This is a genomic window from Pseudomonas kielensis (assembly GCF_014236655.1).
Taxonomy (GTDB): Bacteria; Pseudomonadota; Gammaproteobacteria; order Pseudomonadales; family Pseudomonadaceae; genus Aquipseudomonas; species Aquipseudomonas kielensis.
Genome location: NZ_JACMYG010000010.1, coordinates 1 through 57,671, shown reverse-complemented (window position 1 = coordinate 57,671; position 57,671 = coordinate 1). Strand labels below are relative to the sequence as shown.

Below are 57,671 nucleotides of genomic sequence, written 5' to 3'. Positions count from 1 at the left end.
AGCAATCCGGCACCTGGAAGATCGAGGTGTACGGCAGCTCCGGCAGCGAATTGAAACGCGACGGTAAACGACTGCAACAAGCGGCCAACGACAATGAGCCGGAGCAGACGTTTGACCTGCCCAAGGAAGCCGTTCCCGCAGGCGCCCCGCTGGGTGCCAGCTTTGAGCGCGCACTTTATTCGGCCTACCTGGGCGGCGGCTGGAAGATCGTCAACGGACCTGGAGAAGGCAATACTGTGCAGTTCCAGGCCGACGGCTCCGTGCAGGGCTTGCCGGGTGCCGATCGCTACGCCTTGTGCCTGGCCGGCGATTGCGCGTCGATGAGTGGTGGCAATGACACCATCTGGCTGCAACTCAACGAACAGGGCAACCCATGGATCTTTACCCGCAAGGGCGATGACATGGAGATTTTCCAGGCCGTCAACGGCGCGCAAGCCGATGAAAAGCCGTCGTTCTCCCCGGGCACCCGTCAATGGGCCCTGGAAAAGCAGTAAGCCGTTAGGTAACGGTGGGAGCGAGCCCGCTCGCGATGAACTCAACGCCAACGCATGGATTCAAGCAGCACACGTAGTCGTTGACGTGCATCGCGCGCAGCCGGAATCCCACCCGGCTCGCTCCCGCCTCAGGCCTTGCCTGCCAGAATCGCCCCATAACCTTCACGGTAGCTTGGATAGTGCGGCGCCCAGCCCAATGCCCTGGCGCGCGCATTGCTGCATCGCTTGCTGCCGGTACGCCGCACGCTGGCGTCCTCGGCCCACTCCGTCACGCCCAGGTATTCGCGCAGCCACGCCACCACCTCGGCCAGCGGGGCCGGCGCATCGTCGACGCCGATGTAGCAATCGTCCAGCACCACCCCCTGTTGATCGGCATTGAGCAAGAACGCCAGCAGACCGGCCGCGTCATCGGCATGAATCCGGTTGCCATACAGCGGCGGGTCGACGGCCACGCGATAGCCACGACGCACCTGGGTCAACAGCCACTCACGGCCCGGGCCGTAGATACCGGTCAAGCGCACCACGCTGGCCGGGATGCCGCTACCCAGCGCTACCTGCTCGGCCTCCAGCATCACCCGTCCGGAATAGGCCGAGGCCTTGGCCGCTGAGGTTTCATCGACCCAACCACCGTCCTGCTGCTCGTAGACACTGCTGCTGGAAACAAACAGCAAGCGCTCGGGCACCTGGCCGTAGTCGTCCAGCCAGCCCAACACATTCCGCAGGCCCTGCACATAGGCCGCACGATAGCCCGCCTCATCGTGATCGGTGGCCGCCGCGCAATACACCAGGTAGTCCACTGCGCCGACGGGCCAGGTCTCCGGGCAATCTTCGTTGAACAGGTCACCGGCGACCCCGATCACCCCAGCCGGCAGGTTGGCAATGGTGCGGCGCAACCCATAGACCTGCCAGCCTTTTGCCAGCATTTGCTCGGCCAGACGGCCGCCGACATCACCACAACCGGCGATCAACACACTAGGCGCGGACATCAAATAACTCCCCTGATAAAGGCACAGACTAGCTTCGACAATGGACGAGCGGCTAGTAATAGAAGAAAAAAAGAGACGCTATTACTTCTGTTAACAAGAATTAATTGCAATAATGCCCGCCACTTTGTTCTCGGCCCCACGAGGCCTGGAAGGACATTAACCCTCTTTTTCTCTCAGGTCCGGCCAGCATGACACGTAATCCACTCTCCGCTTCGCCAACCACACCCATCCGCCCGCTGCGCGCCTTGAGCGCCGTCGCCGCACTGGTGTTCAGTCTCCTGCTGGCCCCCACCGCAGCGTTCGCCGATGAGCCGACCTCCGCCACCGCGCCAGCTGCAGCAGTAGCCCCTGCACCGGCCGCCGACCACGCAGCGCCCACCGTGACGCCGGTCGTTACCGACCCGGCCCTGGCGACCGACGCACCGGCCGCTGACGAGCCGCAAGTCCTGGAAGCTGACAACACCCTGGGCATGGCCCATGACCTGTCGCCGTGGGGCATGTACCAGAACGCCGACATCATCGTGAAAATCGTGATGATCGGCCTGGCCATCGCCTCGATCATCACCTGGACCATCTGGATCGCCAAGGGCTACGAGCTCATGGCTGCCAAGCGTCGCCTGCGCACTGAAATCACTCACCTGAAAAAGGCCACCACCCTCAGGGAAGCCAGCGCCACTGCCACCAAGGCCGGGACCCTGGCCAACCTGCTGGTCCACGACGCCCTGGAAGAAATGCGCCTGTCGGCCAACAGCCGTGAGAAGGAAGGCATCAAGGAACGTGTCAGCTTCCGCCTGGAGCGCCTGGTCGCGGCCTGTGGTCGCAACATGAGCAACGGTACCGGCGTGCTGGCCACCATCGGTTCCACCGCCCCCTTCGTCGGTCTGTTCGGTACCGTGTGGGGCATCATGAACAGCTTCATTGGCATCGCCAAGACCCAGACCACCAACCTCGCCGTGGTCGCCCCAGGCATCGCCGAAGCCCTGCTGGCAACGGCACTGGGCCTGGTGGCGGCAATCCCCGCCGTGGTCATCTACAACGTCTTCGCCCGCTCCATCGCCGGCTACAAGGCTCAGGTCTCCGACGCCTCCGCTGAAGTCCTGCTGCTGGTCAGCCGCGACCTCGATCACCTGCCAAGCGAGCGCTCCTCGCAGCCGCATATGGTCAAAGTAGGGTAATCAGCCATGGGCCTGCATTTGAAGGAAGGCGCGAGCGACGACCTCGCCGAGAACCACGAAATCAACGTCACGCCGTTCATCGACGTGATGCTGGTGCTGTTGATCATCTTCATGGTGGCGGCCCCGCTGGCCACCGTGGACATCAAGGTTGACCTGCCCGCCTCCAGCGCCAAGCCGGCGCCGAGGCCGGAAAAGCCAGTGTTCCTCAGCGTCAAGGCCGACCAACGGCTGTACCTGGGCGAAGACGAAGTCAAGGCCGAGACCCTCGGCGCGACCCTCGATGCTCGCACCCAGGGCAAGAAGGACACCACCATCTTCTTCCAGGCCGACAAAGGCGTGGACTATGGCGACCTGATGCACGTAATGGACGCCCTGCGGGCAGCCGGTTACCTGAAGGTCGGCCTGGTCGGACTTGAGACGGCAGCCAAAAAATGATCACGACGCGCCAAAAGCTGACGCGTTACAGCGCTAGCCTGGCAGTGGTGCTCGGCGTCCACGCGGTCGCGGTAATCCTCGCGCTCAACTGGAAGTCCTCGCCCCCCGTCACGCTGCCGCCGATGGCGATGCTGGTCGAGTTGGCGCCTGTTCCGGCGCCACCTCAACCGGCACCGCCCAAGGTCGTAACGCCACCCCAACCGCCGACACCGGTAGAAGAACTGCCACTGCCAAAACTGGCCGAGGCGCCAAAACCGACCATCTCGGTGCCCAAGCCAAAACCCAAGCCCAAGCCTCAGCCGCCCAAACCGGTAGAGAAAAAGCCTGAGCCGGTGAAGGAAAAGCCTTCGGACTCGCCACCGTCCGAGGCCCAGCCAAGCAACGTACCGCCCGCCACATCGGCGCAGCCCAACCCCGGCCCAACGGCAGCACAAAATGCCGCCAAGGCCAGTTGGCAAGGCTCGCTGCTGGCGCACCTGCAGAAGTACAAGAAGTACCCGCCGGGCGCCCAGGCACGCGGCAAGGAAGGCCTGAACCGCTTGCGGTTTGTGGTCGATGCCGAAGGCAAGGTGTTGTCCTATGAGCTGGTAGGACGCTCCGGTAACGCCGATCTGGACCGGGCCACCCTGGAAATGATCCGCCGCGCCCAGCCCCTGCCCAAGCCACCGGCCGATATGCTCAACAACGGCTCGATCGAAATCGTCGCACCGTTTGTGTATTCGCTGGAGAAGAAGCGCCGTTAAGCAACACAATGCCCTGCAAGGAAGGCACCGAAAGGTGCCTTCTGCATATCCGGCAACGGCAAAGATGCATTGCCCAGTGTCACTCGACACACTCAGTCTGATAACGTGCGTCTATCGATTGCAGCCGGTATGCTTGGCCCGCAACTTCATGGACGCCCGCTATGACCCTCACAGAATTACGCTACATCGTTACCCTCGCCCAAGAACAGCATTTCGGCCACGCGGCTGAACGCTGCCACGTCAGTCAACCGACCCTGTCGGTGGGCGTGAAAAAGCTTGAAGACGAACTCGGTGTGCTGATTTTCGAGCGCAGCAAAAGCGCGGTGCGCCTGACCCCGGTCGGCGAAGGCATCGTCGCCCAGGCGCAGAAGGTCCTGGAACAGGCCCAGGGCATCCGTGAACTGGCCCAGGCTGGCAAGAACCAGCTGACCGCGCCGCTCAAGGTCGGGGCGATCTACACCGTCGGTCCGTATCTGTTCCCGCATCTGATTCCACAACTGCACCGGGTCGCCCCGCAGATGCCGTTGTACATCGAAGAAAACTTCACCCACGTGCTGCGCGACAAGCTGCGCAATGGCGAGCTCGACGCAATCATCATCGCCCTGCCGTTCAACGAAGCCGACGTGCTGACCCTGCAGCTCTACGACGAGCCGTTCTACGTCCTGATGCCGGCCCAGCACCCCTGGACCCAGAAAGACACCATCGACGCCAGCCTGCTCAACGACAAGAGCCTGCTGCTGCTCGGTGAAGGTCACTGCTTCCGCGACCAGGTCCTCGAAGCCTGCCCGACCCTGGCCAAGGGCAACGACGGCGCCAAGCACACCACCGTCGAGTCCAGTTCGCTGGAAACTATCCGCCACATGGTGGCCTCGGGCCTGGGCATCTCGATCCTGCCGCTCTCGGCCGTCGACAGCCACCACTACGCCCCCGGCGTGATCGAGGTCCGCCCGCTGACCCCACCCGTGCCATTTCGCACCGTGGCCATCGCCTGGCGCGCCAGCTTCCCACGGCCCAAAGCGATCGAAATCCTCGCCGACTCGATCCGCCTCTGCTCGGTGGCCAAGCCGGCCACGGCTGCGGGTTAAGCGTTCGCCATGACTGAGCTGTCGCAAGTGCCGGTCACGGCACTCAAGGGTGTCGGCGAAGCCATGGCCGAGAAACTCGCCAAGGTCGGCCTGGAGAACCTCCAGGACGTCCTGTTCCACCTGCCGCTGCGCTATCAGGACCGCACCCGGGTGGTGCCCATCGGTCATTTGCGGCCCGGGCAGGACGCGGTCATCGAAGGCACCGTCAGCGGCGCCGACGTGGTCATGGGCCGGCGCCGCAGCCTGGTAGTACGCCTGCAGGACGGCACCGGCAGCCTGAGCCTGCGCTTCTACCATTTCAGCAACGCGCAAAAGGAAGGCCTGAAACGCGGCACCCGCCTGCGCTGCTACGGCGAAGCGCGGCCCGGCGCGTCGGGGCTTGAGATCTACCACCCGGAATACCGCGCCATCACCGGCGACGAACCGCCGCCGGTGGATGAAACCCTGACCCCGGTCTACCCGCTCACCGAAGGCCTGACCCAGCAGCGTTTGCGCCAACTGTGCCAGCAAACCCTGACCCTGCTCGGCCCCAGCAGCCTGCCGGACTGGTTGCCCAACGAACTGGCGCGCGACTACCAACTGGCGCCGCTGGACGACGCCATCCGCTACCTGCATCACCCACCCGCCGATGCCGATGTCGACGAACTCGCCCTGGGCCACCACTGGGCGCAACATCGCCTGGCATTCGAAGAGTTGCTGACCCATCAACTGTCGCAACAGCGCCTGCGCGAAAGCATGCGCTCGCTCCGCGCGCCGGCCATGCCCAAGGCCAGCCGGTTACCGGCCCAATACCTGGCCAACCTGGGCTTCCCGCCGACCGGCGCGCAGCAACGGGTGGGCAATGAAATCGCTTACGACATGAGCCAGCAAGAGCCCATGCTGCGGCTGATCCAGGGCGATGTCGGCGCCGGCAAGACCGTAGTCGCCGCCCTCGCCGCCCTGCAAGCGTTGGAGGCCGGCTACCAGGTGGCGCTGATGGCGCCCACCGAGATTCTCGCCGAACAACACTTCATCACCTTCAAGCGCTGGCTCGAGCCCCTGGGCCTGGAAGTCGCCTGGCTGGCCGGCAAGCTCAAGGGCAAGAACCGCGTCGCCGCCCTGGAGCAGATCGCCAGCGGTACGCCCATGGTGGTCGGCACCCACGCGCTGTTCCAGGACGAAGTGCAGTTCAAGAACCTGGCGCTGGTGATCATCGACGAACAACACCGCTTCGGCGTCCAGCAACGCCTGGCGCTGCGCCAGAAAGGCGTGGGCGGGCGGATGTGCCCACACCAGTTGATCATGACCGCCACGCCGATTCCACGGACCCTGGCCATGAGCGCCTACGCCGACCTCGACACCTCGATCCTCGACGAACTGCCGCCCGGTCGTACCCCGGTCAATACCGTGCTGGTCACCGACACGCGCCGCGTCGAAGTCATCGAGCGCGTACGCGGGGCTTGTGCCGAAGGACGCCAGGCGTATTGGGTGTGCACCCTGATCGAGGAATCGGAGGAACTCACCTGCCAGGCGGCCGAGACCACCTTTGCCGACCTCACCGCCGCCCTCGGCGAATTGAAAGTGGGGCTGATCCACGGCCGCATGAAGCCTGCGGAAAAGGCCGCGGTGATGGCCGAGTTCAAGGCCGCTGCCCTGCAACTGCTGGTAGCCACCACGGTGATCGAAGTCGGGGTCGACGTGCCCAATGCCAGCTTGATGATCATCGAAAATCCGGAACGCCTGGGCCTGGCGCAATTGCACCAACTGCGTGGCCGGGTAGGCCGGGGCAGCGCCGCCAGCCACTGCGTGCTGCTCTACCATCCGCCACTTTCGCAGATCGGCCGGCAACGCCTGGGCATCATGCGCGAAACCAACGACGGATTTGTGATCGCCGAAAAGGACCTCGAACTGCGTGGCCCCGGCGAAATGCTCGGCACTCGCCAGACCGGCCTGCTGCAATTCAAGGTCGCCGACCTGATGCGCGACGCCGACCTGCTACCTGCGGTGCGCGACGCGGCCCAGGCGCTGCTGGAACGCTGGCCGCACCATGTCAGCCCGTTGCTGGATCGCTGGCTGCGCCATGGGCAACAATACGGCCAGGTGTAACGTGCCGCCTGGCTTGGCCAGCAAGGGCACCGGCAAGCTGGTTATACTCTCGAAATTGTAGGGATCGGATCCATACCATGACTGAAGTTGCTCTCGCTGGCGAAACTCCGCACACGCCGTCGGTTATCCGGCTGTTGCTCGGCAAGCTGGGCATCAGCTACACCGAAGTGCTTGAACACCCCGGCCTGAATGCCGAGCGCAAGGTCCAGGCGGTGCTGCTCGACGACGCCATCGGTGCGCTCATGGTGCTGTTCCCGCAGAGCCAGCTGCTGGACCTCAATCGCTTGGCCGAACTCACCGGTCGCCGCCTCACCGCAGTGCCGCAGGAGCGCCTTGAGCGCATGCTCGGCAAGCACAACCTGAGCCTGCTGCCCGGCCTGCCGGCACTCACCAGCTCTCCGTGCCTGTACGAACAAAGCCTGCTCGACCAGCCGCTGCTGCTGATCAACTCCGGCGAGCCGGGCATGCTCCTGGAAATCCGCGGCGAAGATTTCAAAAGCATGCTCACCCAGGCCAGCGCCGCCCATTTTGGCGAGCCGCTGAGCCGCATCCGTCCGAACCTCGACCGCCCGGGAGATGACCGCGAGGAAATCACCCAGGCCGTCCAGGCCTTCACCGCGCGCCGCATCCAGCAGCGCCTGGAAGCGACCATCGAGATCCCACCCCTGGCCGGTTCCGCGCAGAAAATCATCAAGCTGCGGGTCGACCCCAACGCCACCATCGACGACATCACCGGCGTCGTCGAGACCGATCCGGCGCTCGCCGCCCAAGTGGTGAGCTGGGCCGCATCGCCGTACTACGCATCGCCCGGCAAGATCCGTTCAGTGGAAGACGCGATTGTCCGCGTACTGGGGTTTGACCTGGTGATCAACCTGGCGCTGGGTCTGGCCCTGGGCAAAACCCTGAGCCTGCCCAAGGATCACCCACAACAGGCCACGCCGTACTGGCAGCAGTCGATCTACACCGCCGCCGTCATCGAGGGCCTGACCCGGGCCATGCCGCGCGCCCAGCGCCCGGAAGCCGGCCTGACCTACCTGGCGGGCTTGCTGCACAACTTTGGCTACCTGCTGCTGGCGCACGTCTTCCCGCCGCACTTCTCGCTGATCTGCCGTCACCAGGAGGTCAACCCGCACCTGTGCCACACCTACGTCGAGCAGCATTTGCTGGGGATCAGCCGGGAACAGATCGGCGCCTGGCTGATGCGCCACTGGGACATGCCCGACGAGCTGGCCACGGCCCTGCGCTTCCAGCACGACCCGACCTACGACGGCGAATTCGCCGAGTACGCCAACCTGGTGTGCCTGGCCGTGCGCCTGCTGCGCAGCCGAGGCGTCGGTTCCGGCCCGGACACCAACATCCCCGACGCCCTGCTCGAGCGCCTGGGCCTGACCCGCGACAAAGCCGAAGAGGCGGTCAGCAAGGTGCTGGAGGCCGAAGTGCTGTTGCGCGAACTGGCGTCGCAGTTCACTCACAACTGAAAAGCATCGCGGGCTTGCCCGCGATGAAAGCACGTGCGCCCTGAGCGAGCATGGCTTGCCTTCGAAGCTTCGTCCTACTTCTCAAGTCAGGTAGCGTAACAAGCTACTCTGCCCTATCAGGACAAGCTTCCTATCGTTTGTTACCACCATGTCTTCATAGCTGTTTCTGTGGGCGTTCCAACCCTTCTCGTTGAACGATGTATCCAGTGAGCCGCTCAACAGATAGCGTGCCACTACTGATCCGGACACAAAAATTGTATCTTCCTGCCATGCACAATTTCGCCACCAACTCTTAGCGGGCAATACTCGCGCGAAAAGTGGAGTGCCATTATTAAACGAGGGTCTGAAGGATCCTTCAGTACTTAGAACTGCAATCCACGGCGTTTCGGAAGATGGCGTTGCATTCCACTTCTCATAGGCGGCTCCTACAACAACAATTTCTCCGTCACTCTCCCTGACTGAGAGGGTCGCAGCCGCCGTCATTTCAAAACCAGGATCAGTAATGATTACTGGCCGCCCATTATTGAAACTGCTGTCCAGCTCGCCATTTTCTTTGTAACGAATGACATAGCTACTTACGGTTGTTCCAACAACGAAGGCACCGCACACCAGAAATGCTCCATCCTTCTGCAGCGCAATACTAATGGCTTCATTACTCTCTGCGTTTACGCCATTAAGCTCGATAAGTAATACACCCGCCCCGTTAAATGTCTTATCAACCGAGCCATCCGGCATAAGGCGAAAAACCAATCCACTATTCCGGTCCTCGGCATCCCGAACGCCGCTATGCGCCACTAGAATCTTGCCGTCAGGTTGCACGCACACAGAACCGCCAATGTAGTTAATTGCGGGGGTTAAAGATTTGCCTGTGTGTTCATTTTTTGGCTTTGCCGTTCCAGGGCAAATCAGATCATAGGGTTCGATCCTCACGAACCCATCGGTGCCAAAAGTAGTATCAATTCGACCATCGAAATCCAGCCGAGCGAATACCATATCGCGCTGACCATCCTCACTCAGGTGTGTACCCTTTATCAAAAATTTATCTGCCGGATATGAAAACAATCCAAATCGAGGCGCAGTGCTCCATCCAATATGCAGTGTTACCGCTCCGCTTTCGCCGAAGGAAGAGTCGAAGAAACCGTTGGCATTCACACGCCTCAACTTCAAAGTATTTTGCCAATCCGTATGATCACCGTTGGCATAAATCAACTTTCCGTTAGACAGGGCAAGAATGGAGTGACGAACACTTCTGTCGCCGTCAGAGACTAAATCCACCACACCATTATCGCCAAAAGACGGGTCAAGGGTGCCCGCCGCCGCTTCGTTCAAACTGTTCATGTCCGCACTCCATGGTGTTAAACAAAGGGTGCACAACCCCCTACACCCGTACAGTGGAGCACGTAAAAAGACGTCCGTAACCTGTCATAAATGACAGGTCTTTAGTGCTTTTTAATCACAACTTGGCTCGATTAAGCACAAAAACTTTCCAAGGCTCTATCAGCGACCAGCAGCCGGCTTTTTCTTCGGCTTCAGATACTTGGTCAGCCCCTGGAACCACATCACCAGCGCCGGGTTGCCCTTGATCTGGATCGACTTGTCCTGGATCCCGGTCATGAACGCCAGTTGCTTGTTCTTCGCCTGCATCGTGGCAAAGCCATAGGCGGCGTCCTTGAAGGCAATCGCGAAGGCCGGCTCGGCATACAGCCCGGACTTGCTGGTGATGCGCTGGTCCTTGACCACGAAGTGCCGCGCCACCTTGCCGTCCAGCGTCTGCAACTGGAACACCAGGTCCTTGTCGGCCAATTGCTGTTGAAAAGCCGGGTTGGTCCGACTGGCCTTGCGCATCAGCAAGCCCAGCATCCACAGGAGAAAACGAAATTTCATGCTCAAGCCCCAGAAGAAAAAAGTGAACGCCGGGGCAGTTTAACGAGTTCAAACCGGAACGCCACTGTTACCTATCGTTAGCGGGAGATGAGCTGCTTTTTACGTAAGATGACCACCAAGTCACCGTTATCAGTTCAAACCGGAGACCGCCACACGCCCGTGCCTGCCCGCAGCCTGCCCGGGTAAGCGGCCACAAAAAATGGGCACCCAACCTCGTTGGCGTGCCCATTTTTCGATCCAGCTCACCCGTTAGACGGGAGCGTGGTCGGGGGGGATTACGGATTGACGCTGTCTTTCAACGATTTGCCTGGCTTGAACGCCACGGTGTTGCTGGCCTTGATTTTCACTGGCTCACCGGTCTGCGGGTTTTTGCCGGTGCGGGCACCACGGTGGCGCTGCAGGAAAGTGCCGAACCCTACCAGGGTCACGCTGTCTTTGCGGTGCAGTGCGCCGGTGATCTCTTCAAGAACGGCGTTGAGGACGCGGTTGGCCTGCTCTTTGGTGAGATCAGCTTTTTCGGCGATTGCGGCGGCGAGTTCTGGTTTACGCATAGTGAAGCCTCTTTGACGGTTTTTTGTTGTTATGTCCGTGCTGTTCTTCCGGAACAGCGCCCAAGGCGCCGCAGGCTCTACTCTGCGGCAGACGGGTGTGAGGATGGCACGCGGATACGGGCTACGCCAGTCTCGGCGCGACCTTTGTAGGGGTTAAAGCGGGGTGATTCCGACAGAACGACCTGTATTTATGCCAGAAGCGCCGGAAGCTCCTTGTTTAGAGCCAATTTGTCCATCACCGCCGCTCCCGTAAGGGCGTAACCCAGCAGCTTGCCGCTGCTGTCGCGGCACAACGCCTTGATGTCGGCGCCCTGCCCCTCCACCGTCCAGACGCCCTCACAACCCCGTGGCGGCGGGGACACCACCAGCGGGCACACTGGGGTTTTCACGGTAATTGGCATCGCGCCATAGCTCACCGCGGTCGGGTTGCCGGCCAGGGTTTGTGCCAGCGCCCGCGCACAACTCATGAGGGGCATCACGTACAGCAGATTCAGCCCATCGACCTCGGCGCAGTCGCCCAGGGCATAGATATTGGCGTGGGAGGTTTTCAGGTGACGATCGACCATCACCCCACGATTGGTCTGCAAGCCGGCGGCCGCCGCCAGATCGATCCGCGGGCGAAGGCCAATGGCCGAGACCACCACATCACAAGGAATCACCTGACCGTCGGACAAATGCCCTTCCAGGCCATCAGCGGTGCGCTGCAAACGGTTGAGCACCGGCCCCAGGTGGAATTTCGCCCCCAGGCTTTCCAGCCCGGCCTGTACCGCAGCCGCGGCGGCCGGGTGCAACAGCGTCGGCATCACCTGTTCGCACGGCGCCACCAGTTGCACCTCATAGCCCCCCAGGATCAGGTCATTGGCAAACTCACAGCCGATCAGCCCGGCCCCCAGCAACAGCACCCGGCGCTTGCCGGCGGCGGCGGCGCGAAAACGGGCGTAGTCTTCCAGGTCATTGATCGGGAAGATCGCCTCGGGCGCATCGCCCTGCACCGGCACACGCACGGTTTCTGCGCCCCAGGCCAGGATCAGGTCGCGATAGGCTACCGCCTCTTCGCCGATCCACAGGCGCTTGTGGCCCGGGTCGATGCCGCTGATGCGCGTATGGGTGCGCACCTCGGCCTTGAGCTGCTCGGCCATGGCGCCAGGCTCGGCCATGCTCAGGCCGTCGGCGTCCTTGTTCTTGCCGAAGCCGGTGGAGAGCATTGGCTTGGAGTAGGAGCGCCCGTCATCTGCGGTAATCAGCAACAGCGGAGTTTCGCCATCGAGTTTGCGAAACTCCCGGGCCAGGTTGTAGCCAGCCAGCCCAGTGCCGACGATCACGACAGGTGCGTTCATTCCTTACTCCTCGAATCGGTTAGTTGATTTCAATCATTTCGAAATCCATCTTGCCCACGCCGCAGTCCGGGCACAGCCAGTCTTCCGGCACGTCCTGCCACAGGGTACCCGGTGCGATGCCGTCATCCGGCCAGCCGTCGGCTTCGTTGTAGATCAGCCCACAGACTACGCATTGCCACTTCTTCATTGCTTGTTTCCTCGGATTCACAGGCTTTATCTGGCGCGGACGGTCGCCCGCCAAGGGTCCGCCGTCCGGCTCAGGGCGTTTTGTACTGATCGCACTCGACAGATGCAAGCGTGTTCGACGCCGCAGGCCGGTCCGATCACTCAATGTCGCCGATCAACATGTTAAGCTCGCCGCCTCATTTGCTGCCAATAATGACTCACTGTGCCGCACTCAAACGCCCTCGCCCCGACTCCGCTCTGGCTGCCGCAAAGCCAGCTGACCCCCCTTCCCGATGCGCAAACCCTCGACTGGCTGTTCGATCAAGGCTCGCTCACCCGACGCCTGACGCGCTTGTCGAATGACGGTTTCAGCGTCACCCCGCTGTACGAAGGCTGGCAGCCGTTGCGGGACGATGAGTGCGCCGCCCTCGACTTGCCACAGAACAGTGAAGGTTGGGTGCGCGAGGTGTATTTGCGCGGCCACGGCCAGGCCTGGGTGTTTGCCCGCAGCGTGGCGGCGCGCAGTGCATTGCAAGATGGCGGGTTGAACATGGATGAGCTGGGCAGCCGCTCCCTGGGTGAGCTGCTGTTCTGCGACCAGGCGTTCCAGCGCCGCGCCCTCGAGGTCTGCCACTACCCGGTTGAATGGCTGCCCCCTGCGGTTCAGGCCCCGGCCTTGTGGGGTCGCCGTTCGCGTTTCGACCGCGGTGGCTTGAGCGTGCTGGTCGCAGAAATTTTCTTGCCGGCCCTGTGGCGGGCGATTGTCGCGCCTGCGGAGAATGGCTGATGTACCAGAACCTGCTCAAATCGCTGAATCGCTTGAACCCACGCGCCTGGGACTTCGTCCAGTTGACACGCATGGACAAACCCATCGGCATCTACCTGCTGCTGTGGCCGACCCTGTGGGCCCTGTGGATCGCCGGTGAAGGCTCGCCGTCCCTGGCCAACATCGTGATTTTTGTCCTCGGCGTGGCACTGACCCGCGCCGGCGGCTGCGTGATCAACGACTGGGCCGACCGCAAGGTCGACGGCCACGTAAAGCGCACCGCCCAACGCCCGCTGGCTGCCGGCAGAATCAGCTCCCGGGAGGCGCTGGTGTTCTTTGCGCTGCTGATGGGCCTGAGCTTCCTGCTGGTGCTGTGCACCAACGCGGCGACAGTCTGGCTGTCATTCGGTGGCCTGGCACTGGCGGCCAGCTACCCTTTCATGAAGCGCTACACCTACTACCCACAAGTGGTGCTGGGCGCTGCGTTCTCCTGGGGCATGCCGATGGCGTTCACCGCCGAGACCGGCGAACTGCCGGCCGTCGCCTGGCTGCTGTGGATCGCCAACCTGCTGTGGACAGTTGGCTACGACACCTATTACGCCATGACCGACCGCGACGACGATCTGAAGATCGGCGTGAAATCCACGGCGATCCTGTTTGGCGATGCCGACCGGGTAATCATTCTCACGTTGCAGGGGCTGGCGCTGGGCTGCCTGTGGCTGGCCGGCTCGAAGTTCACCCTGGGTGGCTGGTTCCACCTCGGCTTGCTGGTGGCTGCCGGGTGTTTCGCCTGGGAGTTCTGGTACACCCGTGACCGGGACCGTATGAAGTGCTTCAAGGCGTTCCTGCACAATCATTGGGCGGGTTTGGCGATTTTTGTCGGGATCGTGCTGGATTACGCGTTGCGCTGAGGGGCGCTGCAGGGATCGTGTCGAAGCTGGCGCAGGCTGCGCCAGCTGCGACAACAACGGGTTATTTCTGCGACTGGTGAACCACGTGCCAAACGTCTTTCATCTTGTCGCCCTTCATTTCGCCGGGCTTTTCGTCCTTGATGAAGGTGTACAGCGGCTTGCCGTCATAGGCCCATTGCATCTTGCCGTCGTCACGCTTGATCGCCGTCCATTTACCGTCGGCCTTGGCATCCGCCGGCGCCATCAGCGGCGGCCAGTTTTTTGCGCAATCGTCGTTACACATCGACTTTCCACCACTGTCCTTGTCGAACGTGTACAACGTCATGCCTTGGGGATCGACCATCATGCCGCCTTTCATCATGGCCGGCTCAGCCGCCATGGCCATTCCCGGCAAGGCCAGGGCAGCTGCCAGTACCAAGGCTTTAAAGGAGTGAGCAAAGTCAGTCATGGAAACCTTCTTTTGTGGTAGTCAGGATTCGGAGTTACAGCTTAGTCCAGGATCACGCGCCTTGCTTCACCACTGAAATGCTGTAACACGACTGCAATAATTCCGTTATCTAATGCGGCGCAAGACAGTTAAATGACAAGAGGATTTAACCCATGGTTGGCAGGAGCATTCTGATCGTCGACGACGAAGCGCCTATTCGCGAAATGATCGCCGTTGCGTTGGAAATGGCCGGCTATGACTGCCTGGAGGCGGAGAACGCCCAGCAGGCGCACGCCATTATCGTCGACCGCAAACCGGACCTGATCCTGCTCGACTGGATGCTGCCCGGCACGTCGGGGATCGAACTGGCCCGCCGTCTCAAGCGTGACGAGCTGACCGGTGATATCCCGATCATCATGCTCACGGCCAAGGGCGAGGAAGACAACAAGATCCAGGGCCTGGAAGTCGGCGCGGATGACTACATCACCAAGCCGTTTTCCCCCCGCGAGTTGGTCGCTCGTCTCAAGGCCGTGCTGCGCCGCACCGGCCCTACCGAAGGTGAAGCCCCCATTGAAGTGGGCGGCCTGCTGCTGGACCCGATCAGCCACCGGGTCACCATCGACGGCAAACCCGCCGAGATGGGCCCCACCGAATACCGCCTGCTGCAGTTTTTCATGACCCACCAGGAACGCGCCTACACCCGCGGCCAGTTACTGGACCAGGTCTGGGGCGGCAATGTGTATGTCGAGGAGCGCACCGTGGACGTGCACATCCGTCGCCTGCGCAAAGCCCTGGGTGACGCTTACGAAAGTCTGGTACAAACCGTGCGCGGCACCGGCTATCGTTTTTCGACCAAAGCCTGATTACACCCCGACCCGCTCCAAACGCTGACAAGGACGCATGTTCAAGTGAACCAAAACTGGCATGGCACCCTGATCCGCCACATGCTGCTGCTGGTCACCGGTTGCCTGGTGATCGGCCTGATCACCGGCTACTACGGCTGGAGCCTGGCCGCGGGCCTGGGTCTTTACCTGGGCTGGACCCTCAAGCAATTGCTGCGCCTGCACGAGTGGCTGCGCCTGCACAAACCCGATGAAGCGCCACCCGATGGCTACGGCCTGTGGGGCGAAGTGTTCGACAGCATCTATCACCTGCAACGCCGCGACCAACGGGTGCGCGGGCGCCTGCAAGCGGTGATCGACCGGGTCCAGGAGTCCACGGCGGCACTCAAGGACGCGGTGGTGATGCTCGACAGCGACGGCAACCTGGAATGGTGGAACCGCGCCGCCGAAACCCTGCTGGGGCTCAAGACACCCCAGGACAGCGGCCAACCGGTGACCAACCTGGTGCGCCACCCGCGCTTCAAGGAGTACTTCGAGCAGGACAGCTATGCCGAGCCGCTGGAAATCCCCTCGCCGACCAACGACCGGATGCGCATCCAGCTGTACATCACCCGCTATGGCAACAACGAGCACCTGATGCTGGTGCGCGACGTGACGCGCATCCATCAGCTGGAACAGATGCGCAAGGATTTCATCGCCAACGTCTCCCACGAACTGCGCACGCCACTGACGGTGATCAGTGGCTACCTGGAAACCCTGCTGGATAACGTCGAAGACGTGAACCCACGCTGGACTCGCGCGCTGCAACAGATGCAGCAGCAGGGCAGTCGCATGCAGACCTTGCTCAATGACTTGCTGCTGCTGGCCAAGCTGGAGGCCACCGACTACCCCTCGGACAACCAGCCCGTGGCGATCGACAGCCTGTTGCAGTCGATCAAGAGCGACGCCCTGGCGCTGTCCGGGCAACGCAACCAGCACATCACCCTGGAAGCCGACCCGTCGATCCAGCTCAAGGGCAGCGAGGCCGAGTTGCGCAGCGCGTTCTCCAACCTGGTGTTCAATGCGGTCAAATACACACCGGCCGAAGGTCATATCCGCATCCGCTGGTGGGGCGATGAGCAAGGCGCGCACCTGAGCGTGCAAGACTCGGGGATCGGCATCGACAGCAAGCACTTGCCGCGCCTGACCGAACGTTTCTACCGCGTCGATTCGAGCCGCAACTCCAACACCGGCGGCACCGGCCTGGGCCTGGCGATCGTCAAGCACGTGTTGCTGCGCCACCGCGCCCGGATGGAAATCAGCAGCGTGCCAGGCCATGGCAGCACCTTCACCTGCCATTTTGTGCCCGCGCAGGTGAGCAAATCACGCACCGGCAGCCTGACCGACTAGCCCCCCGCACGACGTCCCCCTAGGCAATTGCCCTGTCAGCCGCTACATTGGCTGACTTGGGCCTGCCTTTCAGGCTCGTCTGCACCCTCTTTTTTATTCGAATATACGGAACCCGCAAAACTCCATCATGGACCCTTCTCCTGGCTTGTCCCTCGCTACACTCTTCGCCGATTTCGGCATGATTCTTTTTGCACTGATCCTGGTTTTGCTCAACGGCTTCTTCGTTGCGGCGGAATTTGCCATGGTCAAACTGCGCTCGACCCGGGTCGAGGCGATTGCCGATAAAAACGGCTGGCGCGGCCACATCCTGCGCACGGTGCACAGCCAACTCGACGCTTACCTGTCTGCCTGCCAACTGGGTATCACCCTCGCCTCCCTCGGCCTGGGCTGGGTCGGCGAGCCGGCGTTTGCGCACATTCTCGAGCCGCTGCTGGCCGCCGTGGGCGTCGACTCGCCGGAAGTGATCAAGGGCGTGTCGTTCTTTACCGCCTTCTTCATCATTTCCTACCTGCACATCGTGGTCGGTGAGCTGGCTCCGAAATCCTGGGCGATCCGCAAGCCCGAGCTGCTGTCGCTGTGGACGGCCGTGCCGCTGTACCTGTTCTACTGGGCCATGTACCCGGCCATCTACCTGCTCAACGCCAGTGCCAATGCGATCCTGCGCATCGCCGGCCAGGGTGAGCCCGGCCCGCATCACGAGCACCACTACAGCCGTGAAGAACTGAAACTGATCCTGCACTCCAGCCGTGGCCAGGACCCGAGCGACCAAGGCATGCGCGTGCTGGCCTCGGCCGTGGAAATGGGCGAGCTGGAAGTGGTCGACTGGGCCAACTCCCGGGAAGACCTGGTGACGCTGGAGTTCAACGCGCCGCTCAAGGAAATCCTGGCGATGTTCCGCCGCCACAAGTTCAGCCGCTACCCGGTGTACGACAGCGAGCGCCAAGAGTTCGTTGGCCTGCTGCACATCAAGGACCTGTTGCTGGAACTGGCCGCCCTGGACCACATTCCCGAGTCGTTCAACCTGGCCGAGCTGACCCGACCGCTGGAGCGTGTGTCGCGGCACATGCCGCTGTCGCAGTTGCTGGAACAGTTCCGCAAAGGCGGCTCGCACTTCGCCGTGGTCGAGGAAGCCGACGGCAACATCATCGGCTACCTGACCATGGAAGACGTGTTGGAAGTGCTGGTCGGCGATATCCAGGACGAACACCGCAAGGCCGAGCGCGGCATCCTGGCCTACCAGCCGGGCAAGTTGCTGGTACGCGGTGACACCCCGCTGTTCAAGGTCGAGCGCCTGCTGGGCGTGGACCTGGACCACGTCGAAGCCGAAACCCTGGCCGGCCTGGTCTACGACAGCCTCAAGCGGGTGCCGGAAGAGGAAGAAGTGCTGGAAGTCGAAGGTTTGCGGATCATCATCAAAAAGATGAAAGGCCCGAAAATCGTCCTGGCCAAGGTCGTGATGCTCGATTGAATCTGTAAAGGATCGCAGCCCTCGGGAGCCGCCGCAGGCTGCGATCGTTTACCCAGCCCCTCTTACCTCCCCAGCGCAAAGTTCGGCAGGCTGCCCACCGGCTGGCTGAACTGATACGGAATCGACACCAACCCCAACCCGGTATTGCGCTGCACCACGAAATGCAGGTGCGGCCCGCTGCTGTTGCCGGTATTGCCGGACAACGCCAGGGCGCTGCCCACCGCCACCCGCTGCCCTTCTCGCACCCGTACCGAACCCTGCTTGAGGTGCAGGTACACGCCCATGGTCCCGTCGTTGTGCAGCACGCGCACGAAGTTACCCGCCGGATCGGTGCCGCGACCGCTCTGGCGGTTCTCGGTTTTCACCACCACCCCGGCCCGCGCAGCAATGATCGGCGTGCCTTCGGGCATGGCGATGTCCATGGCGTAGCGATTCTTCGGCCCGTAATGGCTGTATTGGCCGTTGACGCCCTGGCTCAGGCGAAACGGACCACCGCGCCAGGGCAGCGGGTAACGATAGGTCAGCGTGGCGCCTGAGGGGTCGCCCAAGGCGTATTTGAGCCTAGGGGTATAGACCAGCGGCTTGCCGGCGCGGGACGCCGTGAGCAGCGCCAGACGGGTGTTACTGCGCGCCGGCAGAACTCGGCGGATGGCCTGGGCAGGCGCGCCCTTGAGGTTTTTCACCTGGTGAAAGCTCAACTCGACCTCGACCGGCGCATACAGGTCGTTGCGCACAAACACTGTGTGGCTGCCCGGCTGCTTCTTGATCTGCAGGTGCACCTGGCGTTCGAGGCGCTCGTCCATCCGGTCACGGAATACAAACACCTGGGCCCCACGTGACGGCCGATCGCTGTAGGACACCACGCCATTGGCGTGCTGGGTCTTGTAGATGGTCGTGGCCACGGCCAGGCTCGAGGCCACGAGCAGACCACAGCAAATCAGCAATCGCGCGAGCATGGGCAGCATTCTGTCGGGGGCAGGCTTGGGTGAGCCTAGCAGTCAGAATGCCCTCAGGCTGGCGACAGCTGTTTCAAAAGCTGATTACGCACCCGGCACGAAGTGCTTCTGCGCCGTACCCCGGGCGATCAGCCGGGAAATGTAATCGAGCTTCTGGGCATCCTGGTCGACGAAGCGGAAGGTCAGTTGCAACCACTCGCTGTCGGGTTTCGGCTCGTGGGCAACGATGGCATGCAGATAGCCGTTGAGGCGGGCGATTTCGGCGTTGTCCCCCTGCTCCAGGTCGAGCACGGCGCTGTCGAGCACTTGGGGCAGCGTCTCGCTGCGTTTGACCACCAGCAGCGCTTCCTTGATGCTCAGGGCCTTGATCACGCAGGCCTGGATGCCGCTGGGCAGGCGCAACTGGCCCTGGCCACGGCCACCAGCGGGTGCCGGCGTAGGGGCCTTGATCGGCGGGCTGCTGAGCAGGCCCTTGGCGGTTTCCTCGGTGCGGTTTTGCAGGTAAGCGTTGGGGGTCGGCGCAGCGACCACTGGCGCCTTGCCGGCGGTCAGGGCACTCAGCGAGTCGTTGGCGAATGCCGGCGCCAACTTGGCCGGGGCCTGATTCATCAAGGCATCGAGCTTGCCGATCTTGTTCAGGGCCTGTTTGACTTTGCTCAGCAATTGCTCGTTGGTGAACGGCTTGCTCACATAGCCCGACACACCGGCCTGGATCGCCTGGACCACGTTTTCCTTGTCGCCACGGCTGGTGACCATGATGAACGGCATGGTCTTGAGGGCGTCCTGTCCGCGGCACCAGGTCAGCAACTCCAGGCCGGACATTTCCGGCATCTCCCAGTCGCACAGCACCAGGTCGAAGGTTTCGCGGGCCAGCAGGCTTTGTGCCTTGCGGCCGTTGACCGCGTCTTCGATGCGCATGCCCGGAAAGTAGTTGCGCAGGCACTTCTTCATCAGATCACGAATGAACGCCGCATCGTCCACGACCAACACATTGACCTTACTCATCGACCACCCTCGTAATTATCCCGACCAGCAAAACGCCTGGCTTGGCACTTCGCCAAAATACTTCAGTCACGCCGGGACCTTTGTCGTTCGCGGGTGCTATGAAATCCAGCCAGCACCAACAAAAACGCCCGGCCAAGGGCCGGGCGTTTTTACTTGGGCAATCTTACTTATCGTCAGGTTTACCCGGAACATTAGCGGTTTCGCCACTGGTGCCTTCAACTTCTTCCTTCATGCGCTTGAGACCCAGGTGACGCACGTCCGTGCCGCGCACCAGGTAGATCACCAGCTCGGAGATGTTGCGGGCGTGGTCGCCGATACGCTCCAGCGAACGCAAGACCCAGATGATGCTCAGCACGCGCGAGATCGAGCGCGGGTCTTCCATCATGTAGGTCGCCAGTTCGCGCAGCGCCGTCTTGTACTCGCGGTCGATGATCTTGTCGTACTGGGCCACGGACAGCGCCAGGTCAGCGTCGAAGCGGGCGAAGGCATCCAGCGCGTCGCGAACCATGTTGCGCACCTGGTCACCGATGTGGCGCACCTCGACGTAGCCACGCGGGGCCTCGCCTTCTTCGCACAACTGGATGGCCCGGCGGGCAATCTTGGTGGCTTCGTCGCCGATGCGCTCCAGGTCGATCACCGACTTGGAGATGCTGATGATCAGACGCAGGTCGGACGCCGCCGGCTGACGACGGGCCAGGATGCGCAGGCATTCTTCGTCGATGTTGCGTTCCATCTGGTTGATCTGGTCGTCGATCTCGCGCACCTGCTGGGCCAGGCCGGAGTCGGCCTCGATCAGCGCCGTGACCGCGTCGTTGACCTGCTTCTCGACCAGCCCACCCATGGCCAGGAGGTGGCTGCGCACCTCTTCAAGCTCGGCGTTGAACTGCTGGGAGATGTGGTGGGTTAAGCCTTCCTTCGAAATCATGGTTTTGCTCCGCAAAAGCTGTGAGCTGCAAGCTTCAAGCTGCAAGCTGATGTGTGTCGTACTCGAACCGCCCTGGCTGACCGCTTGACGCTTGCGGCTCGCAGCTGTCCCCACTAGCCATAACGACCGGTGATGTAGTCTTCGGTCTGCTTTTTCGCCGGATTGGTGAACAAGGTGTCGGTGTCGCCGAATTCCACCAGCTTGCCCATGTACATGAACGCGGTGTAGTCAGAAACCCGGGCAGCCTGTTGCATGTTGTGAGTCACGATGACGATGGTGAACTTGGATTTCAACTCGTAGATCAGCTCTTCAACCTTCAGCGTCGAGATCGGGTCGAGTGCCGAGCAGGGTTCGTCGAGCAGCAGCACTTCCGGCTCCACGGCGATGGTCCGGGCGATCACCAGACGCTGCTGTTGACCACCGGACAGGCCCAGTGCCGACTCGTGCAGGCGGTCCTTGACCTCATCCCACAGCGCCGCCCCTTTCAACGCCCACTCAACGGCTTCGTCGAGTACGCGTTTTTTGTTGATGCCCTGAATCCGCAGGCCGTAGACCACGTTTTCATAGATGGTCTTGGGGAACGGGTTGGGCTTCTGGAACACCATGCCGACCCGGCGACGCAGCTCGGCCACGTCTTCGCCCTTGCGGTAGATGTTGTTGCCGTACAGGTTGATCGCGCCCTCGACACGGCAACCGTCGACCAGGTCGTTCATCCGGTTGAACGTACGCAGCAGGGTCGACTTGCCACAGCCGGACGGGCCGATGAAGGCGGTCACGCGCTGCTTGGGAATGTTCATGCTGACGTCGAACAGCGCTTGTTTGTCGCCGTAGAACAGGCTCAGGCCCGGCACTTCGATGGCTACGGTTTCCTGCTCGAGGCTCAGGCTCTGCTTGTCGCGACCCAGGGCCGACATGTTGATGCCGTGGGTATGTGCTTCGTGCTGCATGGGAGGCTCCCTGTGCTAACAAATTCGGTTCGGTTTTTGTGGGAGCCAGCCTGCTGGCGGTTCGGGCAACGCGGTGTATCTGTGAAACCGCGGTGATGCCATCGCGAGCGAGCTCGCTCCCACATAGAAATCAGTGCTGCAAATCAGCTATCCAGCGCTTTGTATTTTTCGCGCAGGTGGTTACGGATCCACACGGCCGACAGGTTGAGTGTGGCGATCACCAGTACCAGCAGCAGCGCCGTGGCGTACACCAGTGGGCGTGCGGCCTCGACGTTCGGGCTCTGGAAGCCGACGTCATAAATGTGGAAGCCCAGGTGCATGATCTTCTGGTCCAGGTGCAGGTACGGGTAGTTCCCGTCCAGCGGCAACGACGGCGCCAGCTTCACCACGCCCACCAGCATCAGCGGTGCGACCTCACCGGCCGCACGGGCCACCGCGAGAATCATGCCGGTCATCATCGCCGGACTGGCCATCGGCAGCACGATCTTCCACAGGGTTTCCGCCTTGGTCGCACCGAGGGCCAACGAGCCCTCACGCACGGTGCGAGGAATCCGCGCCAGGCCTTCTTCGGTGGCCACGATCACCACCGGCACCGCCAGCAGCGCCAGGGTCAGCGAGGCCCAGAGCAGGCCCGGGGTGCCGAAGGTCGGCGCCGGCAAGGCTTCCGGGAAGAACAGGCGGTCAACCGAACCACCCAGCACATAGACGAAGAAGCCCAGGCCGAACACCCCGTAAACAATCGCCGGTACACCCGCCAGGTTGTTCACCGCGATGCGGATCAGCCGGGTCATGGTGCCCTGGCGTGCATATTCACGCAGGTAAACCGCCGCCAGCACACCAAACGGGGTGACGATCATCGCCATGATCAAGGTCATCATCACGGTGCCGAAGATCGCCGGGAAAATCCCGCCTTCGGTGTTGGCTTCACGTGGGTCGTCGCTGAGGAATTCCCAGACCTTGCTGAAGTAGAAACCGACCTTGGTCAAGGTGCTCATCGCGTTCGGCTGGAAGGCGTGAACCACCTTGCCCAGTTCGATTTCGATTTCCTTGCCGTTGCCATCGCGGGCGGTCAGGCTGTCGCGGTTGACCTGCGCATGCAGATCGCTCAGGCGCTTTTCAATGTCCTGGTAGCGGGCATTGAGCTCGGCGCGTTCCGATTCCATGTCGGCCTGGGCCGCGGCGTCCAGCTTGCCGTCCAGCTCCAGCTTGCGACCGTGCAGGCGAATACGCTCAAGGCCGGCGTTGATCGCCCCGATGTCGGATTTTTCCAGGGTCTTGAGTTCGGCCGCCAGTTTGCTGACGCGCTCGATCCGCGCTTGCAGCTCAGGCCAGGCGGCCTCGCCTTCAGCGATGACCTTGCCGTCCTGCTTGACGTTGACCAGGTAGCCGTAGAAGTTGCCCCACTCACGACGCTCGATCGCCATCAATTCCGGCGGCGTGGTCTGGTTGGTCAGCCACTCGCCGACGATCCAGGTGAAGTCGGTGCCATTGAGATCACGGTTGCCGACCTTGATCAGCTCGCGGGTCATGAACTCCGGGCCCTGCTCCGGGACCGGCAGGCCCGCGCTTTTCAGGCGCTCACGTGGCACTTGTTCTTTCTGTACCACTTCGCCGATGACCACATGGCTGGCCTGGCCCGGCACCTCGTACTGGGCATGCACCAGGTCGGCGGGCCAGAAGTGGCCCAGACCGCGCACGGCAATCACCGCCAGCAAACCAATGGTCATGATGACGGCGATGGCCACCGCGCCACCGCTGATCCAGACGCCGGGGGCGCCGCTCTTGAACCATCCTTTCAGGGAGTTCTGTTTCACAGACTTCTACCTTTCTTAAAGCGACGAGTATTTCTTGCGCAGACGCTGACGAATCAGTTCCGCGAGGGTATTCATGACGAAGGTGAACAGCAGCAGCACCAAGGCCGAGAGGAACAGCACGCGGTAGTGGCTGCCGCCGACTTCCGACTCCGGCATTTCCACCGCGACGTTGGCCGCCAGGGTCCGCAGGCCTTCGAACAGGTTCATCTCCATCACCGGGGTGTTGCCGGTGGCCATCAGTACGATCATGGTTTCGCCGACTGCGCGCCCCATGCCGATCATCAAGGCCGAGAAAATGCCCGGGCTGGCGGTGAGGATCACCACCCGCGTCATGGTCTGCCAAGGTGTGGCACCCAGGGCCAGCGAGCCCAGGGTCAGGCCGCGCGGCACACTGAACACGGCGTCTTCAGCGATCGAGTAGATGTTCGGGATCACCGCGAAACCCATGGCCAGGCCGACTACCAGGGCGTTGCGCTGGTCGTAGGTGATGCCCAGGTCGTGGGAAATCCACATCCGCATGTCGCCGCCGAAGAACCACGTCTCCAGGTACGGGCTCATGTACAGCGAGAGCCAGCCGACGAAGATGATCACCGGGATCAGGATCGCGCTTTCCCAGCCATCCGGCACTTTCAGGCGGATCGACTCCGGCAGGCGGCTGAAGATGAAGCCGGCCAGCAGAATCCCGATCGGCAGCAGCATCAACAGGCTGAAGATGCCCGGCAAGTGCCCTTCCACATACGGGGCCAGGAACAGGCCGGCGAAGAAGCCGAGGATCACCGTCGGCATCGCTTCCATCAGCTCGATCACCGGCTTGACCTTGCGGCGCATGCCTGGGGCCATGAAGTAGGCGGTGTAGATCGCTGCGGCCACGGCCAGCGGTGCGGCCAGCAGCATGGCGTAGAACGCCGCTTTCAAGGTACCGAAGGTCAGCGGCGACAAGCTCAGCTTGGGCTCGAAGTCGGTGTTGGCCGCAGTCGATTGCCAGACGTACTTAGGCTCGTCGTAGTTTTCGTACCAGACCTTGCTCCACAGTGCGCTCCAGGAAACTTCCGGGTGCGGGTTGTCGAGCAGCAAGGGTTGCAGCTTGCCGCCCTGCTCCACGATCACCCGGTTGGCACGAGGCGACAGGCCGAAGATGCCCTGGCCATCGACCACCTGGTCCACCAGCAGGGTGCGGTGGGCGGTGCTGTGGAACACGCCGAGCTTGCCGGAAGCGTCCAGGGCAACAAAGCCTTTGCGACGCTCTTCGGCAGTGATCTCAACGATAGGCGAAGTGCCCATCTGGAAGGTCCGGATCTGCTTCAGGCGTTGCTCGCCATCTGGATCGCGGGCCATGAACCATTGGGCCAGGCCACCCTTGGAGTCACCGATGATCAGCGAGATACCACCCACCAGCTGGGTGCTGGCGGTGACTTGGCTTTCGCCATCTTCGAGCAGCTTGTAGCGACCGTTGAGGCTTTTTTCCCGCAGGCTGAACACGTCGGCCTGGGCACGGCCGTTGAGCACGTACAGCCACTGTTGGCGCGGGTCGATGAAGATGTTTTTCACCGGCTCGGTCATTTGCGGCAAGTCGATGCGCTGCTGATCACTGGTGATTTCACCGGTCATCATGTTTTCTTCTTTGCTCAGCGCCAGGACGTGCAACTGCGCACCGCTGGAACCGGCGACCATCAGGGTCGAGTCGGTCGCATTGAGGCTGACGTGCTCCAGCGCGGTGCCCTGCTCGTTCAGCGCAATCGGCGCCTCACCGTAGGGGTACTCGATGGCCGGCGAGATGGTCTTCTTGCCATCCGGGTAGCTGACCTTGTAAGTGTGACGGAACACCAGGGCCTGGCCGTTGGACAGGCCGACGATCACCAGCGGGCTGCCGGGCTGGTCTTCACCGATCGAAGCAACGCTGGTACCGGCCGGGATCGGCAAGTCGACACGGCGCAGTTCGGCACCACTGTCGAGGTCAAAGAACAGCGCCTGGCCCTTGTCGGAAACCCGCATGGCGACCTGGTTCTGCTCTTCAAGGGAAATCATCAGCGGCTTGCCGGCGTCTTGCATCCAGGCAGGCGTGATCGAGTCTTTGGCGGTCAGTTCGGCACCCTGGAACAGCGGGGCGACGACATAGGCCAGGAAGAAGAAAATCAGGGTAATCGCGCCGAGCACGGCAAGGCCGCCGATCAGTACGTACCAGCGGGTCAGGCGATCCTTGAGCGCACGGATGCGCCGCTTGCGTTGCAGCTCAGGCGTATTGAAATCAATGCGCTTGGGAGGGGAAGTCGTAGTCATTGGGGAATTGGCCAGATCATTCATGCGCACACCCTAGCGATCCTGTATGACAGAAAGATGACAATGCAGTGACGCAACAAATCCGCCGCCCGTGGAAACGGGCAGTGGACCGAAAAATGTTGGGTGATCCGGGGCTAGCCCCGGATCAGGGTTTTACTTCTTTGCGACTTCAGCGCCGCCTTCGTGCAGGCCCAGGTCAGCCAGTGCCTTGGCGGCTACTTTGGCTGGCAGAGGGATGTAACCGTCCTTGACGACCACTTCCTGACCCTGTTTCGACAGGATCAGTTTCACGAACTCGGCTTCCAGCGGGGCCAGAGGCTTGTTCGGGGCCTTGTTGACGTACACGTAGAGGAAACGCGACAGCGGGTACTTGCCGTTCAGGGCGTTTTCTTCGGTGTCTTCAACGAAGTCAGTGCTGCCTTTCTTGGCCAGGGCCACGGTCTTCACGCTAGCGGTCTTGTAACCGATACCCGAGTAGCCGATGCCGTTCAGCGAAGAGCTGATCGATTGCACCACCGAGGCCGAGCCCGGTTGTTCGTTGACGTTAGGCTTGAAGTCGCCTTTGCACAGGGCTTCTTCCTTGAAGTAGCCATAAGTGCCGGATACCGAGTTACGACCGAACAGCTGTACCGGCTTGTTGGCCAGGTCGCCGGTCACACCCAGGTCACCCCAGGTTTTCACATCGGCCTTGCCGCCGCACAGACGAGTCGAGGAGAACACGGCATCGACCTGTTCCATGGTCAGGTGCTTGATCGGGTTGTCTTTGTGCACGAACACGGCCAGGGCATCCACGGCAACCGGGATGGCAGTCGGCTTGTAGCCGTACTTGGTTTCGAAGGCCTGCAGCTCGTTGTCCTTCATCTTGCGGCTCATCGGGCCCAGGTTAGCGGTGCCTTCAGTCAGCGCAGGTGGCGCGGTGGAGGAACCGGCAGCCTGAATCTGGATATTGACGTTCGGGTATTCTTTTTTGTAGTTCTCGGCCCACAGGGTCATGAGGTTGGCCAGGGTATCGGAGCCGACGCTGGACAGGTTGCCCGACACACCAGTGGTCTTGGTGTAGCTCGGGATAGCAGGGTCAACAGCGGCAACTGCGTTGGCAGTCGCAACGCCAGCAGCGACAAAAGTCATTGCCGCCATCAAACGCTTCAGTTTCATGCCTTACTCCTGGTAATAGGGTGTGTTAAGTCGGGGCCAAGTATCGGCAGGCCGTGTGAACACTCTATGACTTGAATATGACAATTAGATGAAAGGCCAGCATGGGCTGTTAGCGATGAGTCGTGGTGCCCTCAATCGCGAGCAGGCGGAGCGCCGCCTGCTCGCGATGATGACAGTGCAAACGATGTAAGGAATCGGGCTTAGCGCCCCTTCCTCCACAGATACCCACCCACGACGATCCCCACGCCGCAGATGATTGCCACGTAGTAGGCCGGCCCCATCGGGCTCTCCTTGAGCAGCAAGGTGACGACCATCGGCGTCAGGCCGCCGAAGATGGCGTACGCCAGGTTGTAGGAGAACGACAGGCCGCTGAAGCGCACCACGGCCGGGAAAGCCTTGACCATGACGTAGGGCACGGCGCCGATGGTGCCAACCAGCAGGCCGGTCAGGGAGTACATCGGGAACAGCCAGTCCGGGTGATTGAACAGGCTGTGATAGAAGGTCCACGAACTGAGCAGCAGCAAGCCGCTGCCGAACACAAACACCCGGCCCGCACCGAAGCGGTCAGCCAGGGCACCGGACGCCACGCAACCCAGGCTCAGGAACACGATCGCCAGGCTGTTGGCCTGCAACGCGGTGGTGGCCGAGAAGTGGTAGACGGTTTGCAGCACGGTCGGGGTCATCAGGATGACCACGATGATCCCGGCCGACAGCAGCCAGGTCAGCAGCATCGAGATGGCGATGGCCCCACGATGGTCGCGCAGGACCGCACGCAGCGGCACTTCTTCGGCCAGGGCCTTGCGCAGTTGCAACTCGGCGAACACCGGGGTTTCGTGCAGCCAGCGGCGCAGGTAGACCGAGAACAGGCCAAACACGCCACCCAGCAGGAACGGGATCCGCCAGGCGTAATCAGCCACCTGCTCGGGGGTGTAGAGGCTGTTGATCGCCGTGGCCACCAGCGAGCCCAGGAGGATGCCAGCCGTCAGGCCTGACGTCAGCGTGCCGCAGGCATAGCCGATGTGTCGCGCCGGCACGTGCTCGGAAACGAATACCCAGGCCCCCGGCACTTCCCCGCCAATGGCGGCGCCCTGGATCACCCGCATCAGCAACAGCAGGATCGGTGCCCACATGCCAATCTGCGCGTAGGTCGGCAGCAGGCCCATGATCAACGTCGGCACCGCCATCATGAAAATGCTCAGGGTGAACATCTTCTTGCGACCCAAAAGGTCACCGAAGTGGGCCATGACAATACCGCCCAGTGGCCGTGCCAGGTAACCGGCGGCAAAGATCCCGAAGGTCTGCATCAGGCGTAGCCACTCGGGCATGTCCGCCGGGAAGAACAGCTTGCCGACCACCGTGGCGAAAAACACAAAGATGATGAAGTCGTAGAACTCCAGCGCACCGCCCAGGGCAGAAAGCGACAGGGTCTTGTAGTCGTTGCGGGTCAAGGGACGTGCAGGCTGCGCGGGTGACGCTATGCTCGATGGCGCTGTGGTCATGGCAAGGGCTTCTCTTATAGTCGGATCTGCAACCCCAACAACGCTGGCTGGGGCTTGGGCAGGTTCGGCACGATAGCAAATTGTTCGAAAAAGCACAGGGATGCGCGTAATTGACAGCCAAAATGAGAACCGGATGGTCGTCGCGCGGTCTACCGCTCGATATACTCGCAGCCTGCAACACGCTGCAAGGGTTGCTGTGCGAAGACGCTGCTGGTGCGACCAGTCGATTTCGCAGAGTTTCCCTTTAGCACGCCTTATGGAAAACGCGACGAACGTAGTATGTTCGGGCTGAATCGTTTTTCTGAAGACGGCTATTCACCTGAAGTACCAATGAGAGTCACGGGTTAGAGGCACCCCCGGCATGATAGAACTCGAACAAGACGATCCGATCCCGCAAGGCGACCTGGCCCTGCAAATCACCGCGCTTCCTCGCGAGACCAACGGCTTTGGCGATATTTTCGGCGGCTGGCTGGTGTCCCAGATGGACTTGGCCGGCACGGCAATGGCCAGCAAGATCGCCGGCGGGCGCGTCGCCACCGTGGCCATCGATCGCATGGCTTTCCTGGTACCGGTCGCCGTCGGCGCACAGCTCTCGTTCTACACCCAGGCCCAGGAAATCGGTCGTACGTCGATCAAGATGCTGGTCGAGGTCTGGAGCGACGATCCGCTGTCCAGCGAGTGGCGCAAAGTGACGGAAGCGGCGTTCGTGTTTGTTGCCATCGACGGCAGCGGTCGTACCCGCTCGGTCCCCCCACGAGCCTGTTGAATCCCCCTGTTGCCGATCGAGAGCTGTCCCATGAACACCCCCACTGTTGAAGCGGTAAAACTGGATCAACTGAACTGCTGGCGGATTCGCCACGGCCAGGCCGAATTGCTGGTCGCCCAGCAAGGCGCGCATATCCTCAGCTATCAACTGGCCGGGCAGCCGCCCCTGATCTGGCTCAACGACGAGGCGGTGTTCCAGACCGGCAAGAGCATCCGCGCCGGGGTGCCCGTGTGCTGGCCGTGGTTCGGCAACCTCGAGCGCAACCCACCGAGCGTGCAGGCCATGCGTGTCAGCGATCAACCCGCTGCCGCCCACGGCCTGGTGCGGGCGCTGGACTGGACACTGGAAGGCATCGAAACCGAGGGCGACAGCCTGAACGTGGTGTTTACCCTGCCTGTGCCGGAAAACGGCCTGCCCGGTTGGCCGCATCAGGTCGACCTGAAGCTGAGCATTCGCCTGGATGAGCACCTGCAGATCGATCTGACCAGCCACAACCGAGGCACCGACAGCGTCACCATCAGCCAGGCGCTGCACAGCTACTTCGCGGTCAGCGACGTACGCAACGTGCATGTGGAAGGCGTAGACGGGCTGGAGTACATCGAAACCCTGGACAACTGGAACACCGCCACCCAACGCGGTGATCTGCGGTTCAGTGGGGAAACCGACCGGATTTACCTCAATACCCCGGAAAAACTGAGCATTGTCGACCCGGCCTGGGAGCGACGTATCGAATTGACCGCCCGGGGTTCACGCACGGCGGTGATCTGGAATCCCTGGATCAACCGCGCGGCGGCGTTCAGCGACATGGCCGACGATGGCTGGCAGCGCATGCTGTGCATCGAGACGGCCAATGTGATGGGTGACGTGGTCACTCTGGCGCCGGGTAGCAGCCACACCCTGGGCGTGAGCATCGCGAGCCACGCGGTTTAGCTCAAAAGATCGCGCCTACAGGTCGGACTCTTGCACCACCCGCACCTGCGCGGCATCCAGCGCGTAGGCGGCATCGGCCAGGTCGTTGTTGACCGCCTCGATCTTCAACGTGCCGCTGACCCACAAGGGCGTGTAGATATCATCCAGCTTCAGGCCCTTGGGGTAGCGCACCAGCACCAGTTGATTGGGCGGCGGTGGCGGCACGTGGATGCAGGCGCCCGGGTACGGCACCAGGAAGAACAGCGTGCTGCGGCCCTTGCCATCGGTTTCCAGCGGCACCGGGTAACCGCCCATGCGCACCTGCTTGTGGTTCATCGCCGCCACGGTCTTGGTCGAGTACATCACCGCCGGCAAGCCCTTGCTCTGCTTCAAGCCACCCTTATCGGTAAAGGTGCCATTGGCTTCCGGAGAGTTGTGGTCGATTTCCGGCATGGCTTCCAGCGCCTTCTGGTCCGACTTGGGCATCAGCTCGAGCCAGTCGGTTTCCGGCAGGTCGCCAGCATGGGCCAGGCCAGTGCCCAGCAATACAAGAGTCAGCAGAAGACGGCGCATGAAAGTGCTCGGCAAAGAAGGGAAGACAGGTCGCCGGGCATTCTAGCCCGCTGCGCGTGAACCGCGCAGCGGGCTTGATCGTCTGAATCAGTTCTTTTTGACCAGACCGTAGACCACCAGCAGCACCACCGCGCCCACCAGGGCACCGAGGAAGCCCGCGCCTTGGCCGGCCTGGTAGATGCCCAGTGCCTGGCCACCGTAGGTCGCGGCCAGCGAGCCGGCGATACCGAGCAGGATGGTCATGATCCATCCCATGCTGTCATCACCCGGTTTCAGGAAACGAGCCAGCAGGCCCACGATCAATCCGATGAAGATGGTTCCGATAATTCCCATGGCGCTTCCCTCTGAGTGAATTAGCTATGCCAAAGCCTAGACAGACTTTGGCATCCTGCCATCAGAGAACACGGGGCCCCGAAGGTTCCCAGCGCGCCACGGGTTTATTGCTCGGCGATCAGCGCCTGGACCTTGAGGATCTGCTGCTCGAGCGTGGCCTTGTCGGCGCAGCGCAGGTTGGCGTGACCGACCTTGCGCCCGGCCTTGAACGCCTTGCCATAGTGATGCAGATGGCAATCGTCGATGGCGATGACCTTCTCCACCGGCGGTACCACACCGATGAAGTTGAGCATGGCGCTTTCGCCAACTTTGGCCGTCGAACCCAGCGGCAGGCCGGCAACGGCGCGCAGGTGGTTTTCGAACTGGCTGCACTCGGCGCCTTCGGTGGTCCAGTGCCCGGAGTTGTGGACCCGCGGGGCGATTTCGTTGGCCTTGAGGCCACCGTCGACTTCAAAGAACTCGAACGCCATCACGCCGACGTAGTCCAGTTGCTTGAGCACACGGCTCGAGTAGTCCTCGGCCAGGGCTTGCAACGGGTGCTCGGTGCTGGCCACGGACAACTTGAGAATGCCGCTGTCGTGGGTGTTGTGCACCAGTGGGTAGAATTTCGTCTCGCCATCACGGGCCCGCACGGCAATCAGCGACACTTCGCCGGTGAACGGTACAAAACCTTCCAGCAGGCAGGCCACGCTGCCCAGCTCAGCGAAAGTACCCACCACGTCTTGCGCGGTGCGCAGGACTTTCTGGCCCTTGCCGTCATACCCCAGGGTGCGGGTTTTCAACACGGCGGGCAGGCCGATGGCAGCTACCGCAGCGTCCAGGTCAGCTTGCGACTGGATGTCGGCGAACGCCGGGGTCGGAATCCCCAGGTCCTTGAACATGCTTTTTTCGAACCAGCGATCACGCGCGATGCGCAGCGCTTCGGCGCTCGGGTAGACCGGGACGAACTGCGACAGGAAGGCCACGGTTTCAGCCGGGACGCTTTCGAACTCGAAGGTCACCAGGTCGACTTCGTCGGCCAGTTGACGCAAGTGATCCTGATCGCCGTAATCGGCCCGCAGATGCTCACCCAGCGCGGCGGCACAGGCATCCGGTGCCGGATCCAGGAAAGCGAAGTTCATGCCCAGCGGAGTCCCCGCCAGGGCTAGCATGCGGCCCAGTTGGCCGCCACCGATTACACCGATCTTCATCGTCAACAACCTCAGGCGATGCGTGGGTCTGGATTTTCCAGGACGCTGTCTGTCTGCTCAGCACGGAAGGTTTTGAGCACCGCGTGGAACTGCGGGTGCTTGGCGCCAAGGATACTCGCCGACAGCAGGGCGGCGTTGATCGCACCCGCTTTGCCGATGGCCAGGGTGGCGACCGGAATGCCTGCAGGCATTTGCACTATAGAGAGCAGCGAATCGACACCCGAGAGCATCGACGACTGCACCGGAACGCCCAGTACCGGCAGGTGGGTCTTGGCCGCACACATACCTGGCAGGTGCGCCGCGCCACCGGCGCCGGCGATGATCACCTCGATGCCACGCGCCTCGGCCTCTTCAGCGTACTGGAACAGCAGGTCCGGGGTACGGTGGGCAGAGACCACTTTCACCTCGTAAGGGATGCCGAGCTTTTCCAGCATATCGGCGGTGTGGCTAAGGGTGGACCAATCGGACTTGGAGCCCATGATCACGCCAACCAGTGCACTCATCGTCGCGCCTCTTCTCTCTGGGCGCCCGCAGGCGCGTCAAAAAACAACAAGCCACGCAGGATGCGTGGCTTGATTGTACGAATTTTGGCCAGACAAGCCGGCCGAAGGCCGCGCAGTATACCGCAATAAGGCAGATAAACAGCCCCTCTCACGACCATCTGACAGATGACTGAAATCGGCGTGATTATTGACTCCAAGGTCAATCGCCAGCTTGACCCGACAATCCACTTCTAGCCCCACTTGAAACCCATGGGCCAAGTCCTGCAAGAGCAATCAACACGCCAAAACATACCGACGATTAACACTCACACTTTCCTGCCACGCCAACACCGCGCAACAACTTAGCGTTAACTAATTACCGCGCCGCGTTATAGCCAATGCTATAGCTTAAATAACAGCACCCCACCACAACGTGTTACTTGCGCCGCGCGCGAGCCAACTTTACTGGATTATAAACATGCGAAAACTATCGACAGCTCTATACGCAATTATTTGCACCCTGACGATCAACTTAAACAGCCTCGCAATGACCGAAACAGACACGCAAAACCAGGAGGATGGCGCCACCTTGACAATATTTGCGATCTACCACGACGACGTGCCAGCCGCAAAAAAAAGTACTATCCACTCGGATTACATAGAGCCTTTTACCAAAGAGCTTGAAAGTATAACCGGGCGAAAAATCCGCGTGATCGTTGATCAAGACAAACCACCATATAGCAACTTCGACTACCGAAAAAGCAACACCAGCGAGACTATCCTTGAGTGGCTGACATTATCCAATCGTTATAAACAGGAAAGAGATGAAAACAATGAGTCCCTCTATTCCTACAATGATCGAGTGATCTTGATCACCAATAACCTGCTGGCTGGAAGTTCGCTGCTCGGAGGGACAGCCGGCATCGCCTTTGCAGGGACTCCGGCCGCTATCGCATCACTGGGCTCAAAACGGACCCTAGGTCATGAACTGGGTCACACCTTCAATGCCATCCACGCAGATGGCGAAATCAAGTACAACGGCTGGTGGTGCGAAACGTTCATGTACACGCCGCGTCTTCCCTTGCGAGCGGATTGCAACGTGTTCAGCCAAAGCAACCGACAACGCATCAAGACCTATGTCGACAGCCTGTTTGACGGACTCAACGTGCATGAGATTCCAGAGGAAGATATCACCATCCTGGACTGAGCATTGGCAGGGGAATGCCAACCGTCACAGCGATAAAGACCAGAAGAGTGAAAGCCGCACTGGCTTTCACTCTCTATCCGGCGTCAGAAGCCGGCCTCAGGCGGTCGAGCTCGCCGCCCCACCTTCAAGCTTGCGCCACAACAACCGCACGTTGGCTTTGCGCACCAACGCACAGCGGTACAGGCGAATTTCCAGCGGCACATGCCATTGCGGACCGCCGCAAACCACCAGTTCGCCGCGTGCCAGTTCCGCGCGCACACTGAGCTGCGGCACCCAGGCAATGCCCAACCCCTCCAGGGCCATGCTCTTCAAACTATCGGCCATGGCGGTTTCGTAGATGGTCGTGAAGCGCAACGCGCGCTGGCGCAGCAGCATGTTTACCGACCGTCCGAGAAAGGCCCCAGTGCTGTAGGCCAGTAGCGGCACGCTGGTTTCGCCTTCGAGATCGAACAGCGGTTGGCCCTCGGCATCGGCCGCGCACACCGGGAGCATCTCGGTGTGGCCCAGGTGCAGCGAAGGAAAGATCTCCGGGTCCATTTGCATGGCGGCATCCGGGTCGTAGAACGCCAGCATCAGGTCACAACCGCCCTCGCGCAGCGCATGCACCGCGTCGCCGACGTTGGTCGCCACCAGGCGCGTGGCGATGTTCAGGCCTTCGTTGCGCAATTGCGCGATCCAGCGCGGGAAGAACCCCAGGGCCAGGGAGTGCGCGGCCGCCACCTGCATGACCTCGCCCTGGCCGCCTTCAAGGTGGTGCAAATGCCGCAGCACTTCGCCCAACTGCTCGACCACGGTGCGTGCGGTCACCAGAAACAACTGGCCGGCCGCCGTCAGCTCGATCGGCGTGCGCGAGCGATTGACCAGTTGCAGGCCCAGCGCGGCCTCCAGGCTGCGGATTCGCCGGCTGAACGCCGGCTGGGTGACGAAGCGTCGCTCAGCCGCCTGGGAGAAACTGCGGGTGGCAGCCAGGGCACTAAAGTCCTCCAGCCATTTGCTTTCCAGATTCATCAGGTCCTCCCGGACACGCACCATTTTAGGTCACACGCTCGCCGCTCGGGCGGCGTCACATCGGCATTATGCCGAATACGCATAGGCCAGTGTTTAACAGCATTGGCCCAAAATTCTCCACAAGCCTAGCATTCACAGCGTTCCGGCACAGACCGGGTCCATATCGAGATGATTTCTATCATGTCCTCCGCTGCATCTTTCCGCACCGAAAAAGACCTGCTTGGCGTACTCGAAGTACCGGCTCAAGCGTACTACGGCATCCAGACCCTGCGAGCGGTGAACAACTTCCGTCTCTCCGGCGTTCCGATTTCGCATTACCCGAAGCTGGTTGTGGGTCTGGCAATGGTCAAGCAGGCCGCTGCTGACGCCAACCGCGAGCTGGGTCACCTCAGCGAAGCCAAGCACGCTGCCATCAGCGAAGCCTGTGCCCGCCTGATCCGCGGCGATTTCCACGAAGAATTCGTGGTGGACATGATTCAAGGCGGCGCTGGCACTTCGACCAACATGAATGCCAACGAAGTGATCGCCAACATCGCGCTGGAGGCCATGGGCCACCAGAAAGGCGAGTACCAGTACCTGCACCCCAACAACGACGTGAACATGGCGCAGTCGACCAACGACGCTTACCCAACGGCCATCCGCCTGGGTCTGCTGTTGGGTCACGACGCCCTGCTCGCCAGCCTCGACAGCCTGATCCAGTCGTTCGCCGCCAAAGGTGAAGAATTCGGTCACGTCCTGAAGATGGGTCGTACCCAGCTGCAAGACGCCGTGCCGATGACCCTTGGCCAGGAATTCCGTGCCTTCGCCACCACCCTGGGTGAAGACCTGGCACGCCTGAAGACTCTGGCTCCGGAGCTGCTGACCGAAGTCAACCTGGGCGGCACCGCGATCGGTACCGGCATCAACGCCGACCCGCGCTACCAGCACCTGGCCGTTGAGCGCCTGGCCCTGATCAGCGGTCAACCGCTGGTACCGGCTGCCGACCTGATCGAAGCCACCTCCGACATGGGCGCCTTCGTGCTGTTCTCCGGCATGCTCAAGCGCACCGCGGTCAAGCTGTCGAAGATCTGCAACGACCTGCGCCTGCTGTCCAGCGGCCCACGCACCGGCATCAACGAAATCAACCTGCCAGCGCGTCAGCCAGGCAGCTCGATCATGCCAGGCAAGGTCAACCCGGTTATTCCGGAAGCCGTCAACCAGGTGGCGTTCCAGATCATCGGCAACGACCTGGCCCTGACCATCGCGGCCGAGGGCGGCCAACTGCAACTGAACGTGATGGAACCGTTGATCGCCTTCAAGATCTTCGACTCGATCCGCCTGCTGCAACGCGCCATGGACATGCTGCGCGAGCACTGCATCGTCGGCATCACCGCCAACGAAGCCCGCTGCCGCGAACTGGTCGAGCACTCGATCGGCCTGGTCACCGCGCTGAACCCGTACATCGGCTATGAAAACGCCACCCGTATCGCCCGTATCGCGCTGGAAAGCGGCCGCGGCGTACTGGAACTGGTGCGCGAAGAAGGCTTACTCGACGAAGAAATGCTCGCCGACATCCTGCGCCCGGAAAACATGATTGCCCCGCGTCTGGTGCCTCTGAAGGCCTGATGCTGTAACACCGCTCACCAGGTCGAGGGACTAGACACCTCTCACCTTTTGAGGGCCTGGAGATCATTCTCCAGGCCCTTTTTTTTACCGGTGAAAACCTCCGTGTGGAATTGGGGCTGAATCCTTTAATCACGTTTTGCAGACGTGTGCGCCATGGATAGGTATAGTGCCGCCCCTCTTCGCAGGAGCGGTCGTCGGTAGCGAGACCCAACCCATGCGAAACCCGAACTAATAACAAACCCGCGATATGAAGCCGGGACAAACACCGCTTGGCCTGTAGTGCTGCGCACAAACAGGTGTAACGGAATGTGTCCGACTGGCCAGCATTTGCCTACACAAAAAACAGCGAGGAACACTCCATGCTCGAAGTCATCAACGACTTCCTCTCAGGGAAAGTACTGATCGTGCTCATTGTCGGGCTCGGTGGTTACTTCACGATCCGCTCGCGTTTCGTTCAATTGCGTCACTTTTTCCACATGTTCGCGGTGTTCCGCGACAGCCTCAAAAGCAGCGCTGGCCAGCTCAGCTCGTTCCAGGCCCTGATGCTCAGCCTCGCCGGCCGTGTCGGTGCAGGTAATATCGCCGGGGTCGGCATTGCCGTGACCCTCGGCGGCCCGGGCGCGGTGTTCTGGATGTGGGTGACCGCGCTGGTCGGCATGTCCAGCAGCTTCTTCGAATGCTCCCTCGGCCAGCTCTACAAGCGCTGCGACTCTGAAGGCCAGTACCGTGGCGGTCCGTCCTACTACATCCAGCACGGCCTGCAGAAACGCTGGCTGGGGATGATCATGGCGTTCCTGCTGCTGATCACCTTCGGCTTCGCTTTCAACGGCCTGCAAGCCCACGCCGTGACTCACTCGCTGAACAACGCCTTCGGCCTCGACACCACCTACACCGGCCTCGGCCTGGCGGTGCTGCTGGGCCTGGTGTTCGTCGGCGGGATCAAACGCATCGCGGTCATCGCCGACCTGCTGGTGCCGGTCAAGACCCTGGCCTACATCGCAGTGACCCTCTACGTGATCGTGCTGCAGTTCGACCAGGTGCCGGGCATGCTGATGACCATCGTCAAGAGCGCCTTCGGCCTGGACCAGGCCTTCGGCGGCCTGGTGGGCAGTGCCATCATCATGGGCGCGAAACGTGGGGTATTTGCCAACGAAGCCGGCCTGGGCAGCGCGCCCAACGTCGCCGCCGTGGCGTCGGTCGAACACCCGGTCGCCCAAGGCGTGGTCCAGGCGTTCAGCGTGTTCCTCGACACCTTCATCATCTGCACCTGCACCGCGCTGCTGATCCTGCTGTCGGGTTTCTACACCCCAGGTTTCGAAGGTGACGGCATCGCCCTGACCCAGAACTCCCTGGCCGCGGTTGTCGGCGAGTGGGGCCGGGTATTCATCTCCGTGGCACTGGCGTTGTTCGTGTTCACCTCGATCCTCTACAACTACTACCTGGGCGAGAACAACCTGCGCTACCTGATCGGCGACAACCGCAAGGCCCTGATCGGCTATCGCGCCCTGGTGCTGGCCCTGATCTTCTGGGGTGCCATCGAGAACCTCGGCACCGTGTTTGCGTTCGCCGACATCACCATGACCATGCTCGCGTTCGTCAACCTGATCGCGCTGTTCCTGCTGTTCAAGGTCGGGATGCGCATCCTGCGCGACTACGATGACCAGCGCGCCGCCGGCATCAAGACCCCGGTGTTCGACTCCAGCAAGTTCCCCGACCTGGACCTGGACCTCAAGGCCTGGCCCGCCAACCCGCCCGCCGCGCCCCAGGCTCAGGCAGAGCTGAAAGGCGTGACCGCAGCGCAACGCTGATCGGTATAAACGACGGGCGCATCCCCTGCGCCCGTCAGTTAAAGTGCTCCCACCTGTCACCTCTTGCGGAGACCTGCACATGATTGCCAATACCTACCCCGCCGCCCAACACGTCATGGTGCTCTACACCGGTGGCACCATTGGCATGCAAGCCAGTGCCCACGGTCTGGCTCCGGCCTCCGGCTTTGAAACGCGGATGCGCGACTACCTGCACAGCCAGCCCGAACTGGTGGTGCCGCAGTGGCGGTTTCGTGAAATGGCGCCGCTGATCGACAGCGCCAACATGACCCCGGACTACTGGCAGCGCCTGCGTGAAGCCGTGGTCGAGGCGGTCGAGATCGACGGCTGTGACAGCGTGCTGATCCTGCACGGTACCGACACCCTGGCGTACAGCGCAGCGGCCATGAGTTTCCAACTGCTGGGCCTGCACGCCCGCGTGGTGTTCACCGGTTCCATGCTGCCGGCCGGCGTGACCGACAGCGATGCCTGGGAAAACCTCAGCGGCGCCCTGGTCGCCCTCGGCCAAGGGCTGGCACCGGGCGTACATCTGTACTTCCACGGCGAACTGCTGGACCCGACCCACTGCGCGAAAGTGCGCAGCTTCGGTCGGCATCCGTTCAAACGCCTGGAGCGTCAGGGTGGCGGCGAAAAGGCCGGTGGCATCCCTACACCGCTGAACTATAACCAGCCCAGACAACTGGCGAAGGTCGCGGTATTGCCCTTGTTCCCGGGCATCGATGCCCAGATCCTGGATGGCCTGCTCGCCAGTGGTATCCAGGGGTTGGTGCTGGAGTGCTACGGCAGTGGCACCGGGCCAAGCGATAACCCGCAGTTTCTTGCCAGCCTGGAACGGGCCCGGGACAAAGGCGTAGTGGTAGTGGCCGTCACGCAGTGCCATGAAGGGGGTGTCGAGCTGGACGTGTACGAAGCCGGGAGTCGGCTGCGAGGCGCCGGCGTGCTTTCGGGTGGCGGCATGACCCGCGAGGCGGCATTCGGCAAGCTGCATGGGCTGCTGGGAGCCGGGCTGGAACCCGCTGAAGTCCGGCGGTTGGTCGAGCTCGACCTGTGTGGCGAACTCAACTGACACACCGCCCACCCCCAGAGCTGTCTTGCCAGCGATAGCGGTGTTGCCTGACACAGCGCTTTCGCCGGCAAGCCAGCGCCTACGGCGTTCGTCGCCAGGCACATAACTTGCTGCCTATTCCAGTACCCCATCGCTGGAATTACCCATGCTGCACTCCCACCTCACCACGCTCAATGCTGTCTCCCTGGTGCTCAACGCGTTCAAGGCCCAAGGCCCGTCCAGCGAAGCACTGCTGGCCGGCAGCGGCATCAGCATCGCGGACCTGAGCCGGGCAGATACGCGCATCACCACCACCCAAGAGATGCAGGTCTGTGCCAATGCCGTCGCGTTCAAGCGTGATATCGGCCTGGAACTGGGCCGGCGAATGCACGTTTCCTGCTACGGCATCCTCGGTTACGCCCTGCTCACCAGTGCCACCTTCGGTGACGCATTGCGCCTGGCCATTCGCTACCCGGCGCTACTGGGAACACTGTTCGAGCTGAGCCTGGAGGAGGATGGCGAGCGCGTCTGGTTCGTCGCGGCCGATTACCGCGAAAGCCCGACCATGGCGGTGTTCAATGCCGAGTTTTGCCTGGTCTCGTTGAAAGTCATCTGTGATGACCTGCTGGGCCATTCGTTGCCGCTGCGCGGGGCGCGCTTCGAGCATCCAGCGCCCGACTATGAAGCCAGCTACGCCGAGCACTTCGACTGCCCTCTGCATTTTGGCGCGCGCAACACGGCCTTTGCCTTCGACAGACACTGGCTGGAGCAGCCACTGCCGCTGGCCGATGTCATCACCCACCGGGCCATGGCCGAACGCTGCCGCAAGCAGAACCTGGAATTCACCGGACGCCAGGCGTGGCTGGGGCGCATCCGGCAATTACTCAGCGCCCAATTGAACGCCGCGCCAGGGCTTGAAGGCCTGGCCGGGCAGATGAATTGCTCGGCGCGCACCCTGCGCCGCCACCTCAAGGACCTGGGCTGCAGTTATCAGGAACTGCTCGACGAATTGCGCTTCGAGCAGGCCAAGCAAATGCTCTGCGAAAACCAACTGCCGATCTACCGCATCGCCGAGGCATTGGGCTTCAGCGAAACCGCCAGCTTCCGCCATGCGTTCGTGCGCTGGAGCGGGGTCGCGCCGAGTCAGTTCCGCCCCTGAGGACTGTCGTGAGCGATCGGCCGCCACACTGCCAAGGGGCGAATTTCGGTCATCTTTTTTGGCCGTATCAATCCCCTTTTGGCCTTTCCTGTCGTTCTCTGAAACCCTGCGTGCCGCAAGACTGTGTTCAATCGAATCAGCCCTGCGGAGAACAACAACATGCTGACCATCTACTCGGACGATCACCACCTGCACCACGGCCGTTGCGAACTGATCGACGGGCAACTCAAGCCCTGCTTCGAGATGCCGTCACGCGCCGACCACGTGCTGGCACGGGTGCAACAGCAGAACCTGGGGCCGGTCGAGACGCCCAAGGACTTCGGCCTTGAGCCGATCGCGCGCATCCACAGCCGCGACTACCTGGACTTCTTCAAGGGCGCCTGGGCGCGCTGGACCGAGTTCAACACCGACGGCGATCTGCTGCCCTACACCTGGCCCGCCCGCACCCTGCGTGCAATCAAGCCCACCAGCCTGCACGGCCAGCTCGGTTACTACAGCTTCGACGGCGGCGCTCCGATCACCGCCGGCACCTGGCAAGCGGCCTATAGCGCTGCACAGGTCGCCCTGACCGCACAGGCAGCCATCCAGGCCGGTGCCCACAGCGCCTTCGCCCTGTGCCGACCACCGGGACACCACGCCGCGGGCGACTTGATGGGCGGTTACTGCTACCTCAACAACGCCGCCATCGCCGCCCAGGCGTTCCTCGACCAAGGCCACAAAAAGGTCGCGATCCTCGACGTTGATTACCACCACGGCAATGGCACCCAATCGATTTTCTACGCGCGCAGCGACGTGCTATTCACCTCGATCCACGGCCACCCTGAAGCCGAGTTTCCTTTCTTTCTCGGCTACGACGATGAACGGGGCGAAGGCGCGGGTGAAGGGTTCAACTTCAACTACCCCTTGGCGGCCGGTAGCGGCTGGGACACCTGGAACGCGGCGCTGGAACAGGCCTGCAAAGAGATCGAAGGCTACGGCGCCGACATTGTCGTCGTGTCCCTGGGTGTCGACACCTTCAAGGATGACCCGATCTCGCAGTTCAAGCTCGACAGCCCGGACTACCTGGCCATGGGCAAACGTATCGCCAAGCTCGGCGTGCCGACCCTGTTCGTCATGGAGGGCGGTTACGCGGTCGAAGAAATCGGCATCAACGCCGTGAACGTTCTGCAAGGTTTTGAAAGCGCTTGAAGCGCAAGTAATCCAATAAGAGGGTTCAAAGCCGACTGGCTCTTGCCGGTACCAGACCTGCGCTCGCGCAGGTCTTTTTTTGCCCGCGATACTTCTTTACCGCCTATGCCGCCCTGCCCGTCACTACCTTGCAATGGATCGCGCACCCACCCCTCCAGGGTGCCTGCTGCCCCCACAAGGACGTGACCATGACTGAAGCTTCCACCCCCCCTTCTGTACCCGACCTTCCACCCGATCAAGATGCCCTGCTCACCCAATTGGTGGCCGGCCCCTCGATCCGGGAAGTCGCCACCCACGCCCTGCAACCCGCCTTGAAAACCCTGTACCCGCAACTGTCTATCGACCCTCAACTGGCGATGGTGGTCACACCGACCTGGACCTCGCACGATCATGCCGTCGTCCCCGGTCCGCGACATTTCGAATCGCTGACCGATGCCCTGGTACGCCACGGCGTAGCGGGTTCGCCGGTGGTCTACCTCGATGGCGAGCACTACCTCACCCTGCATCCTCTGGAGCAGACGCCCGCTCAACTGCCCGTGCGCATTGACGCCATCGGGCAGATGCTGAACGAGTTGGTGCCGCTGCTGTTTGTCGCGTTTCAAGAACAGCAGGTCGATTACTGGAACCAGTTCACCAGTGCCTCGGCACCGCGCTGGAAAGAATTGTCCAAATCCCTGCGCGGGTTCTGGAACACCCATACCCACCCAAAATGGAGCAACGATCTGTGTGCGATGGCCCGCAACCTGTTCGCCTACCCGGAAAAGACTACCCGCGCGCTTCACGACCGTTATCGGTCGCGTGCGTGCCTGATCGACCTGGACTATCTGGATGAGGGGGTTGCCAACCACCTCAACATTCTCGACATGGCGGTACTCATTGGAACGCTGGGCAACCGCACTTTAATTCTCAGTCACAGCATCACCAGTGGGTTCCAGGCATACGACTCCCTGGAGGAACTAGGCGAGTCCTTGCAGGCATACGTCGATGAGTCGACACCGGGCAATGCCCTGCAATGGCGATTGATAGAGCCCGAAGGCAATTACTTCGACCATCTGGCGTGCAACCTGATTGCCCTGCAGGCCGATTCGATTGGCGCGCTGGCGAACAATCGCCAAACCCCGAATCCTGACCTGGCCCCCCACATCAGCCGTACGCAAAACGAACTCGACCCGACGGACAAACAGGCACCTTCGCGATTCAATCGGGTCGAGCAAGCACTGCCGGACTGGATGGCCCACGCCTCATCCCGAGACCTCAGTGCTTACAGCCGTCACCTGTTGGACCTGGTAACCGTACAGGAGCAAAACGCCGGACAGTCCTTTCAGGACGGTATCAAGCCAATCCGCGAGTTCGCCCTGGAAAAGCTGCGCGATGCCATGCTCACAGAACATGCCGATGCCGCAGGACTGAACCTGGCAGACATCGAAATCGTGGTCGACAGCGTGGTGGTCTGGGGCAGCTTTACGCCGCTGGCGGAGCCTGAGCGCACCACCCTGAGCCTGGTCGACCTGGCGCTGCAGAATCTGATTGCGTTGCCGTTGGGCAACAAGTCCGTGCGCAGCGCCAGCGCCAAGGCACTGCCCGACTGGATGACGGTGAGTTACCTGGAGGCGCTGATCGTCAGTGTCGACATCGGCAAGACCTACCCGGCCCTGATCAAAAGCAAACTGCTCGACGATCCGCTGGACAGCTTGCGGCGCCAGAACCTGTTCACCAGCCACCTTCGCGTCGAGCTGCCGCTGCAGGCCTTGCAACAGAAGATACGCGCGCAGGCCGGTATCGATGAGCTGGGTTACCGCTACGTCGCCGCCGTGGTTCAGGTACTCGACGCCAATCGCTGGGTCGATGGCCAGGAGATCGTCATTCGCCCACTGGCTTTCACACCCGGTTGGCGCATTGGAAACTCGACCGACGAAGTGGCCAACATGTTCGTGATCGGGCCTCGGCAGATGGATAAGGGGCCATGCCTGCTGTACCGCCCCATGCGCGAGCGGCCCCTGAGCCAGCACCCGACGCCGGCCAACCTGATTTATGCCATCAAGCATTCCCCGACACTGCGCCGAGACGTACTCGCCTGGCTGCCGGACGCGGCGCGCGCCAATTACACCAACTACGTGTTCACCGGAGACCGGCCTTCGGTCTGGACCCTTTCACAACTCCTGGCCGACCCTCTGACCCCCTTGCAGATGGGTGGCACGTTGGCCCTGGGTTCTCGGGTCCTGGCCGGCGATTACCTGGCCACGCTGTTCAAGGCCAACGTCAACGCGCTGGTAGAACTGGCACAACGACAATCGGTGTCCAACGCGCAGAATCGCTGGGACAGCTTCAAGCGTGCTGCCTGGTTGATGCTCAACGCAGCGTTGCCCTTTCTTGGCCGAACGGTCGGGACAGCCGCCTGGATCTGGCAAGTGCTCGATGACGTCCAACAAACCGTCGATGCCGCGGATACCGGCAACAGCGCACAACAGAAAACCGCCCTGACCGATCTGTTGCTGACCCTGGCCATGGTCCTCGCCCACCACGCCAGCACACGCAAACCGACGGCCCGCCGAATCGAAGAAAAGACGCCCGCAACCCGAGCAACCGAGGCCCAGGAAAAACCGGCAACCGCCCGCATGAGCCTTGTTCAACAGCCTGATGTCATCGGCGAACATCCTGCACAACACCGCACATCCGTAGCCACCGACGCCGCCCTGAACCTGAGCAAAGCCCTGGATCGCTTCGCAATCACCCGGCCCGATCACCTCACCGGACCTGTCGCTGAAAACACGGTTCATCGCGGGCTCTACCGTCACGGGAACCAGCACTACGTACCTGTGGGTGAACGCTGGTTCAAAGTGGCCGTCAAGGACACGGGCGACGTCGAGATTATCGACACTCGACAGTCCCCTGTGCGCAGCGGTCCCGGGTTGATCCGCAATGCCCGCGGCGAGTGGTTCATCGATACCCGCTTGCGCCTGCGGGGTGGCGGTTTATCGAGTCGGCGCCAGGCGCTGAAACAGAAAAACCGAGCGCGCGTCACCGAACTCAAAAAGCAACTGGCCGAATTTGATAACGAGCGGGAACGGGCGAGCACCGAGCTCAAGGACGCTCACAACGCCATGAAGCCGCTCAGCGGTGATGCACGCCTGGCAGCGCAAACGCAGTTTCTTGAGACGCTCGAGCGTCGGACCCAGGAGTACACCACACCCATCGAACAGCTGAAATCGCTGAACCTGCTCGACACGGTGCCCAACTACCGAGCGGCCATGGTCGAAATGCTCGGCACCCAGCTGTTCTTCAACCAGACATGGCTCGATCAGCGCAGTCCCGTCTTCGCCCAGACCCTGTCGCAAACCCTGGCGTTGCTTGAGGCCGAAGAAACGACAGCGGGGGCTGCCGAGCGCGCAACCTACCGGAAAATGATCGACCTGAGCGAGGAGATGATCGGCAAAATCGAGTTTGCTCACGCGCGTTTCCAGGAGTTGAGTCGACTGGGCCGTAACGCTGCGCAGGTCATCAGCACCTATCAGGCAAAATTGCCCAGGTTCAGCCTTAACGATCTCAAGGCGCTTCAGGTCTCACTGGCCCGCGAGGTCTGCCTCAAAGCACCCACCAACGCTGCGCTGATCGACGCTCAACACTCATTCGAACGCCTGCTCGACACCACCAATCTGGTGATCCAGACCTCGCAGGAGTTGATGCTGGAGGAAACGGCCTGGGTGGCGGGCGAGCGCACGGAGGGCCTCAGCGGGATGTTGGAGCAGTTCGCCGCCGTCGACCAGGCACTCGAAGACTTCGCCCTCGACCACAAGGACGCGGTGCTGGAGCAACCCTTCAAACACCTGCGGATGCGGGTCAGCGAGTTCCAGCAGGCCACCGAGGGTTACCTGGCGCAGTTGCTCCGTGAGCAACTGCCACTGGAGCCCCGGCCCGGCCCTTCAAGACCGGCGCCCGTGTCGCGCAAACGGGTGATCAAGACCCGCTTTCGCGGCACGGTCGTGGGCGAACTCCGCCCCTCGGCACCGGGACAACCGATATTGCTGGATGTGAAAGCGCCCATGACCGGCGACGTGATTGCCACCTTTCACGAAAAAACACCCGGGGTCTGGGTTGAGCGAGTACAGCCCAGGCGTCGTCGCCCGACCGTACAACTACCCGATCTCCCGGCGCAGATCGCCCAAGGCCGGACACTGCTTGATGGCGTGGAAAGCTTCATTCGGCAAACCGAAGCGAGCGCGAAAAAACCGGGACGCATCCCCGTAGAAATCGAGGAACTGTTCCAACGCAAAGCCGACCTGCTCGACGAGGCTGCCAGGAATCTGGAGCAGGCCCGGATCAACGCCAACAGCACCGGCAAGCCGGCGTCCGAAATCGCGGAACTCAACGCGGCACGCGATCGACTGAACGCCGAGGGTTACCGGATACGGGTCGAGATGATCAAACAGCAACCCCCCACAGCCGCCCGTATCGAATGGCTACTCGCCAAGAATGAAATCGACATTGTGTCGGGGGGGCAACGACGCCGGCTCAAAGGCCCGCGTCGGGATTACTTGCAGGAGTATGAGATTCGCGAGCGCCGCGGCGGGCAAACCCTGTGGTACGCGCACTTCCACTACCCCAGCCAGGACGCGCCGCTCAATGCGTTCACCGCCGCCCACCTGAAACTGCGCGATCAGCGATTTCTGGCCGGTGCATTGGACGTGCGCACGGCCAGCAGCGCCCAGATGATCGCCATCTATCGCAGCGAGATCAGCCCCCACCTGGCGCACTCACTGTTCTTTTCGTAAGTCCCGGACGTCAAAAAGGAAAATGACGATGACTGAACCTACTGAAAACACCGATACCCACGCCCTCCTGGAAAAAAGCCAGGTCGTGCATCAGACCAGCCGGGGTCCCACCGTCGAAGAGGTGGCCGCTCAACTGCTGCGCCAGGCGCTGGAGGCGCTGTATCCCGAACGGGATATCGACCCCGACCAAACGCTGATCGGCACGCCTCAGTGGCAGCCCATCGACGGTACGCTCGTGGCCATGCCGACCCGGTTCGAATCACTGACCCAGGCATTGGTCCGGCAATTTTTCAGCGCTACCACTGCCAACTATCTCGAAGGCGAGCACTTCCTGACATTGAACCCGCCCGCCTCGCCCGTGGTGCATCTGGACATCAGTGTCGAGGCCGTTGCCGGCTTGCTCAATGACTACGCCCCACTGCTCTTCGTTGCCTTCGGCGAGCGCCAACTGGCCTATTGGAACGACACCGGGCGCCAGCTGCCGCACTGGCTGGAACTGTCCAATACCTTGCGCAAAACCCTCGACGTGCAACACGCCAAAGGCTGGGATGAAGCGCAGTGCCAGTTGGCCCGGGCCGTCTCGCGCCATCCGGACAAAAAAAAGCGTCAGGCCCACGATGCAACGCTTTCGACTATCCAGGTGAGCCTGATCGACATTGACTCGGTCGACGCCCAAGGCAACACCCAACATTTGAGACTGGTGGGTGCCTGCGTGATCACAGGGCGCTATCAACAGCGCGATCTGGTGATGATGTACACCGTTGAATACGGTTATGAAACGTTCGACTCCCTGGAGCAGCTGGGGGCTTCGTTACCGGATCGCATCGAGACACAAACCCCTGTGCGAAACCTGAAATGGCGGTTGTTCGAGCCCGAGGGAAATTTTTTCGATCATATGGCCTGGGCGTTGATCACCAACCAGCTCGATGCCATTGGCACCATCACCCAGGCAAGCCTCGCGAGCGAGGCGGACGAGCACATCGATTCAAACCCTCTGGTGGAACAGGCCAGCGTTGAGGAGAAAAAGGCGCTCATTGACCTTGATGACTCAATACCCGATTGGCTGTTCGGTGCTTCGGTTGCCGACCTGAATCAGTACAGTCAATCCGTCAACGCGCTGGGCAAACTGTACAAACAGAATGAAAAGAGGCTGTTCCGGATTCTGCCCCTGACGACCTATGCCCAGGACCGCCTGCGTGACGCAATCATTGCCGATCAACCCGGCGCCGCCGGACTGCCGCTGGACAGCCTCGAGATCACCGTCACCAACAGTTTCGAGTCCGGTGGCTTGACGCTGCCCAACCCGTTCGACGTCCACACTGAAACACTGGGCGAGTACGCCGTGCACAACAGCGCACCGTACCAGGCAACCCTCAGGTTCAAGCCGACGCAGCCGCTGCCTGATTGGCTGAACGTCGCCTACCTGACGAAAATGGCGAGCGCGGTGGACGTCGGCGAGGCGTACCCCCGATTGATCAAAGACAAACTGATCGATGATCCGCTGCAAGCGCCCTTGCAGCAGCATTTTTACATCAACCAACTGCGGGCCCTGCTGCCGCTGATTGCGCTGGAGTGCAAGATCCGTCGCATCGCTGGCATCGATGAATTGGGTTGCCTTTACGTGCGCGAATGGCTCAATCCGACCCCCGGTCACCCGCAGCCGGTGCTCACCCGTCCACTGACGTTTGTCCAGTCCGGGCAAACCAATGGCGACACCGTCGCCAATATGTTCATCATCGCCCCGCGCGAGCCGGCAGCCGGGCCTTGCCTGCTCTACCGCCCGTTGTTCGACCCACCATTGTTGCAGTTCCCTTCAGCGCAAAACCTGCTGTATGCCCTGCATCAACCGGGAGCGCTGAGGGATTCAGTGCTGGCGTGGCTGCCTGACTCAGACATCGCGTTCAAGTACGCCCAATACACATTCCCCGTCGGCCTGCCCAGCCCATGGTTGGCGGCGCAGCTGCTCGCCGAGCCCTGGACAAGCGTGGACTGGACCGGGCCGGTGGAACTCGCGTCGCAGGCGTTGGACGGTGACATCTTCCCGGTCCTGTTCAAGACCCATGCCCTGGCCATGGCCGAACTCTCCGACCGCCAGTCGCTCTCCAATGCCCAACGACGCTGGGCCTTGCTGTGTGACAGCGGCTGGGCATTGTTCAATGTGGCCGCGAATTTTCTCAGTGGCCCGGCGGGGGCGGCGGTCTGGGTCTGGCAAAGCATCAGTGAAATCGAGCAAGTACTGGACGCCCATCAGCGCGGTGATGCCCAGGCTCAATGGAGCGCAGTCGCCGATATGCTGCTGAACCTGAGCATGATCCTGGCCCATCACGCCGCCACGCGGCGCAAAACAGGCCCGCGCACAGAATCGGCGCCGTTACGTGTGCATGACCGGTTGCCCAAGACCACCACCCCCGCGGCCACCAAACCCGCGGCACCCGTGGTGACACTGATTCCCACCCCCATGACCGGTGAGCTTGCCTCCAGACATTACTCCTCACTGGCCGCCAGCGGCTCAGTGCCTCATCGCTCGCCCTCGGCCCTGGTGGCTTTTCTGAGCACCTTGAGCGTGCCGGCCCCCGATATCACCAGCCCCGTCACGCAGACCCTGTTGCACGACACCGCCGAGCTGTATCGCCTGGGTGCAAAAACCTATGCACAGGTCGGCGAACGCTGGTACTGCGTGATAGAACATGAAGATGGGCAGATCCAAATCGTTGATCCACACACCCCTTCGAAAACCGGTCCCCTGCTGAGCCCTACCCAACAAGGTCGATGGTTCGTCGACACCCGTTTGCGCTTGCGCGCCGGTGCGGGAGGTACCAGCCTGCGAAGCCAGCTCAAGGCCCAGCGCAAAGCCAAGGAGCAGCAGAAGAAACAACTGGGAGTGGAGCTGGAGAACTTCAAACGCCAGGAAGCCCCCAACAATGCCGCGTTGAAAAAGGCCCAGACAGAGCTCGAAGGCTCCACCGGGCAAGCGCGCGAACAGGCGACGGAGCGCTACCTCATCCAGGTGGAAAAACTGATTGGTGACTACGATCAAGCCCTGAAAAACCTGGAGCAATGGCGCATCCACGGCGCAAGTGAGGGCTACCTCAACGATTTACAGCGCATGACCATCGAGCTGCAAAAAAACCTCGCCCTCTGGTTCGCGCTCAAGCGCAACGCCTACGCAACGCTCACCCACCGGCTGGCCCAAGACGCGGCTATCGACACGAGCGCGTTGTTTGAAGCACACGTTCAAGGCGTCAGGGAGGCGCTGGCATTGAGTCAGGAGATCGTCGCCCGCCTGCACATTTCCCAAACGTCGCTGCAAAGAATTGAAGCGGTTGGCCGTGCCGGCATGACCACCGCACAAAGTTTGCGAAAGCTGCTGCCTGTGTTCACCCAATGGGACTTGAAGTCCAATGAGATCGGCATGTCGCATGAGGTGTGCATGCGTGGTACTGCCACCGAGAACGCTGAGCCGGCCCGTGAAGCGGTGGGTGCATTGATTATCGAGGCCGCGACCGCCACCCACCGGCATACCGCCTTGATCAGAACGCCGGATGACGGTGAGACAAGCGTCCATCGCATCGACACCCTAAGCCGACTGATCGATGTCTACGTCGATACCGATCAACGCCTCAAAGACCTTCCTCAAGAGTACCCCGACAAGGTCGAGCCGACTGAGCTTGAACGGGTCAGCACCTTGATCGGCGAGTTCAGGCAACTGGCTCAGGACCAACTGGCGGCGCTGTTGCCCGAGAGTGGGACGAGCGCCGTACCGGTGGCGTCGAAACCCGCTGTGGCGGGCCCCTCCCGGCCTGCTGGCAAAGTCACCAAGAGCCGCCCCCGCGACCCCGCGCCCGCCAAACCCTCGACACCCAGCCAGCCACTGCTCGAGGAAATACTCCCCACCCGCAAAAGTCCTTCTGCGGTGTCGGAACTGGACGATATCGATGTCATTAACCATGCCCTGACCCTGAATGAAGACGTCCAGGGCTTTATTGATCGGACCCGAAAAGACGCCGCCAAACCCAACCGTATCCCGGCAGACATGCAGGACTTGTTCGACCTCCAGGCCCAACGACTGGAACACATGGCAGTCAAGGTCGATCACGTACTGGAGCGCATGCGCGCCTCGGGCGGAGTGCGACTGCCCGTGGGCAACCTGAGTTCGGAGCTCAAGGGGGCCGCCGTCCGGTTACGCGCCCAAGGCATCGATACCCGCACCCGCCTGCTCAAGGAGCGCCCGCCACGGCAGGCCTATGTGCAGTGGCTGCTGGACAACAACCAGGTCAGGATCGTCAGGAACCCACAAGGCCGCATCAAGACCAAAAAACGCCAGGACTACTTTCAGGAGTACCAGGTGCTCGACATGACAGACAAGGATCAACCGTTGTGGCTTGCGCACTTTCACTACAAATCGCCCGAGGCCCCGTTGGAGGACTACACCGCGGCACACTTGAAGATCGCCGACGAGCATTTGCAGCAATTCACTGCCGAGCGGCGCAAGGCCCTGACGACCCTGATGCCAATCGACTACGTGTTGCGGCGCATCAGTGACCCATCGCTGTTCTTCGGGCTGGAAACCCAAGCCTGATACACGGCTGCGGGCGGGCTGGGAGTCCGCCCGCTTCAGCGATCACGCCACACCGCTCGCAATCGCCCCAGCGCCGCCTCGATCGCCTTTTCGGGCACGGCGGCAAAGCCCAGCACCAGCCCGGCACGTTGCTCCGGCGCCGTGGTGGATTCCGGCAGCCAATAACTGCTCAAGCCATTGATCTCGACGTCGACGCTGCACGCGGACTCGATCAGTTCGCGCTCACGCGCCACGCTGTCGACGGGTACCGTCATGTGCAGCCCTGCGGCAACCGTGGGTAAAGGGCCGATACCCGGGATATCCAACGGCCAGCCACTGAGCAGCGTATTGCGCCGACTCAACGCCGCGCGGCGCATGCGGCGGATGTGCCGCTGGAAGTGCCCGGCGGCCATGAACTCAGCCATGACCGCCTGGGTACTGACTTCGGAATGACGAACATCCACGGCGCGCCGCTGGGAAAACGCGTCCACCAGCCCCCTCGGCAGCACCAGGTATCCCAGGCGCAGGGCCGGGAACGCGACTTTGCCAAAAGTCCCGACGTACAACACCCGACCCTGGCGATCCAATGCTGCCAACGGCGCCAGCGGCGCACCGCTGTAACGGTATTCGCCGTCGTAATCGTCTTCGACGATCCAGCCTTGCGTGCGCTCGGCCCAGGCCAGCAGCTCAAGACGACGGGCAAGGCTCATCACCACGCCTGTGGGGTACTGGTGGGATGGCGTGACGTAGGCCAGGCGGCAGTCAGTGAGTTTCGCCAGTTCGCCGCAATCAATGCCCTCGCTGTCCACCGCCACCCCGTGCAATCGCGCGCCCGCTACGGCAAAGGCGTGACCCGCCGCGCGGTAGCCCGGATTCTCAATCCCAACCCCGTCACCTGGCTCCACCAGCAACTGTGCACAAAGGCTAATCGCCTGCTGCGCGCCGCTGGTGATCACAATTTGCTCAGCCGAGCATTGCATGCCCCGTGCACTGCGCAGGTACGCCGCAATCAGGCCACGCAATCGGCCGTCGCCGGCCGGGTCGCCGTAACACAGCTGCTGCAAGTCCGGTTTGCGCCAGAAAGCCGCATTCAGCTTGGCCCAGACCTCGAAGGGAAACAGATCGAACGCCGGGACACCGACCCGAAATGCCCGTGGCGGGCCACTCGGAGGACTCGGCAAATGGTGCTTTTCCACACGCTCCAGCGCACCGCTGTGGATAACTTTACTGGATGGAACCACAGGTAAATCCAGCCAATCTGTGGATAAGGCTGTGGGTAAGCCTGTTGAAAACCCTGTGGATACTTTTGTGGATAATTTTTTCACGGGCAATGCGCTGTGCGGCAATTGCGCGACATAGGTTCCATCGCCGACCCGCCCCTCGATAAAACCTTCGGCGTAGAGCTGGTCGTAGGCACGCACCACGCTATTGCGGGAAATCGCCAATGCCGCCGCCAGATCGCGACTGGCCGGCAACCGTGTGCCGCTGGCGAGCCGACCGTCCAGCACGCGCACGCGCAGTGCCTGATAAAGCTGGCGACTCAAGCCCTGGCGGCGATCGAGTTCGATCCCCGCAGGATTGAACGACAAGGACAGCGGTTCGCGGGTCATGGCAATGGACCTATGAAATTGGTCATTAATGGCTCTTACAACAGACCAATAGCCTGCCTAGGATGCAGGCATTCGCCAAGGAAAATTCCATGTACACGCCCAAAGCCTTTGCCATCGACGACTTACAGGAACTGCAGCAGCAGATACTCGGCACCCGACTCGCCTTGCTGGTCACCCATGGCCAACAAGGGCTGCTCGCCAGTCATCTGCCGCTGCTGCTGAACACCGATGAAGGAGAGCATGGCACCCTCTACGGCCACTTCGCCAAGGCCAACGCGCAGTGGAAGGCATTGCACGATGGCGCCGAAGCGCTGGTGATTTTTGCCGGTGCCGATGCGTACGTGAGCCCGGGGTTTTATCCAAGCAAGGCCGGGCACGGCAAAGTTGTACCGACCTGGAACTACGTCGCGGTACACGCCTATGGCACCGCCGAAGTGTTCACGGATGCCGATCGCCTGCTCAGCCTGGTCAGTGCCTTGACCGATCGTCATGAAGCCAGTCGTGCCCAGCCATGGAAAGTCGCCGACGCGCCCGCCGATTACATCGATGGCATGCTCAAGGCCATCGTCGGCTTCGCCCTGCCCATCCAGCGCCTGGAAGGCAAACGCAAGCTCAGCCAGAACCGTAGCACCCCAGATATCGCCGGCGTACGTGAAGGGCTGGCTGCCAGCCCAGACCCGCACGACCAGGCGCTCGCCCACTTGATGCCAAAGGAATGAACATGAGTCAGATCGAAATTCGCCGCGTCAGCGCCGACGACCACGCGGCCTGGCTGCCGTTGTGGCAGGCCTACCTGAGCTTCTACAACACCGAGCTGCCGGACGCCGTCAGCCACAGCAGCTGGCAGCGCTTGCTGGACCCCAGCGAGCCGACCCATGCAGCGCTGGCCTGGGCTGACGGCAAGGCGGTAGGCATGGTGAATTTCATCTACCACCGCTCGAACTGGAGCATCGAAAACTCCTGCTACCTGCAGGACCTGTTTGTGGCACCGCAAACCCGCGGCACCGGAGTTGGCCGTCAACTGATCGAGTTCGTTTACAGTACCGCCAAGGCCGACGGCTGCGGCAAGGTCCACTGGCTGACCCACGAAACCAATGCCACTGCGATCCAACTCTACGAGCGCATCGCCGAACGCCCCGGTTTCATCCAGTTTCGCAAAGCCCTTTAAGGTTCAAGGAGAACAACATGTCGACTTCACTCGCAGACTGGCAAGGCGTGCCACCGCCCTCGGCGCAACGGCTCGAAGGGCGTTTCATCCGCCTGGAGAAACTTGACCCGGCGCGCCATGGCGAGGGTCTGTTCAAGGCCCTGCAAGGCCCCGACGCCGACCCGAAACTCTGGGACTACCTGCCTTACGGCCCGTTCCCGGAGCGCAGCGTCTTCGATGCCTGGCTGAACAACCACGCCGCCCACAGCGACCCGTATTTCTTTACCGTCATCGACCGCGCCAGCGGCGAGGTGCAGGGCATCCTCAGCCTGATGTCGATTGTCCCGGCCCATGGCCGCGTCGAAATCGGCCACGTCGCCTTTGGCGCGCCGATGCAGCGCTCACCGAAAAGCACCGAAGCCGTGTACCTGCTGGCCAAGGAGTCATTTGCCCTGGGCTACCGCCGCCTGGAGTGGAAGTGCAACAACGCCAACGCCCGCTCCAAGTACGCCGCCGAACGCCTGGGCTTCAGCTTTGAAGGGGTGTTTCGCCAGCACATGGTGGTCAAGGGCCAGAACCGCGACACCGCGTGGTATTCGATCCTGGATTCGGAATGGCCGACGATTGGCGCAGGGTTCGAGAAGTGGCTGGCAGATGACAACCAGACAGACTCGGGGCAGGTGAAGACGCTGGTGGAGTGTCGCGCCTAAGTGCTTTGACCGCAAAAGATCGCAGCCTGCGATCTTTTGCCCTGGTGGCTTAAGCCAGTTTCTGCGCCAACACGGCGATGTGCTCCGGACCGATACCGCAGCAGCCGCCCAGATGACTGGCGCCACGTTGCTGCCAGTCGGCCGCCCAGTGCAGATAACCCGGCGGATCCAGGTCATCGCGCAACGGGTCCAGGCCGTCGTTGGCCGTGGCCTCCTTGGGTTGCGGCGGGAACGCGTTGGCGTATGCACCGAGGTGAATGTCCACAGCCAAGCGGGCGAAGGTTTGCCGCGCGGCATCGATTGCAGCCCCGATCACTTCCGGCTGGCTGCAGTTGAACAGCAGGGTCTGGACCCCCAACTCGGCCGCCACCGCGGCAGCCTCGGCAACGGGCTCGCCGGAACGCAAGCGCGGCACGTCATCGGTGTCTTCATCCTTGAGGGTAAAGGACAGCCAGAACGGCTTGCCGTCTTTAGGCAACCCGGCGTGAATCGCCCGAGCTTCGGCGATCGAGCTCTGGGTTTCAGCCAGCCACAGGTCGACATGGGGCGCCAGGCCCTTGACCAGCGGCGTCAGCAATTCGCTGACGCGCGCTGCTTCGAACAGGTCCGGACGATAGGAACCGAACAGCGGAGGCAATGAGCCTGCGACACGCACCGGCTTACCCGACGCGTCCACTGCCCGCCGCGCCAACTCACCGGCCAACGCGGCAAGCGCCTCACCTTCAGCCGCAAAACGCGCTTCGCCGATATGAAACGGCACCACTGCGTAACTGTTGCTGGTGATCACATTGGCACCGCTTTCGATATAAGCCGCATGCACCGCCTCAACCGCTTGCGGCGCTTCACTCAGCGCCAGCGCCGACCACTCGGGCTGTCTGAATGGCGCTCCTCGGCGTTGCAACTCACGGCCCATGCCGCCATCCAGAATCACTGTCCTTGCTACGCCCATATGCTTTTCACTCATATGCTTATGAAAATAACTCACTACCAGAGTCAAACTTATAACTATTTAATACGCACCATTCAGTTAATCACAACCTCTTTTTTACTCAGGGATCGACCGTGAAATTTCAACCGCTGCTGGCCCTGGGCCTGACGATCCTCGCTGCCTCCACCCAGGCTTTTGCCGGCACAACCCTGGACCGGGTCGAGCAGAAAAAGGAGTTGGTGGGGGTGCTGATGGAGAGTTACCCGCCCTTCTCGTTCCTCAACGATCAGAACCAGCTCGACGGTTTCGACGTGGACGTGGCCAAGGCCGTGGCCGCCAAACTGGGGGTCAAGCTGCGCCTGGAAACCCCGTCCTGGGACGTGATCGCCGCCGGTCGCTGGAGCGGTCGCTACGACATCTGCATCTGCTCCATGACCCCGAGCAAGGCCCGCGCCGAAGTGTTCGACTTCCCGGTGCAGTACTACGCCTCGCCAGCCGTGATCGTGGTCAACGCCAAGGATGAGCGCATTCACGGGGCCAAGGACCTGAGCGACAAGAAGGTCGGCCTCACCAGCGCCTCCAGCTATGAAAGCTACCTGAACAAGAACCTGGTGATCGAAGGCGCCGAAGACACCCAGTTGCACTACCCGTTCGAGAACGTGCAGATCGCCCCCTATGACACCGACAACGTGGCGTTCCAGGACCTCGGTCTGGGGGCCGGTGTGCGCCTGGATGCGATCCTCACCAACCTGGTCACCGCCCAGCCGCGCCTGACCCAGGACGCACGCTTCAAGCTCGCCGGTGAGCCGCTGTACTCGGAACCCAACTCGGTGGCCATCGAGAAAGGCGATGCCCAGTGGGACGCCAAGGTGCGTGAGGTGTTCGCCCAACTGAAACAGGACGGCACCTTGAGCCAGCTGTCGCAGAAATGGATCGGCGCCGACATCAGCCAATGACTTCTTTCCCTCCTCCCCAGCCACCGCAACCGGTGGCTGAGTCGTTGCTCAAGCGCCTCTGCGGTTTTCGCACTCGCCTGTACCTGACCTGGGCGGCGATGTTCGGGTTGTTCGCCAGCTTCTTCCTGAGTTTCGACCTGAAGTTCTCGATCATCCTCGACAAGCTGCCGAACCTGGTAGGCCTGCACCTGGCTCCCAATGGTTTCCTGCAGGGGGCGGCGCTGACCCTGTTCCTGTGCCTGTGCTCGATTGTTGCCTCATCGTTGCTGGGCTTCGTCACCGCGCTCGGGCGCCTGTCGAACAGTGCCGTGGCCTTTGGCATCGCCAGCTTTTACGCGTCGTTCTTTCGCGGCACGCCGCTGCTGATCCAGATCCTGCTGATCTACCTGGGTTTGCCGCAACTGGGTATTGTCCCGGGCGCCATCGCTGCCGGCATCATTGCCCTGTCGCTGAACTACGGCGCCTACCTGAGCGAGATCTTCCGCGCCGGCATCCTGGGCGTCCCCTACGGCCAACGCGAAGCCTCGCTGGCACTGGGCATGCGTGAGAGTGTGATCTTCTGGCGCGTGACCCTGCCACAGGCCATGCGCACCATCATCCCGCCCACCACCAACCAGTTCATCTCGATGCTCAAGGACTCGTCGCTGATTTCGGTGATGGGGGTCTGGGAAGTGATGTTCCTGGCGCAGTCCTACGGCCGCTCCAGCTACCGCTACATCGAGATGCTCAGCACCGCAGCGATCATCTACTGGCTGATGTCGATCGGCCTGGAGCTGATTCAGGCGCGCATGGAAAAGCACTACGGCAAGGCCTACGCCAAGCGCGGTTAAGACTGTCTTGTTTGGCGCTTTCAGCCTGCCCACCAGGCTGTCCCACCTTTCCCGTTGGCCGCAGAGCAGGCAA

At 61.7% G+C, this 57,671-nt stretch carries 49 protein-coding genes (1 of these 49 running past the window's edge); 27 read left to right on the top strand and 22 right to left on the bottom strand.

The features are described 5' to 3' along the window. Positions 1–494, top strand: partial view of a hypothetical protein gene (locus H7995_RS12240; RefSeq protein WP_182342858.1) — the 3' portion only. 247 nt of this gene lie to the left of the window's left edge; 494 of the gene's 741 nt are visible here — the last part of the coding sequence; its start codon lies off the left edge, out of view; it ends in the stop codon at positions 492–494. A 128-nt stretch (positions 495–622) separates the two neighbouring features. Here H7995_RS12240 and H7995_RS12235 read toward each other — a convergent pair whose 3' ends face one another. Then, positions 623–1,480: an SDR family oxidoreductase gene (locus H7995_RS12235; RefSeq protein ID WP_185818433.1), complete on the bottom strand. Its 858-nt coding sequence runs from the start codon at positions 1,478–1,480 to the stop codon at positions 623–625. Positions 1,481–1,668: 188 nt separating this feature from the next. On the opposite strand from H7995_RS12235, the gene exbB reads away from it, so the two are divergent. From exbB to H7995_RS12205, 6 genes are all read left to right on the top strand, one after another. Further along, positions 1,669–2,655, top strand: coding sequence for a tonB-system energizer ExbB (gene exbB, locus H7995_RS12230; protein WP_166589296.1), 987 nt, complete (start codon positions 1,669–1,671; stop codon positions 2,653–2,655). Between the two features lie 6 nt (positions 2,656–2,661). Continuing rightward, on the top strand, positions 2,662–3,090 hold the full coding sequence (gene exbD, locus H7995_RS12225) for a TonB system transport protein ExbD (RefSeq protein WP_166589297.1): 429 nt from the start codon (positions 2,662–2,664) through the stop codon (positions 3,088–3,090). Further along, a complete protein-coding gene (locus H7995_RS12220) occupies positions 3,087–3,833 on the top strand; it encodes an energy transducer TonB family protein (RefSeq protein WP_166589298.1) in 747 nt (248 codons plus the stop codon). Before exbD ends, H7995_RS12220 begins: the two co-directional genes overlap by 4 nt. Positions 3,834–3,994: 161 nt before the next feature. Then, positions 3,995–4,918, top strand: coding sequence for a hydrogen peroxide-inducible genes activator (locus H7995_RS12215; RefSeq protein ID WP_095164903.1), 924 nt, complete (start codon positions 3,995–3,997; stop codon positions 4,916–4,918). Positions 4,919–4,927: 9 nt separating this feature from the next. Next, the gene (gene recG / locus H7995_RS12210; RefSeq protein ID WP_166589299.1) at positions 4,928–7,003 is read left to right on the top strand and encodes an ATP-dependent DNA helicase RecG; all 2,076 of its coding nucleotides are present in this window, start codon (positions 4,928–4,930) and stop codon (positions 7,001–7,003) included. Positions 7,004–7,080: 77 nt separating this feature from the next. Further along, the gene (locus H7995_RS12205; RefSeq protein WP_166589300.1) at positions 7,081–8,481 is read left to right on the top strand and encodes an aminoacyl-tRNA deacylase and HDOD domain-containing protein; all 1,401 of its coding nucleotides are present in this window, start codon (positions 7,081–7,083) and stop codon (positions 8,479–8,481) included. Positions 8,482–8,562: 81 nt separating this feature from the next. Here H7995_RS12205 and H7995_RS12200 read toward each other — a convergent pair whose 3' ends face one another. The 5 genes from H7995_RS12200 to H7995_RS12180 form a co-directional block, all read right to left on the bottom strand. After that, positions 8,563–9,819, bottom strand: coding sequence for an NHL repeat-containing protein (locus H7995_RS12200; protein WP_185818432.1), 1,257 nt, complete (start codon positions 9,817–9,819; stop codon positions 8,563–8,565). 159 nt (positions 9,820–9,978) lie between these two features. Next, positions 9,979–10,365 carry an SCP2 sterol-binding domain-containing protein gene (locus H7995_RS12195; RefSeq protein ID WP_166589302.1) on the bottom strand — a complete coding sequence of 129 codons (387 nt, stop codon included), beginning with the start codon at positions 10,363–10,365 and terminating at the stop codon, positions 9,979–9,981. Between the two features lie 275 nt (positions 10,366–10,640). Next, the gene (locus H7995_RS12190) at positions 10,641–10,916 is read right to left on the bottom strand and encodes an HU family DNA-binding protein (RefSeq protein ID WP_003213368.1); all 276 of its coding nucleotides are present in this window, start codon (positions 10,914–10,916) and stop codon (positions 10,641–10,643) included. A gap of 188 nt (positions 10,917–11,104) precedes the next feature. Beyond that, positions 11,105–12,253, bottom strand: coding sequence for an NAD(P)/FAD-dependent oxidoreductase (locus tag H7995_RS12185; protein ID WP_185818431.1), 1,149 nt, complete (start codon positions 12,251–12,253; stop codon positions 11,105–11,107). 19 nt (positions 12,254–12,272) lie between these two features. Continuing rightward, entirely contained in the window at positions 12,273–12,440 is a 168-nt protein-coding gene (locus tag H7995_RS12180) for a rubredoxin (RefSeq protein ID WP_007954349.1), read from the bottom strand. Between the two features lie 201 nt (positions 12,441–12,641). Here H7995_RS12180 and H7995_RS12175 point away from each other — a divergent pair, with 201 nt between their 5' ends. Next, positions 12,642–13,205, top strand: a complete 564-nt coding sequence (locus tag H7995_RS12175; protein ID WP_166589304.1) for a chorismate--pyruvate lyase family protein — start codon at positions 12,642–12,644, stop codon at positions 13,203–13,205. Next, positions 13,205–14,095 (top strand): 4-hydroxybenzoate octaprenyltransferase, encoded by an 891-nt coding sequence (gene ubiA / locus H7995_RS12170; protein ID WP_185818430.1) that lies wholly within the window; start codon positions 13,205–13,207, stop codon positions 14,093–14,095. The genes H7995_RS12175 and ubiA overlap by 1 nt, the downstream gene beginning before the upstream one ends. A 61-nt stretch (positions 14,096–14,156) precedes the next feature. On the opposite strand, the gene H7995_RS12165 is transcribed toward ubiA, so the two are convergent. Then, positions 14,157–14,543: a COG4315 family predicted lipoprotein gene (locus H7995_RS12165; RefSeq protein WP_166589306.1), complete on the bottom strand. Its 387-nt coding sequence runs from the start codon at positions 14,541–14,543 to the stop codon at positions 14,157–14,159. Between the two features lie 152 nt (positions 14,544–14,695). On the opposite strand from H7995_RS12165, the gene phoB reads away from it, so the two are divergent. The 3 genes from phoB (at position 14,696) to H7995_RS12150 (ending at position 18,221) form a co-directional block, all read left to right on the top strand. Further along, the gene (phoB, locus tag H7995_RS12160; protein ID WP_095164918.1) at positions 14,696–15,385 is read left to right on the top strand and encodes a phosphate regulon transcriptional regulator PhoB; all 690 of its coding nucleotides are present in this window, start codon (positions 14,696–14,698) and stop codon (positions 15,383–15,385) included. An 81-nt stretch (positions 15,386–15,466) separates the two neighbouring features. Then, positions 15,467–16,753, top strand: a complete 1,287-nt coding sequence (gene phoR, locus H7995_RS12155) for a phosphate regulon sensor histidine kinase PhoR (protein WP_206684572.1) — start codon at positions 15,467–15,469, stop codon at positions 16,751–16,753. 127 nt (positions 16,754–16,880) lie between these two features. Continuing rightward, the gene (locus H7995_RS12150; protein ID WP_166589308.1) at positions 16,881–18,221 is read left to right on the top strand and encodes a hemolysin family protein; all 1,341 of its coding nucleotides are present in this window, start codon (positions 16,881–16,883) and stop codon (positions 18,219–18,221) included. A 62-nt stretch (positions 18,222–18,283) separates the two neighbouring features. Here H7995_RS12150 and H7995_RS12145 read toward each other — a convergent pair whose 3' ends face one another. The 8 genes from H7995_RS12145 to H7995_RS12110 form a co-directional block, all read right to left on the bottom strand. Beyond that, positions 18,284–19,177, bottom strand: a complete 894-nt coding sequence (locus H7995_RS12145) for a peptidoglycan DD-metalloendopeptidase family protein (RefSeq protein WP_185818429.1) — start codon at positions 19,175–19,177, stop codon at positions 18,284–18,286. An 84-nt stretch (positions 19,178–19,261) separates the two neighbouring features. Continuing rightward, a complete protein-coding gene (locus H7995_RS12140; protein WP_166589310.1) occupies positions 19,262–20,182 on the bottom strand; it encodes a response regulator in 921 nt (306 codons plus the stop codon). Positions 20,183–20,345: 163 nt separating this feature from the next. Then, positions 20,346–21,107, bottom strand: a complete 762-nt coding sequence (phoU, locus tag H7995_RS12135) for a phosphate signaling complex protein PhoU (protein WP_166589311.1) — start codon at positions 21,105–21,107, stop codon at positions 20,346–20,348. Between the two features lie 113 nt (positions 21,108–21,220). Continuing rightward, a complete protein-coding gene (gene pstB / locus H7995_RS12130) occupies positions 21,221–22,054 on the bottom strand; it encodes a phosphate ABC transporter ATP-binding protein PstB (protein ID WP_020797931.1) in 834 nt (277 codons plus the stop codon). Between the two features lie 143 nt (positions 22,055–22,197). Next, the gene (gene pstA / locus H7995_RS12125; protein WP_182342872.1) at positions 22,198–23,868 is read right to left on the bottom strand and encodes a phosphate ABC transporter permease PstA; all 1,671 of its coding nucleotides are present in this window, start codon (positions 23,866–23,868) and stop codon (positions 22,198–22,200) included. Between the two features lie 15 nt (positions 23,869–23,883). Beyond that, a complete protein-coding gene (locus H7995_RS12120) occupies positions 23,884–25,917 on the bottom strand; it encodes an ABC transporter permease subunit (protein WP_178117363.1) in 2,034 nt (677 codons plus the stop codon). A gap of 381 nt (positions 25,918–26,298) precedes the next feature. Then, positions 26,299–27,300, bottom strand: coding sequence for a phosphate ABC transporter substrate-binding protein PstS (locus H7995_RS12115; RefSeq protein WP_166589314.1), 1,002 nt, complete (start codon positions 27,298–27,300; stop codon positions 26,299–26,301). A 200-nt stretch (positions 27,301–27,500) separates the two neighbouring features. Further along, complete coding sequence (locus tag H7995_RS12110; RefSeq protein WP_166589315.1) at positions 27,501–28,799, bottom strand: MFS transporter; 1,299 nt, start codon at positions 28,797–28,799, stop codon at positions 27,501–27,503. A gap of 361 nt (positions 28,800–29,160) precedes the next feature. Here H7995_RS12110 and H7995_RS12105 point away from each other — a divergent pair, with 361 nt between their 5' ends. Continuing rightward, positions 29,161–29,565: an acyl-CoA thioesterase gene (locus tag H7995_RS12105; protein WP_095164936.1), complete on the top strand. Its 405-nt coding sequence runs from the start codon at positions 29,161–29,163 to the stop codon at positions 29,563–29,565. A 30-nt stretch (positions 29,566–29,595) separates the two neighbouring features. Then, on the top strand, positions 29,596–30,495 hold the full coding sequence (locus H7995_RS12100) for a D-hexose-6-phosphate mutarotase (RefSeq protein ID WP_182342874.1): 900 nt from the start codon (positions 29,596–29,598) through the stop codon (positions 30,493–30,495). A gap of 15 nt (positions 30,496–30,510) precedes the next feature. On the opposite strand, the gene H7995_RS12095 is transcribed toward H7995_RS12100, so the two are convergent. From H7995_RS12095 to purE, 4 genes are all read right to left on the bottom strand, one after another. Beyond that, positions 30,511–31,047, bottom strand: a complete 537-nt coding sequence (locus H7995_RS12095; RefSeq protein ID WP_182342876.1) for a DUF3299 domain-containing protein — start codon at positions 31,045–31,047, stop codon at positions 30,511–30,513. 87 nt (positions 31,048–31,134) lie between these two features. Beyond that, positions 31,135–31,380, bottom strand: a complete 246-nt coding sequence (locus H7995_RS12090; RefSeq protein ID WP_166589318.1) for a GlsB/YeaQ/YmgE family stress response membrane protein — start codon at positions 31,378–31,380, stop codon at positions 31,135–31,137. A gap of 104 nt (positions 31,381–31,484) precedes the next feature. Further along, positions 31,485–32,570, bottom strand: a complete 1,086-nt coding sequence (locus H7995_RS12085) for a 5-(carboxyamino)imidazole ribonucleotide synthase (RefSeq protein ID WP_182342877.1) — start codon at positions 32,568–32,570, stop codon at positions 31,485–31,487. Positions 32,571–32,581: 11 nt separating this feature from the next. Beyond that, on the bottom strand, positions 32,582–33,073 hold the full coding sequence (gene purE, locus H7995_RS12080; protein ID WP_017341565.1) for a 5-(carboxyamino)imidazole ribonucleotide mutase: 492 nt from the start codon (positions 33,071–33,073) through the stop codon (positions 32,582–32,584). 457 nt (positions 33,074–33,530) lie between these two features. Here purE and H7995_RS12075 point away from each other — a divergent pair, with 457 nt between their 5' ends. Further along, positions 33,531–34,259, top strand: coding sequence for a zinc metalloprotease (locus H7995_RS12075; protein ID WP_185818428.1), 729 nt, complete (start codon positions 33,531–33,533; stop codon positions 34,257–34,259). A gap of 96 nt (positions 34,260–34,355) precedes the next feature. On the opposite strand, the gene H7995_RS12070 is transcribed toward H7995_RS12075, so the two are convergent. After that, the gene (locus tag H7995_RS12070; protein WP_166589321.1) at positions 34,356–35,267 is read right to left on the bottom strand and encodes a LysR substrate-binding domain-containing protein; all 912 of its coding nucleotides are present in this window, start codon (positions 35,265–35,267) and stop codon (positions 34,356–34,358) included. Positions 35,268–35,447: 180 nt separating this feature from the next. Between H7995_RS12070 and aspA the strand changes: the two genes are divergently transcribed. The 7 genes from aspA to H7995_RS12035 all read left to right on the top strand — a co-directional run bounded on the left by aspA (position 35,448) and on the right by H7995_RS12035 (position 51,438). Next, a complete protein-coding gene (gene aspA, locus H7995_RS12065; protein WP_095164950.1) occupies positions 35,448–36,872 on the top strand; it encodes an aspartate ammonia-lyase in 1,425 nt (474 codons plus the stop codon). A 359-nt stretch (positions 36,873–37,231) separates the two neighbouring features. Beyond that, the gene (locus H7995_RS12060) at positions 37,232–38,680 is read left to right on the top strand and encodes an alanine/glycine:cation symporter family protein (protein ID WP_185818427.1); all 1,449 of its coding nucleotides are present in this window, start codon (positions 37,232–37,234) and stop codon (positions 38,678–38,680) included. A gap of 79 nt (positions 38,681–38,759) precedes the next feature. Further along, positions 38,760–39,764 carry an asparaginase gene (locus tag H7995_RS12055; protein WP_166589323.1) on the top strand — a complete coding sequence of 335 codons (1,005 nt, stop codon included), beginning with the start codon at positions 38,760–38,762 and terminating at the stop codon, positions 39,762–39,764. A gap of 145 nt (positions 39,765–39,909) precedes the next feature. Then, positions 39,910–40,902 carry an AraC family transcriptional regulator gene (locus H7995_RS12050; protein WP_185818426.1) on the top strand — a complete coding sequence of 331 codons (993 nt, stop codon included), beginning with the start codon at positions 39,910–39,912 and terminating at the stop codon, positions 40,900–40,902. 159 nt (positions 40,903–41,061) lie between these two features. Next, positions 41,062–42,090, top strand: coding sequence for a histone deacetylase family protein (locus H7995_RS12045; protein WP_185818425.1), 1,029 nt, complete (start codon positions 41,062–41,064; stop codon positions 42,088–42,090). 188 nt (positions 42,091–42,278) lie between these two features. Next, positions 42,279–46,859 (top strand): hypothetical protein, encoded by a 4,581-nt coding sequence (locus H7995_RS12040; RefSeq protein ID WP_185818424.1) that lies wholly within the window; start codon positions 42,279–42,281, stop codon positions 46,857–46,859. Between the two features lie 28 nt (positions 46,860–46,887). After that, positions 46,888–51,438 carry a dermonecrotic toxin domain-containing protein gene (locus tag H7995_RS12035; protein WP_185818423.1) on the top strand — a complete coding sequence of 1,517 codons (4,551 nt, stop codon included), beginning with the start codon at positions 46,888–46,890 and terminating at the stop codon, positions 51,436–51,438. Between the two features lie 35 nt (positions 51,439–51,473). Here the strand turns inward: H7995_RS12035 and pdxR are convergent, their stop codons facing one another. Continuing rightward, the gene (pdxR, locus tag H7995_RS12030; RefSeq protein ID WP_185818422.1) at positions 51,474–53,027 is read right to left on the bottom strand and encodes a MocR-like pyridoxine biosynthesis transcription factor PdxR; all 1,554 of its coding nucleotides are present in this window, start codon (positions 53,025–53,027) and stop codon (positions 51,474–51,476) included. Between the two features lie 89 nt (positions 53,028–53,116). On the opposite strand from pdxR, the gene H7995_RS12025 reads away from it, so the two are divergent. Genes H7995_RS12025 through H7995_RS12015 form a run of 3 tightly spaced genes read left to right on the top strand, consistent with a single transcriptional unit; the run spans position 53,117 to position 54,884 of the window. Beyond that, positions 53,117–53,746: an FMN-binding negative transcriptional regulator gene (locus H7995_RS12025; protein ID WP_185818421.1), complete on the top strand. Its 630-nt coding sequence runs from the start codon at positions 53,117–53,119 to the stop codon at positions 53,744–53,746. A 2-nt stretch (positions 53,747–53,748) separates the two neighbouring features. Next, positions 53,749–54,195 carry a GNAT family N-acetyltransferase gene (locus H7995_RS12020; protein ID WP_166589330.1) on the top strand — a complete coding sequence of 149 codons (447 nt, stop codon included), beginning with the start codon at positions 53,749–53,751 and terminating at the stop codon, positions 54,193–54,195. A 17-nt stretch (positions 54,196–54,212) separates the two neighbouring features. After that, on the top strand, positions 54,213–54,884 hold the full coding sequence (locus H7995_RS12015; protein ID WP_166589331.1) for a GNAT family N-acetyltransferase: 672 nt from the start codon (positions 54,213–54,215) through the stop codon (positions 54,882–54,884). 49 nt (positions 54,885–54,933) lie between these two features. On the opposite strand, the gene H7995_RS12010 is transcribed toward H7995_RS12015, so the two are convergent. Then, positions 54,934–55,833, bottom strand: coding sequence for a homocysteine S-methyltransferase family protein (locus tag H7995_RS12010; RefSeq protein WP_182344628.1), 900 nt, complete (start codon positions 55,831–55,833; stop codon positions 54,934–54,936). A gap of 113 nt (positions 55,834–55,946) precedes the next feature. Between H7995_RS12010 and H7995_RS12005 the strand changes: the two genes are divergently transcribed. Next, the gene (locus H7995_RS12005; RefSeq protein WP_182342889.1) at positions 55,947–56,768 is read left to right on the top strand and encodes an ABC transporter substrate-binding protein; all 822 of its coding nucleotides are present in this window, start codon (positions 55,947–55,949) and stop codon (positions 56,766–56,768) included. Then, on the top strand, positions 56,765–57,598 hold the full coding sequence (locus H7995_RS12000) for an amino acid ABC transporter permease (protein ID WP_159998627.1): 834 nt from the start codon (positions 56,765–56,767) through the stop codon (positions 57,596–57,598). Before H7995_RS12005 ends, H7995_RS12000 begins: the two co-directional genes overlap by 4 nt. The last annotated feature ends 73 nt before the right edge of the window (positions 57,599–57,671 follow it).

Coding starts and splice junctions, on each gene's coding strand:
- exbB (WP_166589296.1), top strand. CDS start 1,669: ATGACACGTAATCCACTCTCCGCTTCGCCAACCACACCCATCCGCCCG.
- H7995_RS12075 (WP_185818428.1), top strand. CDS start 33,531: ATGCGAAAACTATCGACAGCTCTATACGCAATTATTTGCACCCTGACG.
- H7995_RS12100 (WP_182342874.1), top strand. CDS start 29,596: ATGAACACCCCCACTGTTGAAGCGGTAAAACTGGATCAACTGAACTGC.
- H7995_RS12035 (WP_185818423.1), top strand. CDS start 46,888: ATGACTGAACCTACTGAAAACACCGATACCCACGCCCTCCTGGAAAAA.
- pdxR (WP_185818422.1), bottom strand. CDS start 53,027: ATGACCCGCGAACCGCTGTCCTTGTCGTTCAATCCTGCGGGGATCGAA.
- H7995_RS12205 (WP_166589300.1), top strand. CDS start 7,081: ATGACTGAAGTTGCTCTCGCTGGCGAAACTCCGCACACGCCGTCGGTT.
- H7995_RS12095 (WP_182342876.1), bottom strand. CDS start 31,047: ATGCGCCGTCTTCTGCTGACTCTTGTATTGCTGGGCACTGGCCTGGCC.
- H7995_RS12110 (WP_166589315.1), bottom strand. CDS start 28,799: ATGACCACAGCGCCATCGAGCATAGCGTCACCCGCGCAGCCTGCACGT.
- pstB (WP_020797931.1), bottom strand. CDS start 22,054: ATGCAGCACGAAGCACATACCCACGGCATCAACATGTCGGCCCTGGGT.
- H7995_RS12045 (WP_185818425.1), top strand. CDS start 41,062: ATGCTGACCATCTACTCGGACGATCACCACCTGCACCACGGCCGTTGC.
- H7995_RS12115 (WP_166589314.1), bottom strand. CDS start 27,300: ATGAAACTGAAGCGTTTGATGGCGGCAATGACTTTTGTCGCTGCTGGC.
- H7995_RS12140 (WP_166589310.1), bottom strand. CDS start 20,182: ATGAGTAAGGTCAATGTGTTGGTCGTGGACGATGCGGCGTTCATTCGT.
- ubiA (WP_185818430.1), top strand. CDS start 13,205: ATGTACCAGAACCTGCTCAAATCGCTGAATCGCTTGAACCCACGCGCC.
- H7995_RS12090 (WP_166589318.1), bottom strand. CDS start 31,380: ATGGGAATTATCGGAACCATCTTCATCGGATTGATCGTGGGCCTGCTG.
- H7995_RS12040 (WP_185818424.1), top strand. CDS start 42,279: ATGACTGAAGCTTCCACCCCCCCTTCTGTACCCGACCTTCCACCCGAT.
- H7995_RS12000 (WP_159998627.1), top strand. CDS start 56,765: ATGACTTCTTTCCCTCCTCCCCAGCCACCGCAACCGGTGGCTGAGTCG.
- H7995_RS12120 (WP_178117363.1), bottom strand. CDS start 25,917: ATGCAAGACGCCGGCAAGCCGCTGATGATTTCCCTTGAAGAGCAGAAC.
- H7995_RS12060 (WP_185818427.1), top strand. CDS start 37,232: ATGCTCGAAGTCATCAACGACTTCCTCTCAGGGAAAGTACTGATCGTG.
- H7995_RS12200 (WP_185818432.1), bottom strand. CDS start 9,819: ATGAACAGTTTGAACGAAGCGGCGGCGGGCACCCTTGACCCGTCTTTT.
- phoB (WP_095164918.1), top strand. CDS start 14,696: ATGGTTGGCAGGAGCATTCTGATCGTCGACGACGAAGCGCCTATTCGC.
- H7995_RS12105 (WP_095164936.1), top strand. CDS start 29,161: ATGATAGAACTCGAACAAGACGATCCGATCCCGCAAGGCGACCTGGCC.
- H7995_RS12085 (WP_182342877.1), bottom strand. CDS start 32,570: ATGAAGATCGGTGTAATCGGTGGCGGCCAACTGGGCCGCATGCTAGCC.
- aspA (WP_095164950.1), top strand. CDS start 35,448: ATGTCCTCCGCTGCATCTTTCCGCACCGAAAAAGACCTGCTTGGCGTA.
- H7995_RS12025 (WP_185818421.1), top strand. CDS start 53,117: ATGTACACGCCCAAAGCCTTTGCCATCGACGACTTACAGGAACTGCAG.
- H7995_RS12145 (WP_185818429.1), bottom strand. CDS start 19,177: ATGCTCGCGCGATTGCTGATTTGCTGTGGTCTGCTCGTGGCCTCGAGC.
- exbD (WP_166589297.1), top strand. CDS start 2,662: ATGGGCCTGCATTTGAAGGAAGGCGCGAGCGACGACCTCGCCGAGAAC.
- H7995_RS12015 (WP_166589331.1), top strand. CDS start 54,213: ATGTCGACTTCACTCGCAGACTGGCAAGGCGTGCCACCGCCCTCGGCG.
- phoU (WP_166589311.1), bottom strand. CDS start 21,107: ATGATTTCGAAGGAAGGCTTAACCCACCACATCTCCCAGCAGTTCAAC.
- H7995_RS12180 (WP_007954349.1), bottom strand. CDS start 12,440: ATGAAGAAGTGGCAATGCGTAGTCTGTGGGCTGATCTACAACGAAGCC.
- H7995_RS12190 (WP_003213368.1), bottom strand. CDS start 10,916: ATGCGTAAACCAGAACTCGCCGCCGCAATCGCCGAAAAAGCTGATCTC.
- H7995_RS12050 (WP_185818426.1), top strand. CDS start 39,910: ATGCTGCACTCCCACCTCACCACGCTCAATGCTGTCTCCCTGGTGCTC.
- H7995_RS12195 (WP_166589302.1), bottom strand. CDS start 10,365: ATGAAATTTCGTTTTCTCCTGTGGATGCTGGGCTTGCTGATGCGCAAG.
- H7995_RS12215 (WP_095164903.1), top strand. CDS start 3,995: ATGACCCTCACAGAATTACGCTACATCGTTACCCTCGCCCAAGAACAG.
- H7995_RS12020 (WP_166589330.1), top strand. CDS start 53,749: ATGAGTCAGATCGAAATTCGCCGCGTCAGCGCCGACGACCACGCGGCC.
- purE (WP_017341565.1), bottom strand. CDS start 33,073: ATGAGTGCACTGGTTGGCGTGATCATGGGCTCCAAGTCCGATTGGTCC.
- H7995_RS12235 (WP_185818433.1), bottom strand. CDS start 1,480: ATGTCCGCGCCTAGTGTGTTGATCGCCGGTTGTGGTGATGTCGGCGGC.
- phoR (WP_206684572.1), top strand. CDS start 15,467: ATGCTGCTGCTGGTCACCGGTTGCCTGGTGATCGGCCTGATCACCGGC.
- H7995_RS12150 (WP_166589308.1), top strand. CDS start 16,881: ATGGACCCTTCTCCTGGCTTGTCCCTCGCTACACTCTTCGCCGATTTC.
- H7995_RS12070 (WP_166589321.1), bottom strand. CDS start 35,267: ATGAATCTGGAAAGCAAATGGCTGGAGGACTTTAGTGCCCTGGCTGCC.
- H7995_RS12055 (WP_166589323.1), top strand. CDS start 38,760: ATGATTGCCAATACCTACCCCGCCGCCCAACACGTCATGGTGCTCTAC.
- H7995_RS12010 (WP_182344628.1), bottom strand. CDS start 55,833: ATGGGCGTAGCAAGGACAGTGATTCTGGATGGCGGCATGGGCCGTGAG.
- H7995_RS12185 (WP_185818431.1), bottom strand. CDS start 12,253: ATGAACGCACCTGTCGTGATCGTCGGCACTGGGCTGGCTGGCTACAAC.
- recG (WP_166589299.1), top strand. CDS start 4,928: ATGACTGAGCTGTCGCAAGTGCCGGTCACGGCACTCAAGGGTGTCGGC.
- H7995_RS12165 (WP_166589306.1), bottom strand. CDS start 14,543: ATGACTGACTTTGCTCACTCCTTTAAAGCCTTGGTACTGGCAGCTGCC.
- H7995_RS12220 (WP_166589298.1), top strand. CDS start 3,087: ATGATCACGACGCGCCAAAAGCTGACGCGTTACAGCGCTAGCCTGGCA.